The following is a 57,671-nucleotide window of genomic DNA, read 5'->3' on the forward strand; positions in this document are numbered from 1 at the left end:
CGGTGGCGCCGGCCAGCTGGAGGACATGACGACGAGTGAGGTGTTCCATGGGACCTTCCGAGTCGGCGACGGCCCGGGACAGGGCGGTGCGCGTCGGGCACCGAGGGGCCTCGCCGTGGGGGACGGGGACAGCAGTGCACCGCACCCCCCGCGAGAGCGTCAAGTCGCCGGGACCCCCTCCGGACGCGTCACCGGACGTGACCCCGATGGGCCACGTCCGGTGTCACGGACCGTGTCACCTGCCGTCAGCGCGGCGTGCGGCAGGTGCCTGCGGCGGGGCCCGTCAGGGCACCGTCACGGTGCGGCTCGCGGTGCTGCTGCGACCCCAGTTGTCGGTCACGGTGAGCACGACGGTGTACGTGCCGGCGACCGCGTAGGAGTGCGACGCGTTGGCGGTCGTGCTGGCCGCGGTGTTGTCGCCCCAGCTGTAGGAGTACGACCTGATGCCCCCGTCGGTGTCCGTGGTGCCGGCGCTGTTGGTGGCGCAGACCAGGCCCGTGCAGCTGGTGGTGAAGGTCACCGTCGGGGCGTTGTTGCCTGCCGGCTCCTCGATCGTCACGACCTTCGACAGCGTCGCGCTCTTGCCCCAGACGTCGGTGACCGTGAGCGTCACCGTGTAGCTGCCGGGCAGGGCGTAGGTGCGCGAGGGGTTCGCCGCGGTGCTGGTCGCCCCGTCGCCGAAGGCCCATGCGTAGCGGACGGTGTCGCCCTGCGGGTCCGACGTGCCGGAGCTGTTGAACGCGCACGTGGTGAACGACAGGCAGCTCGCCGTGAACTGCGGCACCGGGGCGGTGTTGCCCGCGGGCTCGGCCAGGACCACCGTGCTGGTCGTCGAGGCCGCCTTGCCCCAGCCGTCGGTCGTGGTGAGCGTGATCGTGTACGTGCCGGGGCTGGCGTAGGTGTGCGCAGCCGGCGCCGCACCGGTGCTGTTGGGCGTGCCGTCACCCCAGCTCCACGCGTAGGTGATCACGTCACCGGTGTTGGGGTCTGCCGTCCCCGCGCTGCTGACCGAGCAGGTGGTGCCCAGGCAGCTCTTCGCCAGGACGGGCACCGGTGCGGCGTTGCCGGCCGGCTCCGTGATGGTCACGTTCTGCGCGACCGTCGTGGCCGAGACCTGCCACTCGTCCTTGACCGTCAGGGTGACCGGGAAGGTGCCCGGGGCGGTGAAGGTCTTGGTCGGCAGCGGGCCGCTCGCCGTGCCCTGGGTGCCGAAGCTCCAGGTGTAGGTGAGCGCCGCGGTGTTCTCGTCGGTCGACCCGCGTCCGTCGAAGGTGCAGACGTTCTGGTTGCACGAGTAGGTGAAGCTCGGCACCGGCGGGGTGTTGGTCGGCTGGGTCACCACGATGTTCGTCGAGGTCCGCGGCGGCGACATCACCTGGTTGTGGACGTCGACCGACTGGACGATGACGCTGTAGGTGCCCGCGGGGATGACCGGCGTCGTGTAGGAGTAGTTCGACCCGACGCTGCCGGGGCTGTTGAGGAACGCCGTGCGGAAGCTCGGCGTGGTGCTGGTGAAGGTGCCGGCCGAGCTCATGTACTGGCCCGCCGCGTTGACGATCGCGACCTGCACGGCGGAGATGCCGGCGTACTGGTCGGGGGCGTCCTCGGCCCGTCCGGTGACCACGATCTTGCCCTGGTCGAAGGTGGACCCGCTCACCGGCTGGCCGAGGGTGTCGGACAGCGTGGGCAGCCCGTCGCCCGGGTAGACCTGGTAGCTGGCGCTCGCCGGGCTCGCGTCCTGCTGGGCGTGGGCGGCGTCGAAGGCCGTCGCGGTGAAGCGCCAGTTGCCGCCGGTGGGCAGGGTGATCGTCGGCAGCGACCAGGTGGTGGACGTCGCGCCGGGGCTCGCCAGCGTGGCGGTCCGGTAGGCGACGGTGGACGACATGGTGCCGTTGGCCTGCAGGTAGCGACCGGTGTCGCGGTCCTGCAGGGTGACCCGCACCTGGTCGACCCCGAGGTCGTCGACGGCCGTGCCCTGGAGGTTGACCACGAGGGAGCGGTCGGTGGGCGGCGTGAACGCGATGGTCGTGTCGGGCGGCAGGTCACCGGCGAACTGGGCGTTGAGCGTCAGGCGCCCCTGGTTGGTCGAGGACGTCGTGAGGTCCTCGTCGTCGGTGGCGCGCACGGTGAAGCTGTAGGACCCCGGCGAGAGGTTGAACGGCGTGGTCCAGCTCCAGTTGTAGTTGGACCCGCTGATGTCGACCGGCGAGATCCGGCAGTTGCCGGCGCCGACGGTCGTGCCCCAGGTGCAGTCGCTGCCGAGGTTCTCGCCGGTCGAGGTGTTCCGGAGGCCGATCTCGACGTTCTTGAGGCCGGCGTCGTCGGTCGCGGTGCCGGAGAACGTGACCCGGCTGCCGGGCTCGACCGTCACGGCCGGCACGGCGAACGGCGGGGTCATCTCCACCGGGGTGCTGATCTTCACCGTCGGCGCCACCGAGGTGGAGTCGACGCGGAAGTCGCGGGTCGCGCTGCGGAGGTCGGCCTGGCCGGTGGTGTCGATCGCGGTGGCGCTGGCCCTCCAGATGCCCTCGTGCGGCAGGGTGACCTCGTAGGACCAGGTGGCGCTGGTCGCGCCGACCACGTCGGGCTGGCCCCGGAAGGTGTTGTAGATGTCGTCGACGGTGCCGTCGTTCTGCAGGTAGCGGCCCGCCTCGTCACGGAACCAGTACGTCAGGGAGTTGACGCCCTTGTCGTCGTTGGCCGTGCCGGTGACGGTGAAGGTCGTCGAGGTCTGGACGCCGCTCGGGCCGGTGATGTTGGTGGTCGGCGTCTGGTCGTCGGTGCTGAACGACTCGAACTTCTTCGTCGCCGGCGTCGTGTCGGCCGTGCCGCCCGTCGCCGTGGTGAAGGCCGTCGCCGTCACGACCATGTTGCGGTTGGTCGTGATCGTCGCCGGGACCGACCAGCCCCGGGTGGTCCCGGTGCCCGACAGGGTGGCGTTGAGCGTGTTGGAGCCGGTGCCGAAGGTGGTGAACGCCGTCCCGTTGTCCTGGAGGTACTGGCCGGAGTCGCGGTCGCGGATCGAGACCTGGACCCGGCCGACCGTGCCGGTGGCGACGCGGGCGGTGCCGGAGAAGGTGTAGGGCGCGTTGTTGGCGACCACGCGACCCTCGATGGGGGTGTCGATCGCGGTGTCGGGCAGCGCCGGCGGGTAGGTCTCGGTGGTGAAGTCGTAGAAGGCGACCCGGCCGGTGCGCACACCGCCCTGGAACATGCCGTCACCGCCGATGAACAGGCCGCGGGAGGTGGCCTCCATCGCCTTGTTGCCCTCGAACGAGTTCGAGCCGCCGGTGGGGTTCCACTCGATGCCGCGACCCGTGGTGGTGCTGAGCGCCGCGATGTGGTCGCGTCGCACGACCGCGTCGCCGAGGCCGTAGCCGGCGAGGCCCTGGCCGGTGCCGTAGCCGACGTTGGTCAGGCCCGCGTAGCAGGGCTCGGCCGGGCACGAGGTGGGCGACTCGACGAAGCTGAAGTGGCCGCCGACGTAGACGGCGTTCTCCGTGATCGCCACCGAGTAGATCGAGTCGAACTGGCGCGAGATCCACAGCTCGTCGACGTCGTCGTTCTGCAGGGCGGCCGCGGTGAGCGGGTAGGCGACGGCGGTGTCGCTGATCGGCGGGGCGTCACCGCCCGAGCCGGACGTGACGACGAAGTAGGAGTCGTCGGGCGCGACGTCGGCGCAGCAGATGCGGGTCACGCCGCCGACGCGGGCGAGGTTCTCGTCCCACAGGCGGGTGCGGAAGGGCAGCAGCTGCTTGCTGGCGGTGTCGATGATGCCGACCCCCAGGCGGTCCTGGCCGGCGATCTGACGGCCGGTGTGCACGACGATGAGCTCGGAGTTGTCGTGGGTCAGCTTGAGCTGCGGGACGCCGAGCTGGCCGTTGACGCCGATGCCGCCGGACAGGTCGTTGGAGAAGCCGGTGTCGACGGCGCCCGAGGCGGCGTTGACGGCGGCGAGGCCGCTCTTCAGCACGCCGTTGACCCGTGAGAACCGGCCGCCGACGTAGAGCGTGGAGTTGGTCGCGGCGAGCGACTGGACCTGGTTGTTGGTGCTGTTGGAGAACCCGAACGTGGACAGCGGCGCACCGGTCGTCAGGTTGAGGCTCGCGACCTTCTGGGCGGCCACGCCGTTGACGGTGTTGAACGAGCCGCCGACGAAGAGCTTGGTGCCGTCCGGACTGGCCTCGACGGCCGCGACGCCGCCGTTGAAGGTCGGGCGGAACTGCGCGTCGACCAGGCCGGTCGTGTAGTTGTAGCTGGCCAGGTTGGCCTGGTTGTAGGTCGTGGTGTTGCCCGACGCGTTGTTCTGGATCGAGGTGAAGCTGCCCGCGATGAAGACGCGGTTGAGCTGCGGCACGACCTCGATGTCCCAGATCTCGCCGTTGCTGATCCGCGGGGTGTTGCTGCGCGGGGTGCTCGGCACGAGCCGGGTGTGGCCGGGACGGGGCTGGTCGCCCGCGCCGCCCGTGCCGCCGCCGACGGTCACGTTGACCGTGCGCGTGGTGGTGGCGGTCAGGCCCTGGTTGTCGGTGACCGTCAGGCTGATCGTCTTGCTGCCGCTGGTCGTGTAGGTGTGGGTGGTCGACACGCCGGTGCCGGTGGTGCCGTCACCGAAGCTCCAGGCGTACGACGCGATCGTGCCCGGGGCGGTGTCGGTCGAGGCGGACGCGTCGACCGTGCACGTGGCGGTGGGGCACGCGGCGGTGAACGAGGCGACCGGCGCGACGTTGGGGCTCGCGGCCTGGTCGGCCTGCAGGACCACCGTCCACATCGTGGCCTTGGCGCTCGACACGGCGCTGGTGGCGGTGCGGCTCGGGCTGGTGCCCACGCCGGCGGGGGCGTTGTCGTCGGAGGCGACGGCCGCGATCCGTCCCGAGCCGATGCCCGCGACGACCGAGCGCTGGGTCTGGCCGGCGGGCAGCGTCCAGCCGTTGGTCTCCTGGCCGTACTTGTCGGCCCAGTAGGACACGACGTAGGACCCCGCGGTCGCCACGGCGGCGCCGGGGGTCGCGTGCGCGGCCTTGGCCGGGTTGGTCTCGGCCGCGGAGGCGACGGCGGCGACCGGGTCGGCGGCCGTGCCGTCGTAGGCCAGCAGCGTCATCGAGCTCTTGGCGGTCTGCGACAGCGTCACCGCGGCGTTGCGCCCGGCGTCGCCGGTCGCGGCGACCCTGCTGTAGAGCGTCGTCTCGGTGTCGACGTTCGAGAGCCGGGTGCCCTCGAGCGTCCACCCCGCGGGAGGGGTGAGCGTGACGTCGGTGTTGGTGGTGACGAACAGCAGCATGCCGTCCGAGGCCTGCACCGAGGCGGGGATGGTCACCCGCGCGGTGGTCTGGTTCCACGCCGCCTGCGCGGACGCTCGGAAGCTGATCGTGTCCGCTGCCGTCGACGGGGTCGCCGTGGTGACGATCCCCACCAGGGCGGCCACGAGGGCCCCCACCGACGACAGGGCGACCGTGCGCCGCCTGCGTCCCTGCTGCTGTGCCTTCATGCCGCACTCCCTCGAAGAGCCGTGTCGTCAGGCCCGCTCACGGCACGAGGTGTCGAGGCGCGGACGGGTGTCGTCGGCAACGTAAGGACGCCCGGCCCCGGCCCCGGTGCCGTCGGCGGCTTATCACCGAAATCAGGGAGCGACCCCGCTCCGGGCGGTCGGGGGCCCGGCGCACGCGGTCAGATGGGGCCGCTCGCCGTGCACCGGGTGCGGACCGAGCGCGGCAGAACAGGGGCGGCCCGTGGGCGACGTGGTGACGACGACCTTCCTCTCCGTCGTGGCGGCCGGCTTCGTCGTCGGCATCGTCGTGGGCCTGACCGGCATGGGCGGGGGCGCGCTGATGACCCCTGCGCTGATCTTCCTCGGCGTCGGGGACGCCCCCACCGTGGTGACCGCCGACCTGACGGCGGCCGCGATCTACAAGTCGGGCGGCGCGATCGTGCACAAGCGCGAGGGCTCTCCCGACCTCCGCCTGGCCGGCTGGCTGGTGCTCGGCTCGGTGCCGACCGCGCTGCTCGGCCCCCACCTGATCAGCTGGCTCTCCCCGCCCGGCGACCTCGACCGGGTCCTCAAGCTGTGCATCGGGTTCGCCCTGCTCTTCGCCGCGCTGACCTATGCGCTGCGGCTGTGGGTCAACCTGGTCCGGATGCGCCGCGGCGTGGCGACCGAGGAGCACCCCGCCGTCCGGCCGGTCCCGACGCTCCTGGTGGGTGCGCTCGGCGGCCTGCTCGTCGGCGTCACCAGCGTGGGCTCCGGCTCGGTCATCATGATCGCGCTGCTCATGCTCTACCCCGGCCTGTCCGCCGTCCGGCTCGTCGGCACCGACCTCGTCCAGGCCGTCCCCCTCGTGCTCGCGGCCGCGATCTCGAACATCGCCCTGCACGGCCTCGACCTCACCGTCACCGTGCCCCTCGTGCTCGGGTCGGTGCCCGGCACGGTCCTCGGCAGCCTCGCCGCCCCGCGGGTGCCGCAGTCGGTGGTGAGGCGCGGCATCGTCGTCGTGCTGACCATGTCGGGCGTGGCCCTGCTCGACAAGGCCGGGTGGGCGCCGCTGGGCGCCGGCGACGACGACGTGCACCCCCTGCTGGTCGCCCTCGTGGGGCTGGTGATGGTCGCGGCCGTCCCGCTGGTCTGGGGCCTGCTCCGCCACGCCGCGGGGCTCCCGGTCTTCGGCGCGCTGTCGACGGAGCAGGTAGAGGACCCGGCCTACCGCCCGGGCGGGTGGCGGGTCGGCGCGAGCGTCGCGGCCCCCGCGCCCGACGAGCTGCCGGACCGCCTACCCAATGGTGGCTAGACGCCTGCGCCAGGCGCCCACGAGGGGCGCGCGTCGGCTCTGATGACGCCGGGGTGGTCCGGCGACGGACCTGCCGCGTGGCTCTCGGCCCCCTCACCGCACCCCAGGAGGACCCCGTGCTGATGCGCCGGCTGACCGCACTCGTCACCGCACTCGCGACCACCCTCGTCACCGCCCTCGCCATGGCGCTGCCGATGATCGCGCTGACCGCCGTGGAGGCGGGGGCCGCCCCGCCCGCGGCGAACCGGATGCCGGGCGACGTGCCGAGCAAGAAGACCCCCTGGGTCCTCGACGGCGAGGTCTCCAAGATCGTCCAGGTCGGCAACACGATGATCGCCGGCGGTCTCTTCACCCAGGTCGCCGACCCGATGAACGGCACGCCCTACACGCGGCAGAACCTCTTCGCCTTCGACGCCACGACCGGGCTGGTCAGCCAGACCTTCAACCCCACCGTCGACGGCCAGGTGCAGCAGCTGATGCCCGGCCCGACTCCCGGGACGGTCTACGTCGCCGGCGACTTCACCAAGATCAACGGCAAGGGCCCCAACCACCTGCAGCTCCTCGACGTGACCACCGGGCAGGCGGTGTCGTCGTTCAAGGCGCCGTCGACCAACGGCGGCATCGAGACCATGGAGCTCCTCCCGGGCAACCGGCTGTTCATTGGTGGCTTCTTCACCAGGATCAACGGGGTCGCCCACGGCCAGCTCGGCACGCTCGACGCCACGACCGGCGCGCTCGACCCCTTCCTGGACCTCACCGTCGACGGGCACCACAACAACTCCGGCTCCGGGGCGCAGGCTCCCATCGGCATCCGCGAGTCCGGGGTCACCCCGGCCGGCGACCGGCTGGTCGTCGTCGGCAACTTCCGCACCGTCGGCGGGCTGGCCCGCGACCAGATCGTGATGATCGACCTGACGGGCACCACCGCCGTGGTCTCGCCCGACTGGTACACCTCGCGCTACTCCCCCATCTGCTCCCCGCGGGCCTTCGACAGCTACATGCGCGACGTGGAGATGTCGCCCGACGGGTCGTTCTTCGTCGTCGCGACCACCGGCGGCCCCAACGCGGGCACCCTGTGCGACACGGCGTCGCGCTTCGAGACCTACGCGGTCGGCACCGCCCTCCAGCCCACCTGGGTGACCAACTCCGGCGGCGACACCCTGTGGGGCGTCGAGATCACCCGGTCCGCGGTCTACGTCGGCGGCCACAACCGCTGGATGAACAACCCCAACGGTTCCGACAAGGCCGCGCAGGGCGCCGTGCCGCGGCCCGGGCTCTCGGCCCTCGACCCCCAGACCGGCGTCCCGCTGAAGTGGAACCCCGGTCGCAACCCCCGCGGCGAGGCGGCCTACGAGATCTACGAGACCGACGCCGGCATCTGGGTCACCAGCGACACCGACTGGATCGGCGACCGCCGCTACCAGCGCCCGCGCATCGCCTTCTTCCCCTACTCCGAGGGCTACGACACCGCCTCGAAGGCCACCGGCTCGCTGCCCGGCAACGTCTACGTCGGCGCCCCGCTCACCTCGAGCAACGTGCTCTACCGCGTGAACGCCGGCGGCGCCGCGATCGCCTCGACCGACAACGGGCCCGACTGGGCCGCCGACAACAGCGCCACCAGCGCGTACCACAACACCGGCAGCACCACCGCGACCTGGAGCGCTCTGTCCTCCACGTCGCTGGTCAACGTGCCCGCCTCCACGCCGCTCGGCATCTGGACCCAGGAGCGCAACGACCCGACCGGCGGCAACGAGATGCAGTGGACCTTCCCGGTCCCCTCCGGCACCAGCGCGCAGGTGCGGCTCTACTTCGCGAGCCGCTCGACGAGCACCCGGCGGTTCAACGTGCTCATCGACGGCGTGACCAGGCTGTCGAGCTACGACCCCAACGTCGACCCGGGCGTCAACAAGGGCACGATGAAGTCGTTCGACATCACCAGCGACGGCACCGTCAACATCGACTTCACCCACACCGCGTTCGGCAACCCCGAGGTCAACGCGATCGAGATCGTCAACACGGCCGCGCCGTCCAACGCCGGTGTCGCCAAGGTGCTCTCCTTCGACGGCACGTCGGTCACCTCGCAGGGCACCGTCAGCACCGGCTCGTTCGACTGGAGCAACGTCCGCAACGCGGTCATGGTGGGCCGCACCCTCTTCTACGGCCAGACCGACGGGATGCTCTACCGCCGCCCGTTCGACGGGACCAGCTTCGGAGCACCCACCGCGGTCAACCCCTACCTCGACCCGCTGTGGAGCAGCGTCGAGACGGGCAGCGGCCCGGTCGGGCAGACCTACGCCGGCGTGCTGCCGACCTGGTACACCCAGCTCAGCACCGTGACGGGCATGTTCTACTCCGACGGCCGCATCTACTACACGCGCAGCGGCCAGACGTCCCTGTTCTGGCGCTGGTTCTCCCCCGACAGCGGCGTGATCGGCGGCGTGGAGAACACCGTCGCCGGGGGCAACATCAGCTGGGCCAGCACCCGGGGGATGTTCCTCGACGGCAGCACCCTCTACGTCGTCAGCTCGACCAACGGCCAGCTGTTGAAGATCGGCTTCACCGGGGGCGCCCCGACCGGCACCTCGTCGGTCGCCGACGCCACCACCGACTGGCGCGGACGTGCGGTCTTCCTGGCCTCCGTCCTGCCCAACACCGCACCCACCGCCCGCTTCACCTCCAGCTGCACCGGCGTCTCCTGCAGCTTCGACGCCGGCACCTCCACCGACGGCGACGGCACCGTGTCGTCCTACGAGTGGACCTTCAGCGACGGCGACGAGGCCGGCGGACCGACGCCGCAGAAGGACTTCGCCGGGTCCGGCACCTACGACGTGACCCTGACCGTCACCGACGACGGCGGGCTCTCGACCAGCACCACCCAGCAGGTCACGGTGGTCAGGCCCAACGTCGCGCCGACCGCCGACTTCACCATGACGTGCACCTACCTCGTGTGCGACCTGGACGCCACCACGTCGAGCGACAGCGACGGCACGGTCGACGACTACGCCTGGGACCTCGGCGACGGGACGCACGCCACCGGCGCGACCCTCAGCCACACCTACGCCTCCCCCGGCACCTACACCGCGACGCTCGTGGTCACCGACGACGACGGGGCCACCGACGACGCCTCGACCGTGCGGGTCCTGGTGGCCGCGCCGGCGCCCAGCACCGTCTCCTACGTCGGGGGCGCCGCCAACCAGGGCAACGTCTCCACCCCCAACGTCACCACGCCGTCGACGGTCTCGGCCGGCGACCGGCTGGTCATGGCGCTGACGCTCAACTCGTCGAGCCGCGCGCTCGGTGCGCCCACCGGCGTCACCGGGTGGACCGTCCTGGGCACCACCACCTCCGGCAGCATGCAGACCCGCCTCTACAGCAAGGTGGCTGCGGCGACGGACGCCTCGAAGAAGGTGACGGTGCCGCTCGACGCGGCCGCCAAGTACACGATGACGGTCGCCGACTACTCCGGCGTGCGCTCGGGGGCGCTCGTCGTGGCCGACCTGGCCGAGACCGTGAGCCGTGCCGGCCACCCGACCCCGCTCGTCGACGCCCCCGCCGGCTCGTGGGTGGTCTCCTACTGGGCCGACAAGTCCGCCGCCACGACCGGCTTCGCCCTCCCGGGCTCGGTGACCGGGCGCCAGGCAATCTGCTCCACCGGCACCGGCCACGTGTGCAGCACGTGGGCCGACTCCGGCGCCGCGGTGCCGACCGGGCAGTACGGCGGCCTGGTGGCCACCGCGGACACCGCCAACGCCACGGCCACCACGTGGTCGGTCGTGCTGCGCACCGTCGAGCCCAACCAGGCGCCGACCGCCGCCTTCACCTCGTCGTGCACCAGCGCCGCGTGCGACTTCGACGCGACGACCTCGAGCGACGCCGACGGGTCCGTCGTGTCCTACGCGTGGGACTTCGGTGACGGCGCCACCGCCACGGGCCGCACCCCGAGCCACGACTTCGTGACCAGCGGGACGCGCCAGGTGACCCTCACCGTCACCGACGACGAGGGCGCGAGCGGCTCGGTGGTGGTGCCGGTGCAGGTCACGCGCACCAATGCGCCGCCCACCGCAGCCTTCACTGCCACCTGCCGCTACCTCGTGTGCAGCTTCGACGCGTCGGGCTCGGCCGACGCCGACGGCACCGTGGCCTCCTACGACTGGGCCTTCGGCGACGGCACCACCGAGACGACCACCGGGCCCACGACGACCCACACCTACGCCGCGGGCGGCTCCGTCGTGCCGGGGCTGACGGTGACCGACAACGACGGCGGCACGGCCTCGACCACGCGGACCCTCGCGCCCGTCGCCATCCGCCCGATCGCTCTCGTCGGCAGCACGGTCAACCAGGGCAACGTCTCCACCCCCAACACGCTCGTCCCGGCCGGCACGTCGGCCGGCGACCGGATGGTGCTGGTGCTCTCCCTCAACGACGCGACGCGGGTGCCGGGCGACCCGAGCAGCGGCGTCACGGGCTGGACGCTGGCCGACAGCGTGACGTCGGGGACGATGCGGACGTTCGTCTGGACCCGCACGGCCGCCGCGGGCGACGCCGGCAAGACGGTCAGGTTCGCGATGGACGCCGCCGCCAAGTACACCCTCACCCTGGCCACCTACAGCGGCGACATGCTCGCCCCGCAGGTCGTCGGCGCCGCCGAGACGGTGGTCCGGGCCGGGCACACCACCCCGACCGTCCAGGCGGGCGCGGGCGACTGGGCGGTCTCCTACTGGGCCGACAAGTCCTCGGCGACCACCGGGTTCGCCCTCCCCGGCGGCGTGACCCAGCGGCAGGCGATCTGCGGCAGCAACGCCGGTCGCATCTGCAGCGTGCTGGGCGACTCCGGCGGCCCGCTGCCGGACGGCCCCTTCGGCGGTCTGACCGCCACCGCCGACGGCACGTCCGGCGCCGCCACGGCGTGGACGATCCTGCTCCGGCTGGACCGCTGAGATGACGACCGGGAGGGTCGCGACCGACGTCCTGCACCGCATCGGGGCGGGGGCGGCCGCGGCCCTCCTGCCGTTCGCCGCCCTCGTGGCGCCGGCGGCCGGCTTCGCGGCGGCGCCCACCGCGGCTCCCGCTCCGGCACCCGCCGCGGCGCTGGGCGTCGCGCCCGCCGGCGTGCCGTGGACCTGGGGCGGCAACGGCTTCGGCCAGCTCGGTGACGGCACCACCACGGCCCGGCCGGCTCCCGGGCCGGTCAGCGGTCTCGGCGACGTCGTCGACCTGCACGGCGGTCGCGAGCACGTGGCGGCGCTGCGCTCCGACGGCACCGTCTGGACGTGGGGCAGCAACCAGCAGGGACAGCTCGGCACCGGCGGCTCGGCGAACCTGGCCTCGCCGACGCGGGTGCCCGGCCTCACGAACGCGAGCGCCGTCGAGACCGGTCACAACCACACCGTCGTCCTCCTCGCCGACGGCACCGTGCGCACCTTCGGCCTCAACGCCGACGGACAGCTCGGCGACGGCACCACCACCCTGCGCCGCAGCCCCGTCACCGTCAGCGGCCTGTCCGACGCCGTCGCGGTCGCCGGCGGTCGCGACATGAGCTACGCACTGCGCGCCGACGGCACGGTCGTCGGGTGGGGGCGCAACGACGAGGGCCAGCTCGGTGACGGCACGCTCGTCCGGCGCACCACGCCGGTGCGGATCGGCTCCCTCACCGGGGTCGTCTCCGTCGCCGGCGGACGCGACCACGGGCTCGCCCTCCGCGGTGACGGCAGCGTCTGGGCGTGGGGCTCCAACGACTACGGGCAGGTCGGCGACGGCACGACGACCGACCGCACCTCCCCCGTCCAGGTCGCCACCGGCGTGGCCCAGGTGATCGCCGGCGCCCACCACTCCTACGCCCTGCGCACCGACGGCACCGTGCTGGCGTGGGGGCGCAACTACCGCGCCAACCTCGGCGACGGCACCACCACCAACCGGTCACGCCCGGTCGCCGTGCGCGCCCTGTCGTCCGTGGTCTCGATCGGCTCCGGGCGCGACACCGGCGTCGCGGTCCTCGCCGACGGCCGGGTGATGGCCTGGGGTGCCAACGACACGGGCCAGGTGGGTGACGGCACGACCACCAACCGGTCCACCCCGGTCGTGGTCCCGGGCGTCTCGGGCGCCACGCTCGCCGGCGGTGGCGGGCAGGAGTACACGACCGTCCTCGTCGGCACGGGGCCGCCCCCGCCCAGCGACCCCGACGCCACCTTCACCTCGACCTGCCAGGGGCTGTCCTGCACCTTCGACGCCAGCGGGTCGCGCGATCCCGACGGCGGCGCGCTGACCGCGCGCGCGTGGTCCTTCGGCGACGGCTCCGGCGGCTCGGGCACGACGACGGCCCACACCTACGCGGCGGCCGGCTCCTACGACGTGACCCTCACGGTCACCGACGACGAGGGCGCGACGGCGACGGCGGTGCGGACGGTGGTCGTGGCCGACCAGCCGCCGCCGACCGGGCCGGTCTGGCGTGCGTCGTCGACCTCGGACTCCAGCACCTCACGCCCGCAGGTCGGCGTGCCGGCCACCGTGCAGGCCGCCGACCGGCTGGTCCTGGTGGTGACCACCAACCGGGCCGCGACCCTCACCACCCCCAGCGGCTGGACGCTCGTCTCGACCGTCTCCGACGGCACCGACCTCCGGTCGTGGGTGCTCAGCCGGACCGCCGGCACGGCGCTGCCGGGCACGACGCTGAGCCTGGCGCTCGACGCGACCTCCAAGACCAGCCTGGTCCTGCTCGCCTACGCCGGCGCCGGCGCGCCCAGCGCGGTCGGGCGCGCGGAGACGGACTTCACCGCCACCCACAGCGCGCCCGCGGCGACCGTCGTCCAGGCCGGGTCGGTGGTGCTGCGCCACTGGGCCGACAAGAGCGGCACCGCCCACGGCTGGACGCTCCCGGGCACCCTCACGCCGCGCGCGGCGACCACCGGCAGCGGCTCGGGCCTGCTGACCACGACGGCCGGCGACCAGACCGGCGTACCGGCCGGGACGGCACCGGCGGTGTCCGCCACCGCCGGGCTCGCCTCGGGACGTGCGCTGGCGTGGACGGTCGTGCTGCCGCCCGCCTGAGGCGGGGCGGTGCGTGGTCAGGAGTTGAAGCGCTGCTGGGTCTTCTCGAGGCCGTCGGTGATGAGCGACTCGACGGCGTCGGCGGCGTCGGAGACCTGGAAGGGCAGCTCCTTGCGCTCGACCGTCGAGTAGTTCGACAGCACGAAGTCGGCGACGTCCTGCCGGCCCGGCGGGCGGCCGATGCCGGCGCGGACCCGGTGGAAGTCGCCGGTGCCGAGGGAGGAGCGCATCGACCTCAGGCCGTTGTGCCCGTTGTCGCCGCCGCCGAGCTTGACGCGCAGCGTGCCGAAGGCGATGTCGAGCTCGTCGTGGATCGCAACGACGTGGTCGGGCGCCACCTTGTAGAAGGTCGCCAGCGCCTTGACCGGCCCACCCAGCTCGTTCATGTAGCTGCGCGGGCGGGCCAGCACCACGCGCGGGCCGCCGAGCGACAGCCGGCCCTCGACGACGTCGGCGCGACCGGACTTGTGGGAGCGGAAGGGCGAGCCCATCCTCGAGGCCAGCTCGTCGGTGACCATGTAGCCGATGTTGTGGCGGTGCCCCGCGTAGGACGGGCCGGGGTTGCCGAGACCGACCACCAGCCACACGTCGGAGGTGGGGGCGTCACTCACGTCGTCATCCTTTCATCCGCCGAGCGGGCTCGTGTGCACCGGCACGGGGCGCCGAGTGGGCGCGTGTGCACCGCGAGACGACGCCGAGTCGGCGCGTGTGCACCGGCACGGGGCACCGAGTGGGCGCGTGTGCACCCCGAAATGACGCCGAGTCGGCGCTCGTGTCCCGGTTGCCCTGGTCACGAGCGCCGACTCGACGGGGTCAGCAGGCGCAGAGGCGCCGGGTCACTCCGAGTCGGAGGCCTCGCCGGACTCCTGCGCGGCGTCCTCGGCCTGGGCCTCGTCCTGCGCCTCGGCGATCTCGTCCTGCGACGGGTCGTGCTCGATGCCGGCGTCGGCCTCGGCCTCGGCGAGCTCGGCCTCGAGGGCCTCGGCGGAGATCTGCTCGGTCACGTTGATGATGAGCAGCTCCTCGTCGGCGAGGAGGGTGACGCCCGAGGGGAGGTCGAGGTCCTTGGCGAGGACCTGGGTGCCGGCGGCAGCGCCCTCGACGGAGACCTCGAAGACCTCGGGGATGTGGGTGGCCTCGGCCTCGACGGAGACGACGGCGTTCTCGGTCACGACCAGCGTGTCCGGGCCGGCCTCGCCGGTGACGTGCACGGGGACGTCGACGGTGACCTTCTCGCCGCGCTTGACCGAGACGAAGTCGACGTGCTCGATGACGCGGCGGATCGGGCCGACCTGCACGTCCTTGGTGAGGGCGAGCTGCTCGGCGCCGTCGATCTCGAGGGCGAGCAGGGCGTTCGCGCCGCCGTGCTTGAGGGCCATCATGGTCTGGTGGCCGGGCAGGATGACGTGGGTCGGCTCGTTGCCGTGGCCGTAGACGACGGCGGGGATCTTGTTCTCGCGGCGGATGCGGCGGGCCGCGCCCTTGCCGAACTCGGTGCGGGACTCGGCGACGATCTTCTCGGGGGCAGACATGGGATCTCCTGTGCTGTTCGGGACGACGGGGGTGTGTCTCGGGGTTCGGTGACCCCGTACGTGAGGGGCCGGTGCGGCCGGCTCGGCGGGTCCGGAGACGACGAACGCCGCGCTCCGGATCGTGAGCGCGGCGCAGCGGAGCTGTCCGAGCCCTGTCGATCACGGAGTCCGGTTCGTGCGACCGTCTCCCTCGCCGAGGCAACCCGGGAACTCTAGACCCCACCCCCGCGGCGGGTCGAATCCCCAGCCCGCACCCGTCCACGACCCGGAGGCGCCGGTGTGCCGCGGGTCACTAGGGTGGCCCGGTGCCCCTCCTGCTCCCCGAGGCGCGTGAGCGCGCCCTCCTCGTGACCGACGTCCGCACCGACCTGCACCTCGACCTCACCTCGACCGAGCACTTCACCGTCGAGGCGCGGATCGCCTTCCGGTGCACCGAGCCCGGGGCGTCGACGTTCCTCGAGCTCACCGGCGCCTCCGACGTGACCCTCGACGGGCGACCCGCGGCGTACGCCGACGACCGGATCGCGCTCACCGACCTCGCCGAGGACAACGAGGTCGTCGTGACCGCCCGGATGCCCTACGTCACCGACGGCGACGGGATGACGGTCACCGTCGATCCCGCCGACGACGAGCGCTACGTGTGCGCCCACACCTCGATGGACATCGCCCAGAAGGTCGTCCCCTGCTTCGACCAGCCCGACATCAAGTCGACCTTCACCGTGCGCGTCACCGCGCCGTCGCACTGGACCGTCCTGGCCAACGGCGCGCTCGAGGGCCGGGACGGCGACACGTGGTCGTTCGCCACGACCCCGCCGTTCTCGTCGTACCTCTTCACCCTCGTCGGCGGCCCGTGGGTGTCGGTGACGTGGGACGAGCCGTACGCGCCCGCACCCGGCAGCACGCTGCCGTTCGGCTGGCACGCGCGTGCCTCGCAGGAGCGCGAGCTGCAGCGCGACGCCGACGAGCTGCGCCGCATCACCAGCGCCTGCTTCCAGCACTACACGACCGTCTTCGAGCCGGAGTACCCCTACGCCGACTACCAGCAGGTCTTCGCCCCCGGCCTCAACTGGGGCGCGATGGAGTTCCCCGGCTGCGTGGTCTTCCGCGACGCCTACCTGCCCCAGGGCACGCCCACCGAGCTGGAGAAGGAGTGGGTGGCCTCCACGATCGCCCACGAGATGGCCCACATGTGGTTCGGCGACCTGGTGACGATGAAGTGGTGGGAGGACTCGTGGCTCAACGAGTCGTTCGCCGACTTCATGGGCTACGACGTCGCCGGCGTCGCGGCCGGCTACACCGACGCCTGGACCTCGGCCGCGATCACCCGCAAGCCCACCGGCTACCGCGCCGACCGCCGCCGCTCCTCGCACCCGATCGCGGAGGACACCGAGAAGATCGTCGACGTCGACACCGCCTTCGCGAACTTCGACATGATCACCTACGCCAAGGGCAACGCCGCGCTCGCGCAGCTCGGCCACTGGCTCGGCCAGGACGACTTCCTCGCCGGGGTCAACCGCCACCTCACGACCCACGCCTTCGGCAACGCCACGCTCGCCGACTTCCTCGACTCCCTCGACGCCGCGACCGACAAGGACGTGCGCGGCTGGGCGCAGGCGTGGCTGCGCACGACCGGCTTCGACACGCTGGTCGTCACCCGCGACGGCGACGTGCCGGTCCTCACCCGGGAGGGCTCGCGCTCGCACCGGATCACCGTCTCGGCCTACGACGACGCGATGGCGCTCGTCGGCTCGCGCGACGTGCTGGTCGGCGACGAGCCGGTGCGGCTCGAGGACTTCGCCGGGCGGGTCGTGGTGCCCAACTCCGGCGACGAGACGTTCGCCGTGGTGCGGCCCGACGAGCAGTCGTGGGCCGCGATCACCGAGGGCCTGTCCGACGTCGAGTCGCAGCTGACCCGCGCGGTGCTGTGGTGGACCGCCACCGACCTCACCGAGTCGCAGGTACTCGCGGTCGACGACTTCATCGCCCTCGCCGACCGCCACCTGCGCCGCGAGCGCCACCCGCTGGTCTTCGAGGGCGTGATGCGCGCGCTGCAGCTCGTGGTGCGCCGCTACGACGAGCCCGGCGAGGTCGCCGCGCACCTCGCGGTCGTCGCCGACATCGCGAAGGGCGCCGTCGACGGCGGCGACCCCCTGCTCGCGCCGGGCGCCGCGCGGGTGCTGGCCCGGCTCAGCAGCGACCGCGACCTCCTCGTCGACTGGCTCGGCCAGGACGACGTCGACCCCAGCGTCCGGTGGGCCGCCGTCCACCGCCTCGCCGAGCTCGGCGACCCGTCCCACATCGACGCTGAGGTGGAGCGCGACAAGTCGGTCTCGGGCCACCACGCCTCGCTCTCCGCCCGCGCCGCGGTGCCGACGGAGGAGGCCAAGGCCGCGACCTGGGAGCGGCTGGTGAGCGGCGAGCTCAGCACCCACGAGCTCGACGCCACCGGCACCGGCTTCTGGGGCTGGGAGCAGGCCGACCTCCTGCGCCCCTACCTCTCGCGCTACGTCACCGACGGGCTCGCCCTGGCCCGGCGGTCGGGCCAGGCGATGGCCGACAGCGTCGGCGACGCCTTCCCCCGCCTGCCCCTGCCCGTCGACGTACGCCGTGAGCTGCGCGCCGAGGTGGCCGCCGCCCTCGCCACCGGCGAGGCCCCCACCGTCCTCGCGCGGTCGTGGAACGACCACCTCGACGACCTCGACCGCACGCTCTGAGCCGCCTCGGGTTCCCCCGGTTAGCCGGGGGAGCTCGTGGTTCTGGGGGTTTGCAAACCCCGAGAACCTCGGAATCCCCCGCCTAGCCGGGGGAATCCGAGCAACGGCCCCAACGCCAGAACCCCGGTCGGCGACCGACGACGTCAGCCGAGGGGCGGTACGTCGCTCAGGCGTGGCCCTCGAACATCGAGGTCACCGAGCCGTCCTCGAAGACCTCGCGGATCGCGCGGGCGATCAGCGGGGCGATGGAGAGGGTGGTGAGCTTGTCGAACTGCTTGTCGGCCGGCACCGGGAGGGTGTTGGTCACCACGACCTCGAGGGCCGAGGAGTTCTTGAGCCGGTCGACGGCCGGGTCGGAGAGGATCGGGTGGGTCGCGGCGATGACCACGCCGGCGGCGCCGTCGGCCATGCAGGCTTCCGCCGCCTTCACGATCGTGCCGCCGGTGTCGATCATGTCGTCGGTGAGGACGCAGATCTTGCCCTTCACCTCGCCCACGACCCGGTTGGCGACGACCTCGTTGGCCACGTCGGTGCGGCGGCTCTTGTGGATGAACGCCAGCGGCGCGCCGCCGAGGCGGGCCGACCAGCGCTCGGCGACCTTGATCCGGCCGGCGTCGGGCGAGACGACGGCGAGCTCTTGGTCGCCGTACTTCTCCTTGACGTAGTCGGTGAGGATCGGCAGCGCCATCAGGTGGTCGACGGGGCCGTTGAAGAAGCCCTGGATCTGGTCGGCGTGGAGGTCGACGGTGATCAGCCGGTCGGCGCCGGCGGTCTTGAAGAGGTCGGCCATCAGGCGCGCGGAGATCGGCTCGCGGCCGCGGTGCTTCTTGTCCTGGCGGCCGTAGCCGTAGAACGGCATCACGACGGTGATCCGCTTGGCCGAGGCGCGCTTGAGCGCGTCGACCATGATGAGGTGCTCCATGATCCACTCGTTGATCGGAGCCGTGTGGCTCTGGATCACGAAGGCGTCGCACCCCCGCACGGACTCCTCGTAGCGCACGTAGAGCTCGCCGTTGGCGAACTCGTAGGCGCTCTGGGGCACCAGCCCGGTCTCGAGGAGCTCGGCGACCTCCCGTGACAGATCGGGGTGCGCCCGGCCGCTGAAGACCATCAGGTTCTTCTCAGTGGTCCGCTTCATTCCGGTCACGCGACGCGACTCCTCGCTGTGGGGTCAGCCTGGGGGGTGGCTCGTTCGGAGGTGCTGACTGGATTGTTCACCACGAGGGGTGGTCCGCCCAACCCCGGGGTGGGACCGGGTTCACTCCCCGGGGGTCGGCTCACGTTCACCGGCCGTTCGTGCCGCTGCCGCCGCCTCGGCCTGCGCCGTCCCGGCCCGTCGCGACTCCGTCCAGCCCTCCAGGTTGCGCTGCGGACCGCTGCTCACCGCGAGCGCCCCGGCGGGCACGTTGCGGCGTACGACGGTGCCGCCGGCGGTGCCCGCGCCGTCGCCGACCTCGACCGGCGCCACGAAGGTGTTGTTGGAGCCCGTGCGCGCCTGCTTGCCGATCACCGTGCGGTGCTTGGTCACGCCGTCGTAGTTGGCGAAGATCGTCCCGGCGCCGATGTTGGTGCCCTCGCCGATCTCGGCGTCGCCGACGTAGGACAGGTGCGGGACCTTGGCGCCGTCGTCGATCCGGGCGTTCTTGGTCTCCACGAAGGTGCCGATCTTGCCGCCGGCGCCGAGCTGCGTGCCGGGGCGGAGGTAGGCGAACGGCCCGACGTTCGCGCCGCCGCCGACGACGGCCAGCTCGCCGTGGGTGCGGACGACGCGGGCGCCGGGGCCGACCTCGCAGTCCTTGAGCGTGGTGTCGGGCCCGACCACGGCGTCCTCACGCACGACGGTGGCGCCGAGGAGCTGGGTGCCCGGCAGGATCGTGACGTCGGGCTCGAGCACGACGTCGGCCTCGATCCACGTGGTGGCGGGGTCCATCACCGTCACGCCCTCGCGCATCCACCGGGTGACGATGCGGCGGTTCAGCTCGCGGCCGAGCTCGGCGAGCTGCGCCCGGTCGTTGGCGCCCTCGGTCTGGGCGACGTCGTCGATGAGGTGGGCGCCGACCGTGAGGCCGTCCTCGCGAGCCAGGCCGACGGCGTCGGTGAGGTAGTACTCGCCCTTGGCGTTGTCGTTGGTGATCCGCGGCAGCGCGGAGACGAGGAAGCCGGCGTCGAAGGCGAGGATGCCGGAGTTGATCTCGTCGATCCGGCGCTGCTCGTCGGTGGCCTCCTTCTCCTCCACGATGGCCTCGACGTCGCCCTCCGCGTTGCGGACGATGCGGCCGTAGCCGAACGGGTTCGGCACGCGGCCGCTCAGGATGCTGACGGCGCGCTGGGCGGCCTCGTGCTCCTCGGCGAAGGCGCGCAGCGAGTCGCCCTCCAGGAGCGGGGTGTCGCCGGCGGCGACGATCACCGTGCCGGTCGTGGTGCCGGCGGCCTCCATCGCGATCCGGACGGCGTGGCCGGTGCCCTCCTGGGTCTCCTGCACCGCGAGGACCGCGTCGGGCACCAGGGAGGTGATGTGCGGGCCGACCTGCTCGCGCTGGTGACCGACGACGGCGACCACGCGGGTGGGCTCGACGGCCTGCACCGCACGCAGCACGTGACCGATCATCGAGCGACCGGCCACAGGGTGCAGCACCTTCATCGTCTTGGACTTCATGCGGGTGCCGCCACCGGCGGCCAGGACGATGACGGTGAGGTTCTCCATGGCGGGCGAGTCTGCCACCTGCACGCCGTCCCGGCCGACCACGGCTGTGGTCTGATGACGGGGTGAGTGGTCGCACCTACGCCGGCGAGTCGGCCCCCGACCGGCTGGCGCGGCGCCGCCGCCAGCTGCTCGAGGCCGGGCTCGAGCTCTTCGGCACCGCGGGCTACCGCGCCACCACCGTGCGCCTGCTGTGCCGCGCGGCCAAGGTCAGCGACCGCTACTTCTACGAGCAGTTCGACTCCACCGAGGACCTGCTCCTCGCGGTCTACGACGCGTGCACCGCCCGGCTCGAGCGGGCCGCAGTGGACGCCCTCGGCGACCGCACCGACGACGTGGCCGACCTCGCCCGCCGTGGCCTCGCGGCCTTCCTGGAGGTCGTGGAGTCCGACCCCCGCCTGACGCGGGTGGTCTGGTTCGAGGTGCTCGGCGTCAGCCCGCGCGTCGAGGCGGCGTACCTCGCGCGGATGCAGGCCTTCGGCCACCTGATGCTCGGCGTGGTCGCGGGCCGCGACGGCGTCGCCGACCTGCCCGACCTCACGCGCGATCTCCTGGCCAGCACGGCCGTCGGCGCGGTCAGCCACACCGTGGTGACGTGGACCAGCGCCGGCTTCTCCCCCGACCGCGACCTCGTCGCCGACGCGCTCGCCCGGTTCCTCGCGGGCGCCTCCACGGCTTTGGTCGATCCCGTCCGGCCAGCGTGACGTGGGTCACCCTCCGGTGCGGCCCAGCGTGGCCTGACCTAATCTGACGACGCCAGATTCCTGTTGGACGCCGCCTCGTCCGTGTCAGCACGGCCGACGAGAGGACCACCCCATGAAGCACCTCGACGACAAGGTCGCCGCCGTCACCGGCGCCGGCTCCGGCATCGGGCGCGCGCTCGCCCTCCACCTGGCCGACCAGGGCTGCCGGCTCGCGCTCTCCGACGTCTCCGCCGACGGCCTCGCCGAGACCGAGCGACTCCTCGCCGGTCGGGCCCGCGCGGTCACCACGGCGGTCGTCGACGTCGCCGACGAGGCCGCGGTCGGCGCGTGGGCCGACGCGGTGGTCGACGACCACGGCCGCGCGAACCTGGTCGTCAACAACGCCGGCGTCGCCCTGTCCGGCACCGTCGCGGCGCTCTCCACCGACGACTACCGCTGGATCATGGGCATCAACTTCTGGGGCGTCGTCCACGGCACCAAGGCGTTCCTGCCGCACCTCGAGGCGTCCGGAGAGGGTCACGTCGTCAACATCTCCAGTGTCTTCGGCCTCACCGCGCAGCCGCTCATGAGCGGCTACAACGCCAGCAAGTACGCCGTGCGCGGCTTCACCGAGTCGCTGCGCCAGGACCTCGAGCTGACCCGCTCCTGCGTCAGCGCGACCTGCGTCCACCCGGGCGGCATCAAGACCAACATCGCCCGCTCGGCCCGGGTCGACCGCAGCGTCGCCGGCGTGACCGGGAGGCCGGCGGAGGCTGCCACGAAGGACTTCGAGAAGTCCTTCATCACCACCCCCGCCAGGGCGGCGGAGGTGATCGTCGAGGGCGTGCGCAAGAACAGGCGGCGCGTGCTCATCGGCCCCGACGCCCGCGTCCTCGACGCGATCGCGCGGCTGGCCCCAACCGGTTACCAGCGCCTGGTCACCGGCGCCGTGCGCTCGCGGAGCGGGAGGTGAGCGCGCTCGCCGGCCGGGTCTACGCCGCGGCCACGCAGGCCGAGGCGAGGGCGTACGGCCTGCGCGAGCGCCGCGTCGACGTCGGCGACGCGAGCCTCGCGGTGCTCGAGGGCGGCCCGGCCGGCGCGCCGCCCGTCGTGCTGCTGCACGGCTACTCCGCCGACCGCGTCGTGTGGGTCCGCTTCGCGCGCCACCTGCTGAAGGACCACCGCGTCGTCGTGCCCGAGCTCGCCGGCCACGGGGCGTCGGGCTTCACCCCCGGGCTCGGCTACTCCGCGCCGGCGCAGGCCCGCCGGGTGGCCGCGGTGCTCGACCACCTCGGCATCGACCGCGCCCACGTGGCCGGCAACTCCATGGGCGGCTTCGTCGCCGCCACGCTCGCGGTCGACCACCCCGACCGCGTGACCTCCCTGCTGCTCAGCGACGCCGTCGGCGTCACCCAGCCCGAGCCGAGCGAGGCCGAGCTCGCGTTCCGCGAGGGGCGCAACCCGTTCCTGCTCGACGACGTGGCCGACTTCCCCGACTTCTACGCGATGACGATGGCCCGACCGCCCTTCCTGCCCGGCTTCCTGCGGGCCGCCGTCGCCGCCGACTACGTCGCCCGCCGCGACCAGCTCGAGGAGATCTTCCGCGACTTCCACGGCGTCGACCCCCTCGACGAGCGCCTCGGCGAGGTCAGGGTCCCGACGCTGGTGGTGTGGGGCGAGGAGGACCGGCTGGTGCACCCGAGCACGGCCCGGGTGTGGGCCGACGGCATCGCCGGCGCGCGCACCGTGACCTACCCCGGGGTCGGCCACATGCCGATGCTGGAGGTGCCGTCGCTGGCCGCCGCCGACTTCCGCGCCTTCCTGTCCGGGCTCGGCCGGCGGGGCTGAGCACCACGTCGGCGCGCTCGAGGGGCGCTCCTCGCGCCCGTCCGCGATGATCGGGGCGTGGACGACGAGACCTACGCCCGGGAGCTGTTCGCGATCCTGACCCGCCCGCTCGACCCCGACGAGCCGCGCGACGCCTACGGGACCGGGGCCGACCGCATCGACCGGTACGGCGGCTTCGGGACCGAGCTCGTGGTGACGTCGGTCGCCGCGGTTCCCGGGCCGTACGGCAGCCGGCTCGAGGTCGGCTTCCGGCTCGAGGGCCCCGAGGGCCACGACCTCCCCCGCACGGGTACGTTCCACCTCCCGCTCGCGGCGGAGTGGCGCGAGGCGCAGGGCTACGGAGCGCCCTCGACCTACGCACCCGCCGTGGCTCGTGCGACCGAGAGGGCCGTGGGCGAGCACGCCCGCCGCCGCAGGACCGCCGGCCGCACGGTGCCGCTCGACCGCACCGAGCAGCACGCCCTCCTCCTCGAGGTGCTCGGTGGCCCCTCCAGCGTCCGGCAGGTCGCACCCGACCGGTTCGTGCTCAGCCGCGCGGGCCGGGAACGGTGGGTCGTGGTCGTGACGCCCGAGCAGTGGGAGCAGTTCCTGGTGCGCCACGGCACGCACCGCGCCTCGCTGTCCGAGCACGTCGAGGAGCTGCTCGCAGCGGGGTCCAGCGACGACCGCGACGAGTTCCTGGTCTTCTGGGAGGGCGACCTCGTGAAGTCCGTGCGGGAGGAGCTGCCGCCCGTGAGCGGGTCGGTCCGCGGGCTGCTGCGCGCCATCGAGCGAGGGCCGGTCCCCGGCGCGGCGTGGTTCGCCTACACGCCGGTCGCCCCCGACCGCGACGCGTAGGCCGCCGCCGGCGCCCACCCGCTCACGGCACGGGTCCCTCCCCGAGGCGCCGGACCACGGTCGCCTCGAAGGCGTCCACCGAGCCGTCCATCGCGTCGAGGTCCGCTGCTCCGACCAGCTCGCGCCACGACCCGCCCTCGGCGGCCAGGACCACCGGGGCGCCCGTTCGCCGCACGGCCTCGCGCAGCGGGTCGTCGAGCTCGTCGAGGTGCAGCACCCGCAGCGGGAGCGGCAGCCGAGCGACCATCGCGTCCCACTCAGGCTTGCGGCGCACGAGGGCGTGCGTGATGTCGCACAGCCCGCAGTGACGGGTGCCACGCACCTTCCCCCAGGCGTACGCGAGCTCACCGAGCAGGCTGCCGTCCGCGTCGTACACACCCACGAGCTCGGTGACCGTCATGCCGTGACGCTACCCGGCAGGCGCGCGCGGGCCGCGGGACATCGCTGCAGGTCGACGGGGTACGGACCGCCGTGAACCCGCCACCCCCCGATCGTCGAGACGGCCCACGTCTGCGGTTCGCGCTGCTCGGCGACTCCATCGCGTGGGGCCAGGGAGCCGCACGCCCCGACGACCGCCTCGGGCCGCGGCTCACGGGCGCCCTGCAGGCCCGCGGCCACGACGTGGAGCACCGGGTGCTCGCGGTGCCCGGCGCCCGCAGCCGCGACCTGGGCGGGCAGGTGGAGGCGGCGCTGGCGTGGCGACCGACGCTGGCGCTGGTCGTCGTCGGTGCCAACGACCTGACCCACCGGGAGCCCCTCGACATGGCCGTGGGCGCCCTGGCCGACGCCGTGCGCGCGCTGCGCGGCGCAGGCGCCGAGGTGGTGGTCGCGCCGGCGCCGGACCTCGGGGCCGTCCCGCACGTGCCGGCGTTCCTGCGGGACGCGGTGCGCCGCGCCAGCGCGGACCTGCGGCAGCGGCAGGCGGACGTCGTGCGCCGCGAGGGCGGCCGGGTGGCCGACCCGGACGGCCGGGCCTCGCACGCCTTCGCCGCCGATGCGGCGCTGTTCTCCGCCGACCGGTTCCACCCCTCGTCGGCGGGCTACGCCGTCATCGCGGACGCGATCCTGCCGGCGCTGGAGGAGACCGCCCGGCGCGTGTCCTGACGGCTCAGAACGCGTACCGGATGCGGCACTCCGGGAGCAACTCGCCGACGAGGTCGGTGAGCTGGCGGACCCAGCGGCCCTTCCAGCCGGTGCGGTAGCGGACGTTGACCTGGCCGCTGCCGCTGCGCTTGGGCTCCTGCAGGTCCGGGCGCCAGAGCAGGTCCTCCCCGCGCGGGTGCCAGCCGAGGTTGACCTCGTGCAGCGCCTCGTTGTGGGTCAGGAAGATGATCTCGGCGCCGAGCTGGGCACGGGTGCGGGCGCTGGTGCCGCCGGCGACCTGCTCGAGGAGCTCGGCCCACTCGGCGAGCCACGTCTCGTGGACGATGACCGGGCTGAGGTTGACGTGCACCTCGTAGCCCGCCTCGACGAAGTCGTCCATGGCGGCGATCCGCTCGCCGACCTTGGAGGTGCGGACGTCGACGAGCCGTGACGGTCCCTCGGGCATGAGGCTGAACCGGACGCGGGTGCCACCTCTCGGGTCCCACGTGAGGAGGTCGCGGTTGACCAGCTTGGTCGCGAAGCTCGCCTTCGCGTGCGGCAGCCGGGCGAAGAGGTCGACGAGGTCGCGCACGTTGTCGGAGACGAGGGCGTCGGCCGAGCAGTCGCTGTTCTCCCCGATGTCGTAGACCCAGTCGACCGGGTCGCACTGGTTCGGCTCGGGCTTGGTGCCCTGCCGTCCGGCGTGCCGCTCGAGGTAGCCCAGGACCGCCTCGATGTTGGCGAAGACCGTGATCGGGTTGGCGTAGCCCTTGCGGCGGGGGACGTAGCAGTAGACGCATGCCATCGCGCAGCCGTTGGCGGTCGACGGTGCGATCCAGTCCGCGGAGCGGCCGTTGCGCCGCGCGGCGAGCGACTTCTTCTCACCGAGCACCAGCACCTCCTGCTTGGTGCGCACCCAGTCCTCGACGGCGCCGGGGTTGCCGTGCAGCCTGGGGATCGCCTGGTGCGAGAGGACCTCGATGCGCTCGGCGTCAGGAAAGCGCGCCAGCACCTCGCGGGCGCGCGGGAAGCGCTCGATGTCGCGCTCGTGGAAGATCCGGCGCACGTCGAGCAGGCGCTCGGCGAGCGGGGGCACCGGGGAGGTCACCCTGTGATCCTGCCCCAGGGGTGGGCGGCGGCACCCGCGCGCATGGGACGCGCCCCCACGGGGCACGGAGGACGATGCCCGCCCTGCTGCGCGACGCCGGCGCACCGAGCCGATCGCGGTCCTACGACGACCTCACCGACGCCGAGTTCGACGACATCGCCCGCACCCTCGACGCCCTGCGCGAGGAGGTGCTGGCCAGCCGCGGCGCCCGCGACGCGGCGTACGTCCGACGCCTCATCGCCGTGCAGCGCTGCCTCGAGGTGGGCGGACGCGCGGTGCTGCTCGGGAGCCGCCACCGCGGCGCGTGGTGGCTCGGCACGGCGGCCCTGACGCTGTCGAAGGTGCTCGACAACATGGAGATCGGCCACAACGTCCTGCACGGGCAGTGGGACTGGATGCGCGACCCGAGGATCCACTCCTCGACCTGGGACTGGGACCACGCCTCCGCGCCGGAGCAGTGGCGGCGAGCCCACAACGACCGCCACCACGTCAACACCAACGTGCTGGGCAAGGACAACGACCTCGGCTACGGCATCCTGCGCGTCGACGAGGCCCAGGAGTGGCAGCCGCGCCACCTCGTCCAGCCGCTGTGGAACCTGCTCAACGCGTGCCTCTTCGAGTACGGCATCGCGATGTACGACCTCGACCTGGGCGACACGCTCCGCAACCGGCGCGGCCTCTCGCCCCAGCTGCGCGGCGAGCTCGCGACGACGGCGCGACGCGCCGGGCGCAACGCGCTGCGCGACTACGTGCTCCACCCCCTGCTCTCGCTGCCCACGGGCTCGGCGCGCACGACGGCGACGGCCAACCTCGTCGCCAACCTCGCCCGCAACGTGTGGAGCCACTCGGTCATCATGTGCGGCCACTTCCCCGAGGGCGTGCAGACCTTCGAGGTGGCCGAGCTCGACGAGGACGAGACGCGCGGGCGGTGGTACGTCCGCCAGATGCTCGGCTCCGCCGACGTATCGGGCCCGTGGCTGCTGCACGTGCTCTGCGGCAACCTGTCGCACCAGGTGGAGCACCACCTGTTCCCGGACCTGCCGTCCAACCGGTACGCCGAGATCGCCGGGCCCGTCCGCGAGCTCTTCGACCGGCACGGGCTGACCTACAGCAGCGCCCCGCTGTGGCGACAGGTGGCCAGCGCGTGGCACAAGGTCGTCCGGCTCTCCGTGCCGCCGCGCAGGCGCTGACCTGGCTCCCCGGGTAGGAGTCGAACCTACGTCGCTAGTCCTGATTCAAAGTCAGGCGGGCCCTGCCGGCAGACCAACCGGGGATAGGCGCCCAAGCCTAGGGCCCGCCTCGGGCGGGGCTGCCCATCGGCCGGCAGACCAACCGGGGACAGGCGCCCAAGCCCAGGGCTCAGCCAGCCCAGGGCTCAGCCCGCCCACGCCCAGCGACCGGCCGTCGCGAACACGGCCGGGTCGAAGTTGACCGCGTCGAGGGTGGCGATGTGGCCGTCGAGGTAGACCCGCCCTCGGTGGAGGCTGCCCGACGTCGCGGTGAGGACGGCGGTGCGGGCGTGCCACTCGCCGTCGCAGGGGATGTCGAGGTGGGTGGAGGCGAAGGTGAACCCCTCGTCCTGGCTGGCGGCGACGAAGAAGTCCTGCAGCACCCACGGCTCGTCGCACCGGCCGGCGACACGGGCGCGGATCGTGCCGCGCTCGTGGTCGACCCAGCGGGGCAGCAGCACGCGTGCGCCCGGGCGCACGTAGACGCTGCCGCCGGTCGTCACCTCACCGGCCGGTGCGCCGGTGGCGGCGTCGACGAGCGCCATCCGCACCTGCACGGTCGCGCGGCCAGGGTGGAACCCCTCGTAGCTGGCGTAGGGCACCACGTGCCAGGCGCCGTCGCACGTCGGCGTCGTCGCCTGCAGGCTCTCGGGCGAGGTGAAGTCCTGCACGAAGGTCAGGCCCAGGGCGGCGACCCGGAGACCGGGTGCGCAGGTGAGGCGCAGGGTGCCGCGGAAGGTGTTGAACTGCCCCTCGTACGCCCGTCCCTGCACGCGCACCTCCCCCGGCGGGTCACCGGCGGTGCCGGGCGCCGCGCCCAGCAGCACCGCGGTGAGGACGAGGAACACGCTGCCGACCACGATCCTGCGCATGGCTGCCTCCCGGGGGTGGTGATCAGACCGGCATAGCACGACCTGCGCGCCGCCAGGACGTGCTGCGCGGACGTACCCAGGACTGGGGACGGGCCGGTCCCCAGCTCGGTCCCCAGCTCGATCTGCACGAGACCTCCACACGGGTCCGGGGCATCCCCGATGCCCCGCGTCGGTCCCGACCGCTAGCGTGGCCGACGTGATGGGGGACCTCGCCGGGCCACCGGTCATCTCGACCGCGGGCCTCACCAAGCACTACGGGACCGTCCACGCGCTGACCGACCTCACGGTCGAGGTCGGCGCGGGCGTGACCGGCCTCGTCGGCGCCAACGGCGCTGGCAAGTCGACGTTGATCAAGATCCTGCTGGGGCTGCTCGAGCCGACCTCCGGCCGGGCGAGCGTGCTCGGTCACGACATCGAGCACGACAGCCACGACATCCGCCGGCTCGTGGGCTACATGCCCGAGCACGACTGCCTCCCGCCCGACACCAGTGCCAGCGACTTCGTCGTCCACATGGCGCGGATGTCGGGGCTCGGCGCCTCCGCCGCGCGCGAACGCGCCGCCGACGTGCTGCGCCACGTCGGGCTCGAGGAGGAGCGCTACCGGCCGATGGGCGGCTACTCCACCGGCATGAAGCAGCGCGCCAAGCTCGCCCAGGCGCTGGTGCACGACCCGCGGCTCGTCTTCCTCGACGAGCCGACCAACGGCCTCGACCCGGCCGCCCGCACCGACATGCTGCGCCTGGTGCAGCGCATCGGCACCGACTTCGGCATCGCGGTCCTGGTGACGTCCCACCTGCTCGGCGAGCTCGAGCGGGTCAGCGACCACGTCATCGTCCTCGACGGCGGCCACCTGCTGCGCTCCAGCGCCACCGGCGACTTCCTGCGCCGGACCGGACGGATGCTGGTCGAGGTCGTCGGCACCGAGACCGAGCGCGACCGGCTCGGCCAGGCCCTCGCGCAGCGCGGCCTGACCTGCCGGCCCCGCGGCACGATGGTCGCCATCGACCCTCCGGCCTCCGACGTCGCGGTCCACGACCTGGTGCGCGACCTCGCCGCCGAGCTCGGGCTCGGCCTGATGCGGCTCGAGCCCGACCGCGGCCACCTCGAGGACGTCTTCATGGAAGGGGCGCCCCGTGCCTGAGCCGACGACCCGCACCGGCGTCATCCACGACCTCGGCTACCGCCACTACGACGGGGCGCGCGAGGGCACCGGGGCCATCGCCCGCACCCTCTTCACCACCGGCCTGCGCCACGCCTACGGCTTCGGCCGCTCCGGCAAGTCCAAGGTGATGCCGTTCGTCCTGCTCGGCATGGCGAGCGCGCCGGCGGTGATCGTGGTCGGCGTCGTGGTGCTCACCGGGATCGGGCGGCTGCCGGTGACCTACGCGGGCTACACCTCCCAGGTGCAGCTGCTGGTCAGCCTGTTCGCCGCCGCGCAGGCGCCGGTGCTGTTCTCCCGCGACCTGCGCCACCGCTCGATCGTGCTCTACCTCGCCCGGCCGCTGTCGTCGTCGGTCTTCGCCGTCGTGCGCTGGCTCTCGCTCACCGTGGCGCTGCTGGTGTTCCTGTGGATCCCCACGCTCCTGCTCTACCTCGGCGCGCTGCTCGCCGGCCTCGACCGCAGCGAGCAGACCCAGGACCTGCTCAAGGCGCTCGTCCTCCACCTCCTCCTCGCCGCCCTCGTCGCCGGCATCACCGGGCTGATCTCGTCGGTGTCGCTGCGCCGCGGCTTCGCGGTGGTGGGCTCGATCCTCGCCCTCGTCGTGGTGGCCGGCGTGGTCACCGGCGTCGGGGCGATCGCCGGCTCGCGCGACGCCGACGCCGTCGGGGTGGCCGTCGGCCTGTTCTCGCCCTGGTCGCTCTACAACGGGCTCGGTGACGCCTGGGACGCCGGCAACGTGACGTTCACGCCTCCCGAGGGCGCCTGGGTGCTGGCCTACGTCCTCGTCGCGCTCCTGCTCTCGGCCGGCTGCCTGCTCGGGCTGGTCGCCCGCTTTCGGAAGGTGGCCTCGCGATGAGCACGCTCGTCCTCGACAAGGCCTCGCGCTGGTTCGGCAACGTGGTCGCGGTCAACGACGTCTCGCTGACCATCGGTCCCGGCGTCACCGGCCTGCTGGGCCCCAACGGCGCCGGCAAGACCACGCTGATGGCGATGATGGCGGGCTTCCTGGCGCCGTCGTCGGGCCACGTCACCCTCGACGGCCGGCCGGTCTGGCGCAACACCGACACCTACCGCCACGTCGGCCTGGTGCCCGAGCGCGAGCTCAGCTTCGGCTACCTCACCGGCCGTCAGTTCGTCCGCGCCAACGCCGACCTGCACGGCCTCGCCGACCCGGGCGCTGCCACCGAGCGGATCCTGGCCGTGGTCGACATGGTCGAGCCCGCCGGCCGGCGCCTCGACACCTACTCCAAGGGCATGCGCCAGCGCGTCAAGATCGCCGCGGCACTCGTGCACGACCCGTCGGTGCTGCTGCTCGACGAGCCGTTCAACGGCGTCGACCCGCGCCAGCGGATGCACCTGATGGACCTGCTGCGCCGCCTCGGCGACGAGGGCCGAACGGTGCTGTTCTCCTCGCACATCCTCGAGGAGGTCGAGCGGCTGGCCCGCCACATCGAGGTCGTCGTCTCCGGCCGCCACGCCGCCTCCGGCGACTTCGGCGCCATCCGCCGGCTGATGACCGACCGCCCCGTCCAGTACGCCGTGCGCTCCAGCGACGACCGTGCGCTCGCAGCGGTCCTCATCGCCCAACCGTCCGTGCAGGCGGTGAGCCTGGGCAGCGACGGCCTCGACGTGCAGGTGGCCGACCTGGGGTCCTTCGCCGTCGGGCTGCCCGGCTGGGCGCGCGACCACGACCTGTCCGTCTACGAGCTCTCCCCCAGCGACGAGTCGCTGGAGAGCGTCTTCGCCTACCTGGTGGCCCGATGATCAACACGACGATCGCCCGCCTGGCGCTCCAGGCCCTGCTGGGGCGCCGGCGCTTCTACCTGCTGCTGGCCTTCCCGGTCCTTCTGGTCGGGCTGGTGGCGCTGGTCGCCGCGCTCGCCGATGGCGACGCGGCCTACGAGCTGCTCCCCGGCCTGGGCTACCCGCTCGTCCTGCCGCTGGTCGCGATCCTCGCCGCCTCGTCGGTGCTCGGCCCGGAGGTCGACGACGGCTCGATCGTCTACCTGCTGTCGAAGCCGGTGAACCGCTACGGCGTCGCGCTGAGCAAGTGGCTGGTCGCCGTCGCCGCGACGCTCGTCGCGGGCGCGCTCGGGATCCTGCTCGCGGCGCTGATCACCGGCGACCCCGGCCGGGCGGTGGCGCTGTTCGTCGGCGCGGCCGTGGCCGGGACGGCGTACTCCGCGCTGTTCGTGGCGATCTCCGCGGTCACCCGCCACGCCGTGATCGCCTGCCTGATGTTCGTGCTGATCTGGGAGAGCCTGCTGGGCAACCTGTTCACCGGCATCGCCTGGCTGAGCATCGGGCAATGGGGCCTGCGCATCGGCCATGCCCTGTCCGACCAGCTGCCCGACCCGGCGAGCCTCCCCTACGCGATCGTCGCCAGCGCGCTGGTGACGGTCGTGGGCGTGTGGTTCGCCGGCGACCGGCTGCGGTCGTTCAGCCTCAAGGGCGAGGACTGAGCGCCGCGGCTCACCCGCCGAACCCCACCCCCGGGTCGATCCCGGTGCGCAGCCGCCAGGCGAGCACCCCGAGCCGGAGGCCGAGCTGCTGGTCCGCGTCGTCGATCTCCACCCCCAGCAGCCGCTCGATCCGCTCCAGGCGGTCGTAGAGCGACTGGCGTCGGATGCCGAGCGCCGTCGCGGCGGCCGCCTTCGACGTGCCGAGCGTCAGGTACGTGTCGAGCGTGCGCAACAGCTCCGACCGGTGCCGGCTGTCGTGGGCGATGAGGGCCCCGACCTGCTCCTCGGCCAGCGCCGACCAGGTGCTCGACCCGGCCGCGGCGAGCAGGTGCGGGGCGGCCAGGTCGCGGGCGAGCACGGCGCCCTCGCGCCGGCCGGTGCGTCGTGCGAGCTCGAGCAGCTCCCGTGCCGTCCCGAGCGCCGTCCCCAGGTCGGCCGCGTCGAGGACCGCGGGGCCGGCGACCAGCAGGGTCGCGGCGTGGGCGCCGTCCCTGTCGAGACGCAGGCGCAGGTCCGCGTGCGCAGCGGCGAGGGCCTCCCGCGCCTGGCCCGGCCGCGACCAGGCGCGCACGACGGCCACCACCCGGCTGCCGGCGATCCCGGCGAGCACGGGCGCCGACACCGTGCGGAGCGCCCCCTCGAGCGCGGGCACCACGTCCGTCAGCGCCGTCCCCGGCCCGACCGCGAGCGCCAGCGGCTGCCAGCCGCGACCGTCGGGCGCCGGCCAGCCCAGGTCTGCCAGGCGGTCGGTCACCTCGGTCCCGGACATCGGCGCAGCGGCGCACAGGTCGGACACGAGCGACTGGCCGGGGCTCGGGCGCTGCCCCAGCGACCCGGCGCGCCCGAGCTCGAGCGCGACGGCGACGGCGGCCTGACCGGCGACCCGACGGCGCTGCCGGGTCGGCCCGCCGAGCAGGTGCAGCGTCGCGACCACGCCGGTCGGGCCCCGCACCGGCTCGGAGACGCGCGCGTCCTCGACGACCGAGGTGATCGAGCTGCGCTCGACGAGCTGGTCGTCGCGGTCGCGCAGCTCGACCTCGCAGCCGGCGGCGCGCGAGACCTCGTCGAGCAGGGCCCGGAGCCCGCGGCCGTCGACCACCACCTGGGCCAGGTCGCCCCACGCGGCACCGCCCCCGGCGTGCGCCCGGCGTCGCACGACCAGCTCGTGGAAGTCCTCCACCATCCGCTCGAACGGCACGACCTGCGTCAGTCCGAGGACGACGAGCCCACGCCGCGAGGCCGCCTGGACGATCGGGGCCGGCACGTCGAAGAACGTGCGTCCGAGCTCGAGCGCGAGGGCGGCGAGCCCGGCGTCCGCGAGCTGGTCGACGTACGCCATGAGGTGCTCGGGGGTGCGGCCGTGCAGGCCCAGACCGGTCGTCAGCAGCACCTCGCCACCGGCGAGCAGCCCGCCCATCTCGAACACCTCCGAGGAGTGCACCCACCGCACGGTGACCGACGACGGGTCGCCGGCCAGGACCCGCACCCCGGCCGCCCGGAACGACGGGAGGGTCAGGACCTCGGGCAGCGGGATCAGCACGGAAGCCTCCAGAGGCGGACGATGTGTCCGCACATTAGCGTCCTTTGCCGGACGCAACGTCCGTTGTCGAGGCACACGGGCTTCTGGTGGTGTGAGCGGGCACACACCGCTGCACGCGGGACGGCAGCACCGGACGAAGGGCCACACGGATGATCGACGCAGCAGAGCAGACCTTCCTCGACCTCGCGATCGAGCAGGCGCGGACCGGGTGGGAGGAGGGCGGCATCCCCATCGGCGCCGCGCTCGTGCACGACGGCGAGGTGCTGGCCGTCGGCCGCAACCGCCGGGTGCAGATGGGATCGGCGATCCGCCACGGCGAGACCGACTGCATCGAGAACGCCGGCCGGCTGCCGGCCCGGGTCTACCGCGCCAGCACCCTCTACACGACCCTTTCGCCCTGCTTCATGTGCGCCGGCACCTCGGTGCTCTACGACATCCCGCGCATCGTGATCGGGGAGAACCGCACCTTCGAGGCCTCCGAGTCCTGGCTGGCGTCGCGCGGGGTCGAGCTCGTGGTCGCCGACGACCCGACCTGCAAGGCGTTGATGGACACGATGATCGCGCAGAAGCCCGAGCTGTGGGCCGAGGACATCGGGGAGGAGGGATGAGCACCACGACCGCGTCGACCGAGGTCGTCGACCCCGACTACCCCGTCACGCCGGTGCCGTCGCACGCCCGCAAGAGCTTCCTGTCGCTCGCCGTCGTGCTCCTCGGCTTCACCGTCTTCACCCCGACCATGCTCGCCGGAGCCCAGCTGGGAGCGGCGTTCACCCTCTCCAAGCTGGTGCAGGTCATCCTGCTCGGCTCCCTCGTCCTCGGCGTGTACGTCGCCGTGCTCGGCTGGATCGGTGCGCGCACCGGGCTCACGACCGTCGTCATGTCCCGCTACGTGCTCGGCCAGCGCGGTGCCAAGCTCGCCTCCGTGCTGCTCGGCGGCACCCAGATCGGGTGGTACGGCGTGGTCATCGGAACGATCGGCGACCTCACCGCGCAGGCCCTCGACTGGACGTCGTACCCCTCGCGGGCGGCGGTGATGGTCCTGGCCAGCGTGCTGATGTGCCTCACCGCCTGCTACGGCTACCGCGGCATGTTCTGGGTCTCGGCCATCTCCACGCCCCTGATCCTCGTGCTCGCCTTCTGGGTGCTGCTGCGCTCGCTGGAGGAGGTCGGCGGCTGGTCCGGACTGGCCGCGCTCGAGCCCGACGCGAGCATGACGTGGTCCGTCGCCATCACCACCGTCGTCGGCACGTTCGTGTCCGCCGGGACCCAGGCGCCGAACTGGACGCGCTTCGCCCGCACCGGCGGCCAGGCCGTGCTGGCGTGCGCCATCGGCTTCCTGGTGGGCAACGGCCTGATGATCTTCTTCGGCGCCACCGGCGCGATGACCTTCGGGGAGGGCGACTTCGTCCTGGTGCTCTACAACCTCGGTCTCGTCGGGTGGGGCCTGTTCCTCCTGTTCGGCAACCTCTGGAAGTCCAACGCCGACACGGCGTACGCCTTCGGCGTGGCCGGCGCCGAGCTGTTCGAGAAGCCGTCGAAGCTGCCCTTCGTCGTCGGCGGCTCCGTCGTCGGCACCGCCCTGGCGCTGGCCGGGGTGCAGAACCACCTCGTGGACTACCTCGTGCTGCTCGGGGTGTTCATCCCGCCCCTCGGCGGGGTGATCATCGGCGACTACCTCGCCCGCTGGCGCGACGGGATGCCGGAGGGGCACCCGCTCGAGGCGGTCCACTGGACCAACCTGGGGATCTACGCGCTGGCGAGCCTGCTGGCCTGGATCGCCCACGAGACCGGCTTCTTCGTGCCTCCCGTGATCGGCGTGACGGTGGCCCTGGTGCTCGCCCTCGTCCTCGGCCGCCGTCAGTCCGTGCGCACCGGCTGACGGCGCTCCGGCCGGCGGCACCCTAGGGTGGACTCGTGGACCTCCCCGTGATGCCGCCGGTGCAGCCGATGCTGGCCAAGAGCGTCAGCGGCGTGCCCGATCCCGCGAAGCACGGCGGGCTGAGCTTCGAGCCGAAGTGGGACGGCTTCCGCTGCCTGGTCTTCAAGGACGGCGACGAGGTCGAGCTGGCCAGCCGCAACACCAAGCCGCTGACCCGCTACTTCCCCGAGGTCGTGGAGGCGTGCCGCAGGCAGCTGCCCGACCGCGTCGTGCTGGACGGCGAGATCTTCGTCGGCCTGGAGGGTCCGGCCGGCTGGCGGCTGGAGTTCGAGACCCTGCAGGAGCGCATCCACCCCGCCGCGAGCCGCGTCGACAAGCTGGCCGCGGAGACGCCTGCCGGCTTCGTCGCCTTCGACCTCCTGGCGCTGGGCGACGACTCCTTCCTCGACCGCCCGTTCTCCGAGCGCCGGGCCGCCCTGGTCGAGGCCCTCGGCCACCTCGACGGCACCGGGCCCTGCTTCCTCACCCGCACCACCGAGGACCCGGCCGAGGCCGAGCGCTGGTTCTCCGAGTTCGAGGGAGCCGGCCTCGACGGGGTCGTCGCCAAGCCGCTCGGAGCGGCGTACGAGCCCAACAAGCGCACGATGTTCAAGATCAAGCACGAGCGCACCGCCGACGTCGTGCTCGCCGGCTACCGCGAGCACAAGACCTCCACCCCCGAGCAGCCGCTGATCGGCTCGCTGCTCCTCGGGCTCTACGACGACGACGGCGAGCTCCAGCACATCGGGGTGTCGGCCAGCTTCACCGCCGCGAGGCGCGCGTCGCTGTGGCACGAGCTCCAGCCCCTGGTCTGCGACGTCACCGAGCACCCCTGGGGCCGGTGGAACGAGTTCCTCACCGCCAACCCCGACCGGATCCCCGGCACCCAGAGCCGCTGGAGCGCCGGCAAGGACCTCGGCTTCACCGCCCTGCGCCCCGAGCGGGTGCTGGAGGTGAAGTACGACCACATGGAGGGCCGGCGCTTCCGGCACACCGCCCACTTCAAGCGCTGGCGCGACGACCGCGACCCCGAGAGCTGTGGCTACGACCAGCTCGAGGAGCCCGCCGGCTACGACCTGACCAGGATCCTCAGCACCGACTCGGCACACACACCCGGAGGCCACCGATGAGCGAGACCCACGACAGCATCCACGACGGGCAGGGCACCTACGACGTGGTCCTCCTGGTCGAGCAGGCCCTGAGCGCCGCCGACGCCGCGCAGGTGCGCTCGCTGCACGCCGAGATCGAGGACCCGGTCGTCTACCACGTCCTCCTGCCGCTCGAGGACGCCGCCGCCCGCGTCGAGGCCTCGCTCGGCACCCTCGGCACCGGCGACCTGATGGCCGCGCCGGCGCTGGCGATGAACGACGTCGACATCGAGGCGCTGCGCAAGGAGTGCGCCGACCACTCCCACGCCGACCTCACGACCACCCTCGCCGCGCTCGAGGCCGCCGGCGGCACCGCCCGCGGGCTGGTCACCTCCGAGCCGCCCGTCGAGGCGCTGGCCGCGATGGTCTCCTCGGTCGACGCGCGCGAGGCGATCATCCTCACCCGCTCCCACGTCGTGGCGGAGTTCTTCCACCTCGACTGGACCTCCCGCGCCCGCCGCAAGCTCGGCGTCCCCGTCCTCCACCTCATCGAGCACGAGAACTTCGACGAGCAGGCCTCCGGCCAGGGCGAGGGCGTCACCGGCCTCTGACCGAGCTGACGCATCTGCACGCAGGACGGGTGCCGAGCTGACGCGTCTGCACACAGGACGGGTGCCGAGCTGACGCATCTGCACGCAGGACGGGTGCCGAGCTGACGCATCTGCACGCAGGACGGGTGCCGAGCTGACGCATCTGCACGCAGGACGGGTGCCGAGCTGACGCATCTGAACGAACAATTGCGTCAAGTGGGCGGGTCTGTGGCGTGCGGACGCGTCAGGTCGGCGGGTCTGGGACGCACAGACGCGTCGGGCCGGCGGGTTCGGGGCGTGCAGACGCGTCAAGTGGGCGGGTCCGGGGCGTGCAGACGCGTCAGGTCGGCGGGTCCGGGGCGTGCAGACGCGTCAGGTCAGCGGCGGGTGAGGCGGCGTACGACGGCGCGGCGCAGGATCGCGGCGGCCTCGCGGCCGCCGACCGCGTCTCCGCCCCCGTCACGGCCCCCGTCACGGGCACCGTCTCCGGCCCCGGCGGGCACCGCGGAGCGGCGGGCCTGCTCGAGGTCGCGGCGCAGCTGCTGGACGGTGGCGCGCTGGGCGTCGCGGGCCTCGCGCGCGGCGAGGGTGGACTCGGCCTTGGTGTGGTCGAAGGTGAGGGCGACGGCGTCGGCGTAGCGGGCGTCGTAGTCGGCGTGGATCTCGTCGAGCCGCGCGGTGGTCGCCTCGTCGTGGGGGCTGGTGGTGAGGGTGCCGAGCAGCTGCCACACCTCCTCCGCGACGTCCTCGAGCCACGCGGGCGTGGCGACGTCGTCCCAGGTCAGCTGCGACTTGCGCATGGACGGCTCGACGAAGTCGTCGACCGGGTGGTGCTCGTGCGACGAGAGGTCGGTGTTGAGCTCGAGGTCGAGCTGCTGCTGCACCGGCGCCAGCGCCGCGCGCCAGTCGGCGAGCAGGTCGACGTAGCGCACGAAGGCACGTCGGCCGCCTCGTCCGGCCTGCTCGGTGAGCAGGGCGGCGTGCACCCAGCCGGCGACGTTGGACGTCTCCTTGGTCAGGCGCAGCTCGTCGGACTGGCTGGAGAGGTACGCGATGTCGCGCGAGCCGACCACCTCGGCCGGGTGGCGCAGCGCGGTGAGCCACCGCAGGTCGACGTCGAGGTCGGCGCTCGCGGACTCCCACGCGGAGGCGAACCAGAAGGCGTGCGGGTCCTTGACGACGATCTGCGCGTCGCCGCGCTCCGGCGCCGCGACCTGGCCGGCCAGCCACTGCCGCAGCTCGGCGGTGGGCTCGCCCGAGGCGAGGTAGTCGCGCACGAGGCCGACCGCGGCCGGGCGGCTGTCGATGTTGAACAGCGCCAGCTCGCGCAGGTGGCGCTTGTGGAAGTCGATGACCCACTGCGGCTCGTAGAACCCGCGCGGGTTGGTCTCCGACGCCTCCACCTCCGGCTGCGGCACGTGCAGCCCGAGCCGCTTCAGGGTGCCGGCGAGCGAGCTGGTGCCGCTGCGGCCGGACCCGGACACGAGGACGAGCGGGGTGGGGGTCGTCGGCATGCGGGCCACCCTATCGGCCGGGCGCCGGGCCCTAGGATCGTGCCGACCGGCTCGGCGAGCGAGGCTCGAGGACAGGACTGAGGACACCGTGGCACTGACCGACCGGCTGGGGGGCAAGGTGCGCTCGGCGATGCGCAGGGCCCGCCGCGACGGCCCGCTCGACATCGTGTTCGTCCTCTTCAACGCCGACGGCATGGGCGGCACCGCGCGCTCGGGCATCGAGCAGGCGAACGCCCTGCTGGGCCTCGGCGAGGGCCACCGCGTCCGGATCCTCAGCGTCACCCGCAGCGGCGCCTCGACCCACTACCGCCTCGCCGACGGCCTCGAGGTGACCTACCTCGTCGACGTGCGCGGCGAGCGCCCGGTCGCCGTGACCGGCAGCCACCCCGCTGAGCTCGCCGAGCGCGAGTCGGTGATCGTGCCGCGCAGCTGGGACGCGCTCTTCAGCGGCCTCACCGACGCCACGATGCGCGAGGCGCTCGGCGCGATCGACGCCGACGTCCTCGTCACCACCACGCCCGAGCTGCTGGCCGCGGTGGCCCAGCTCGCGCCCGAGGGAGTCGCGCTCGTCCACCAGGAGCACCGCGCCTCCTCCAGCCGGGTCAACGACCTCGGCGCGCTGCTCCAGTTCGCCCCGCGCGCCGACGTCGTGGTGTCGCTGACCGAGTCGATGTCGCGCTGGCTCGCCGGCCGGCTCGGCGGTGCCGCACCGGAGCTCCAGGTCATCCCCAACCCGCTGCCCTCCCACGCCCAGGCCCGCTCGCCGCTCGACCAGCGCACGTTCGTGACCGCCGGCCGGCTCGCGCCGGAGAAGCAGTTCGAGCACGTCGTCGACGCCTTCTGGCGCATCCGCGACGAGGTCCCCGGCTGGACGCTGCGCATCTGGGGCGACGGCCCGCGCGCGGACAACCTCCGCGCGCAGGTGCGCAAGCTCGGCCTCGAGGACCGCGTCGAGCTCCCCGGCTCGACCGACGACCTGGCCGCCGAGTGGGCGCGCGCCAGCATCGCCGTCCTCGCCTCGCGCGGCGAGGGCTACCCGCTCGTCCTCCAGGAGGCGATGTCGGCCGGCGTGCCCGCGATCTCGTACGACTGCCCGTCGGGGCCGCGCGAGATCATCACCCACGACGTCGACGGGCTGCTGGTCCCGCCTGCCTCCAAGGCGGCGCTCGCCGCCGCGATGCTGCGCGTGGCCACCGACGACGAGCTCCGCGCCCGGCTCGGCGCCGCCGCTCTCGAGCGCTCGGCCCGGTGGGACGGCCACGTGCTGGCTCGACGCTGGGTCGAGACCTTCCGCACCGCGGTCGAGCGCCGCCACGACCCGCTCGCCCCGCGCCGCGTCCTCCACGGCCTGCGACCCGGCCCGCTGGGCGACCTGCCGGAGACCACCTCCGCGCGCGGCCTCACCCCCGCCGAGGCGCGTACGGCGACCCTGCGGGTGCTGACCTCCGCCGCGGCCTCGACCGGCGACGGGTGGTTCGTCGTGCCCGCGCGCGGCCTCGACCCGCACCCGGTGGTCGTGGTGCCGTCGTCGCGCCGCGAGGCGTTCCTGGCCGCGCTCGCGGCGGCCGACGTCCCCGACTGGCTGTCGGTGCGCGACCCCGCCGAGCGCGGGTGGCCCGAGCGCCGCGGGACGGTCGCCGCGATGACGGCCGAGCTCGCCCGCACCCGCACCGCCACCCTCTTCCTCGAGCCGTGGCCGATGCGTGGAGGCCACGACGGCCTGCTGGGCGAGGGCGTCGAGGTGGCGGTGCAGCTGTGGGAGGAGACGCCCGAGGGCGACCTCCTCGCCCCCGACCTGAACCGCTACGGCGACCGCGTGCCCGCCGGGGCCACCCGCACCACCCTCGTCGTCGACGGCGTCGAGGTGCCGACCCTCGCGACGATGGCGCTGCCCACCGTCGACGACTGCCGCTTCGAGGTCGACGTCGTCTACACCTGGGTCGACGGCGACGACGAGGACTGGCTGGCCGCGCGCGACGAGCGGATCCGCGGCCTCGGCGGCACGCCCGACCCGCGCGCCAGCGGGGCCGCCCGCTTCCGCAGCCGCGACGAGCTGCGCTACTCGATGCGCAGCATCCACCTCTTCGCGCCCTGGGTGCGCCGGATCCACCTCGTCACCGCGGGCCAGGTGCCCGACTGGCTCGACCGGCGCCAGGACCGGGTGCGGGTCGTCGACCACCGCGACATCCTCCCGGAGTCCGCGCTGCCGACCTTCAGCTCGCACGCCATCGAGACCGCGCTGCACCGCGTGCCCGACCTCGCCGACCACTTCGTCTACGTCAACGACGACGTCTTCCTCGGCCGGCCGCGCCGCAAGGAGCACTTCTTCACCCCGGGCGGGCAGTACGCCGCCTTCGTCGCCGACCACCGCGCCATCGGCCTCCCCGGCACCGACGACCGCCCCTACCTCTCGGCGGCGCAGAACAACCGCCGCGTGCTGGAGGACGCCTTCGGCGTGGCGATCACCCAGACGATGATGCACAGCCCGCACCCCCAGCGGCGTACGACGCTCGAGGAGATCGCCGCGCGCTTCCCGGCCGAGGTGGACGCCACGGCCCACGCGCCGTTCCGCTCCGCGGGCGACCTGTCGCTGCTGTCGTCGTTCGCGCAGTCCTACGGGCTCGTCACCGGGCAGGCGTTCCGCGCCGGTGCCCACCACGGCTACGTCGACCTCGGCCACCAGCAGCTGCCGGTCCAGCTGCGCTCGATGCTCAGGCGCGACCGCGACTTCTTCTGCGTCGCGGACAACCACGTGTCGGCCTTCGACGCCGAGCGCGCCGACCGCCTGCTGATGGACTTCCTGCGCGAGTACTACCCCGTCGCGGCGCCGTGGGAGCGGTGACATCCCTCGCTGGTCGAGGTGCGAGGAGCGCCAGCGACGAGCCTCGAGACCTCGTTCCCGCGGAGTGGTTTCGAGGCTCGCTCCGCTCGCACCTCAACCACCGAGGACGGGACGAGCCGCCGGTCAGTCGGCGATCCGGTTGCCCTCGGCGTCCCAGTGCGACTCGACCTTCTTCGAGGGCTGCACGCGCGGCGGCTCGCCGGGCATCTTGGGGTGGTCGGGCGGGTAGTTGAGCTCGACGGGGTGCTCCTCCCACAGGTCCAGCAGCGGCTGGAGGGAGTGGTGGACGTCGTCGATCGTCGCCCAGGGGTCGCCGTCGACGGCGAGCCGCGAGGGCACTGAGAACAGGTTGAGCTGGTGGGGGTCGCTGAGGCCGGCGAGGTCGTCCCACGCCAGGGGCGTCGAGACCGGCGCACCGGGGAGCGGGCGCAGGGAGTACGCCGAGGCGATGGTGCGGTCGCGGGTGTTCTGGTTGTAGTCGACGAAGATCCGCTCGCCGCGCTCCTCCTTCCACCACGCGGTGGTCACCCCGTCGTCGCGCTTCTCGAGCTCGCGACCGAAGGCGATCGCGGCGTGCCGCACCTCGGCGAAGTCCCAGCGCGGCTCGATGCGGACGTAGACGTGGATGCCGCGGTTGCCCGAGGTCTTGGCGAACCCGATCATGCCGAGGTCGGCGAGCAGCTCGCGCGCGACGCCGGCCACGCGTACGGCGTCGGCGAAGGTGGTGCCCGGCTGCGGGTCGAGGTCGATCCGGAGCTCGTCGGGGTGGTCGACGTCGTCGCGGCGCACCGGCCAGGGGTGGAAGGTCAGGGTGCCCATCTGCGCGCACCACACCGGCACCGCGATCTCGGTCGGGCAGATCTCCTCGGCGGTCCGTCCGGACGGGAAGGTGATCTGCACCGACTCGAGGTAGTCGGGAGCGCCCTTCGGCACGCGCTTCTGGTAGAACGCGTCGGCGTTGCGGTCCTGCGGGCCGGTGGCCAGCCTCATCCCGGGCCGCACCCCCGACGTCCAGCGCTCCAGCGCCGTCGGCCGGTCGCGCAGCGCGCGCATCAGGCCCTCCTCGACGCTGGTGACGTACTCGGCCACCATCAGCTTCGTCACTGCCGGCGTCGTCTCCGTCGCCTCGTAGATGACCCGGTCGGGGGACGAGATCCTGACCTCGCGCTCCCCCGCCCGGACGTACGCCTCCGACGTCTTCGCCATTCCGGAACCCTAGCCGGGTGTCAGCCGCCGACGCGGACGACGAGCTTGCCGAAGTTCTCCCCGCGCAGCATCCCGGCGAAGGCGGCGGGCGCGTTCTCGAGCCCGTCGACGACGTCCTCGCGGTAGCGCACCCTGCCGTCGGCGACCCACTGGCCCATGTCGCGCACGAAGTCGCGCCCGTGGGACTTCTGGAACTCGCTCTGGATGAAGCCGCGCACGGTGAGGCTCTGCGAGAGCACCTGGCCCATCAGGCCCGGCATCCGGTCGGGGCCCTCGGGCTGGCCGACTGCGTTGTAGCTGGCGACGAGGCCGCACACGGGGATCCGGGCGTAGGTGTTGAGGCGGCGCCGCACGGCGTCGAACACCGCGCCGCCGACGTTCTCGAAGTAGACGTCGATGCCGTCGGGGGTCGCCTCGGCGAGCTGGTCGCGGAAGTCGGGGCTGCGGTGGTCGAGGGCGGCATCGAAGCCGAACTCCTCGGTGAGCGCGCGGACCTTGTCGGGCCCGCCGGCGATGCCGACGGAGCGGGCACCCTTGAGGTTCGCGATCTGGCCGACGGCGCTGCCGACCGGGCCGGTGGCCGCGGCGACGACGACCGTCTCGCCCTCCTGGGGCTTCCCGATCTCGAGCAGGCCGGCGTACGCCGTGAACCCGGGCATGCCGAGCACCCCGAGCGCGGTCGTCACGGGCGCGACCGACGGGTCGAGCCTGCGGACCTGGCTGCCGTCGACGACGGCGGCGCTCTGCCAGCCCGAGTAGGACAGCACGAAGTCGCCCGGCTCGAGGCCGTCGAAGCGCGACTCCACGACCTCGCCGACGGTGCCGCCGACCATCACGTCACCGATCTCGACGGGCGCGGCGTAGGACTTCGCGGTGCTCAGCCGACCCCGCATGTAGGGGTCGAGGGAGAGGTAGCGGATGGCGAGCGCCACCTGGCCGTCCTGCAGCTCGGGCAGGGTCTCGGTCGTCGTGCTGAACGTCGTGTCGTCGGGCTCGCCCTCGGGACGCCGGGCGAGTCGGAGCTGGGTGCTTTCCATGCCTCCCAGAGTGCCAGCCGCCCGCGTCCCGGCAGCCACCGGCCGACTACTCTGGGGCCATGGCCTACGACGTTCAGAAGACCGACGAGGAGTGGCGCGAGCAGCTCAGCCCCGAGGAGTACGCCGTGCTCCGCCAGGCCGGCACCGAGCGCGCCTTCACCGGCGAGTACACCGACACCGAGACCGAGGGCACGTACTCGTGCAAGGCCTGCGGCTCGGAGCTGTTCACCAGCGACACCAAGTTCCACTCCGGCTGCGGCTGGCCGAGCTTCTACCAGCCGATGACCGACACCGTGGAGTACATCGAGGACGACTCCCACGGCATGAAGCGCGTCGAGGTGCGCTGCGCGACCTGCGGGTCCCACCTCGGCCACGTCTTCCCCGACGGCTTCGGCACCCCCACCGGCGACCGCTACTGCATCAACTCGATCAGCATCACGCTCAACGAGAAGTGAGCTAGCTAGGGACGAAATGGTGGGTGGATCGGGCGATCCGCCCCCCATTTCGTCCCTAGATTTCAAGTGTCAGGCGCTCAGGAGGCGGGCAGCAGGGCGGAGGTGACCCGCACCAGCCCGTCACCCCACGTCGTGTCGGCCCAGTCCTGGATCGACCCGTCGTCGTAGACCACCTCGGCGTCCAGCGAGTCGGGGGCGGTCGACCCGCTGGTCAGGAGCCGGTCGCTGAGGGCGGCCTGGAGCTCCTGGTTGACGGCGTTGAGGTCGGCGTCGGTCCGCTGGACGGTCGTGACGCAGAGCAGGCCGCCCCACGTCGTGCGGAGCTCGGCCTCGGCCGCCTCGGCCGCCTCGGCGTCACCGGTCACGGCGACGCTGATCGTCTGGCCGCTCAGCCACGCGGTGGCGTAGGTCGGCAGCGCGGAGGCGGCGGCGAGCGTGGCGTCCATGTCCTCCGGCGTGGCCCGGGACGGGTCCGTCGCCACGGCGCCCTCGCAGGCCGGCTTCAGGCCGCCGACCTCGGGTGCCGCGGCGGCGTCGTAGAGCGCTGCCGGGATGGCGTCGGTGACGGTGAAGGTGGTGCCGTCCCACGTGCCGGTCAACGCGTAGGAGCCCCACCGGACCCCGGCGGCCTCCTGCGCGCCGACCTGGCCCCAGTCGAAGTCCGCGAGCGCCGGCCCACTGCACTGCGGCGGGGCCGACTCGGCGACCGCGCCCAGGCACATCTCGGGACCCTGGCCGCCATCGATCACCGTGACGAGGCCCGGCGTGCGCACCGCGCCGTCGGGCACGGGAGCAGGCGCCTGCGAGGGGTCCGGACCCAGCGTCTCGGAGCCGGACGCCTCGCCCGCGGCCGGGTCGACCGCACGCATGTCCTGCTCGGTGGAGCAGGCGGACAGCGCCAGCGTGGCGGTCAGGGCGAGGGTCAGCAGGGGTGTCCTCATGCCCTTGGGACGTCAGGCACCCCGGACCGGTTCCGGCAGGTCGCTGCCGGCCGGGCAGGCGACCGGCAGGTGCGCGGCGCGCCACGCGGCGAACCCGCCGACGACGTCGGTCGCGTCCACGCCCAGGCTGCGCAGCGCGTCGGCGGCCAGGCTCGAGGTGTAGCCCTCCTGGCACAGGACCAGCACGCGCGCGTCGTACGACGCCTGCGGCAGGCGCGCGTCGGAGCGGGGGTCCAGGCGCCACTCGAGGACGTTGCGCTCGATGACCAGGACGCCGACGGCAGGGTGCACCTCGCCCTCGGCCGCGCGCTGGGCGGCCGGGCGGATGTCGACCAGGAGGGCGCCGTGGAGCGCCTCGCGGTAGGCGGTCTCCACGTCGACGCGGTCCAGGCGCGAGCGGGCGTCGGCGAGCAGGGCGTCGACCCCGGCGAAGCGCGGGCCGGTCACGGCCGTGCCGGTCGCGATCACCACAGCTCCCCCCGCTGCTCGACGCTGGTCACCTGGAGCCGGCCACGGACGACCTCGTAGCGCGTCATCGCCGCCAGCGACGGGGCGTAGGCGTGGAGGGACACGGCCGTGCCGGTGCCGGTGTTGACCACGTCGTGCACGTGGCTGCTGCCGAACTCGCGCACGAGGTGGGGCGGCAGGGTGGTGGCCGTCGCGACCCCGGTCCACACGTGCTCGGTGAGCGCCCCCTCGAGCACCACGAAGGCGCCGCTCGCGGAGCCGTGGTCGTGCCAGCCGGTGCCGCTGTCGGGAGGCCAGGTGATCAGCCACAGCTCGGCGCCGTCCGCCGTGCCCACCCGCTCCCAGGTGCGCTCGGGGACGGTGCGGTCGACGCCGGCGAGGGGGTCGGCGTGGCCGAGGTGGTGGGCGAGCGCGGCGCGTGCCGTGCGCGACGAGGTGCCGTCACGCCCGATCGCGGGCGACGGGGCGACGCCGCGGAGACGAGGACGGGGTCGGGTGGCGACCGGAGCGGGGTACGAGGTGGGGAAGGTGGCGGGCACGATGACCTCCTGGCCTGTTTGAACAATGTTGAGTGAGTTACTCTACATTGTGACGGCGCCCGAGGGCGCGAACGACCACGCGGTCGTGTCGCGCCGGGGCGGAGGTCAGGGCAGGCGGGCCAGGAGCTCGGCGGGCGTCACGCGGGAGCCGGTGTAGAACGGCACCTCCTCGCGCACGTGGCGGCGCGCGGTCGAGGCCCGCAGGTCGCGCATGAGGTCGACGATGCGGTGCAGCTCGTCGGCCTCGAAGGCCAGCATCCACTCGTAGTCGCCGAGCGCGAACGACGCGACGGTGTTGGCGCGCACGTCGGCGTACCCGCGGGCCATCTGGCCGTGCTCGGCGAGCATCGCGCGGCGCTCGGCGTCCTCGAGGAGGTACCACTCGTAGGAGCGCACGAACGGGTACACGCACACGTGGGCGCGCGGCTCCTCGTCGGCGAGGAACGCCGGGATGTGCGACTTGTTGAACTCGGCGGGACGGTGCAGCGCCATCTGCGACCAGACCGGCTCGAGGCGGCGACCGAAGTCGGTGCGCCGCAGGGCGTTGTAGGCCGCCTGGAGCTGCTCGGAGTCGGCGGCGTGCCACCAGACCATGAGGTCGGCGTCGGCGCGCAGGCCGGAGACGTCGTAGAGGCCGCGGACCTTCACGTCCTGCTCGGCGAGCACCTCGAGGAGGGCCTCGAGGTCGGTGGCCTCGGCGTCGCGGTCGGCGTCGCCGAGCACGTCGCGCAGCCTGAAGACCGACCACATCGTGTAGCGGATGGTGTCGTTGAGCTCGCGGGTGCGAGCGGCGTTGGTCTTCTCTGCAGGCGACTCGGTGCTCATGGGTTCATTCTGCCCGGGTGACCGAGGCCACAGCGCGCCGGGCCGAGCCGATCACCGCCGGGATGCCGACGCCGTCGTAGCTCGCGCCGCAGACCGCGAGGCCGGGGTGGGCCTCGACGGCGGCGCGCACGCGGGCGACCCGGGCGATGTGCCCGACGGCGTACTGCGGCAGCGCGCCGCCCCAGCGCTGCACGTGGGTGTCGACCGGCGAGGCGTGGAGGCCCGCGATCGCCGCGAGGTCGGCCAGCGAGACCCGGACCAGCGCCTCGTCGTCGGCCTGCAGGACCGACTCCTCGCGGTGGCGGCCGAGGGAGGTGCGCAGGAAGACCAGGTCGGGGTCGAGCTCGCGCACCCACGCCCACTTGCCGAAGGAGAAGGTGGTGGCCTTGATGGTGCGCCGCTCCACCGGCGGCACCAGCACGCCGGAGCGGTCGAAGAGCGCCTCGGGGACGTCGCTGGCGCGGAAGGCCAGCGTGACCACGGCGACGCTGGCCGCCTCGACGCCCGCCAGCACCGAAGCGGCCTCGGGGGCGACCTCGGCGAGCAGCCGGGCGGTCGGAGCGGCCGGGGTGGCGAGGACGACGACGCCGGCCTCGACCGTCTCGGCAGCCGTGGTCGGGCCGACGGTGAGCGCCCAGCCGGTGGGCGTACGCCGCAGCGCGCGCACGGTCGCCGACGTGCGGGTCTCGAAGCCACCGGTGCCGACCAGCAGGGCCGGCAGCCGCCCCATCCCGCCGGGGAGGGTCGCGAAGACCGGACCGCTGGCGGCGGGGATCGCCGCGGCCTGCTCGAGCAGGCTGCCGCGGCGCGCCATCGCGAGCAGCTGTGGCACCGCGGCCGCCGCCGAGATCCGGCGGGCGTGACCGGCGTAGACGCCGCCGAGCAGCGGCTCGACGAGCCGGTCGACGACCTCGTCGCCGAGGCGGGCGGCGACCAGGTCGCCCACCGACACGTCGTCGTCGAAGGCGGCGTCGCTCTCCTCCGCCACCCGGGCCAGTCCCTCCCGGCTGAGCACGCGGCTGGCGGCGAGCTGCTCGAGGTCGAACGGGACGCCCATGAGCGAGCGCGGGAGCGTGCGGACCTCGCCGCGCGAGAAGACCCCCGAGGTCGCCGGGGTGGGGTGCACGAGGTCGATCCCGAGGTCGTCGGCCAGGGCGAGGCCCTCGGGGCGGCGGGCGATCATCGCCTCGGCCCCGACGTCGACCACCTGCCCGGCGACCTCGCGGCCGCGGAGCTTGCCGCCCAGCTCGGGCGAGGACTCGAGGAGCAGCACGTCGCGACCGGTGGCCGCGAGGTCGCGCGCGGCGACCAGGCCGGCCACACCGCCACCGACGACGACCACGTCACGCTCCACGCCACCACCCTGCCAGACGGTCCGCCGACGCCCGCACGCGCTCTAGGCTGCCAGCGTGGACAGCAACCAGAGCCCCGACCGCATCGCCGTGCTGATCGATGCCGACAACGCCAGCCACCGCCAGCTCCAGGTGGTGCTCGGCGAGGTCGCGAAGTACGGCAACCCCACCATCAAGCGCGTCTACGGCGACTGGACCAACGACCGGCTGAGCAACTGGGCGCCCAAGCTCAACAGCCTGGGCCTGCGCGCGGTGCACCAGAACGCGTTCACCAAGGGCAAGAACTCCACCGACATGGCCCTGGTGATCGACGCGATGGACCTGCTCTACGACGACAACGTCGAGTCGTTCGCGCTCGTCACCAGCGACAGCGACTTCACCGCGCTGACCCACCGGCTGCGCGAGTCGGGCAAGGCGGTCTACGTCCTCGGCACGCAGAAGGCGCCGGTCTCGCTGCGCAACGCCTGCGACAAGTTCATCGACCTCGACGTGCTCGCCGACGCGGACGACGAGGGCGACGACGAGCACGTCAGCGCCGAGGACGCGCACGACGCGGTCGCCCCCTCGATCAACCTGCAGAGCGCCCTGACCCGCGCGCTCAACGCGGTCTCCGACGACGACGGCTGGGCCAGCCTGCCGACGCTGGGCAACCAGCTCGTGCGCACGCACCCGTCGTTCGACCCCCGCACCTTCGCCGGCCCTGGCGGGCGGCTGAGCACCCTCGTGTCGGACCTGGCCTACCTCGAGACCTCCGGCTCGGGCAACGCGCTGCGCGTGCGCCTCAAGGGCGCGCCCGCCGGGCGGAGGGCGGCCGGGAAGGGCGGCGAGAAGTCGGCCGAGAAGTCGGCCGAGAAGGGCGCTGAGAAGACCGCGGGGAAGCCGGCCGACCAGGCGGCCGAGCAGGCGGTGGCTCCGGCGCCCGCGAAGAAGGCCGCCGCCCGGAAGGCGCCGGTGAAGAAGGCAGAGGCCACGAAGGCCGGAGCGAAGAAGGCGGGAGCGAAGAAGACGCAGCCGCCGAAGGAGACGGCGAAGGAGACGGCGGAGACGCCCGCGAGCGCCGTCCCCGAGCAGGCCCCTGCCGCCGAGGCGCCGGCCCGCAAGCGAGCCCCGCGCACGGCGGCGAAGAAGGCACCCGCCGCGCAGGCGGCGCCCGAGCCCGAGCCGCAGCCGGACCCCACCCCGGTCGTGCGGGTGACGAGCCGCACGCGGTCGGGCCGACCCGTCACGCGCACCGGAGCGACGCCCACCAGCTGACCCGCCGAGCGCGGCTCGTCCACACGGCTCGTCCGCGCGGCACGTCACGATCGCGTCACGGCCGGAACCCCGCCGCCGGGTGTGCCCGTCCGACGGGCATGACGACGCTCCCCACCCGCAGACGTGCTGCCGGCCTCGTGGCCGCGCTCTCCATGACGGCCGCGCTGGCCGCCTGCTCGACCGGTGCCTCGGACGACGCCGACGGTGGCGCGAGCGACAGCGCCGGGACGTCGCGCGAGATGGGCGCCGCTGGCGCCGACGCGGCGAGCGCACCCTCGGACGCCGGCGGCGCGAAGGCGGCCGCGGCCACCCCCGCGCTGCAGCGGGCGGTCGTCTCGACGGGCGCCGTCTCGCTCACCAGCACCGACGTCGGCTCGGCCCGCCGGGACGTGCAGCGGGTGGTCGACGCCCAGGGCGGCCAGGTCGCCGAGGAGCAGACCGAGACCGACGAGGACGGCACGGCGTCCTACGCCCGCCTGGTGGTGCGGGTGCCGGCCGCGGCGTTCGCCCCGACGATGGCCGCCCTCGAGGACGTGGCGACGCTCCGCTCGTCGACGAGCGGCTCGGACGACGTCACGACCGAGGTGCTCGACACCGGCGCCCGGGTCCGCGCGCAGGAGGCGAGCCTGCGCCGCGTCGAGCTGCTCCTCGCGGACGCGGAGGACCTGCAGGACGTGATCGCCATCGAGTCGCAGCTCACCCGCCGGCAGGCCGACCTCGACTCGCTGAAGTCGCAGCAGGCATGGCTGCGTGACCAGACGTCGCTTTCGACCATCACCGTCGACATCTCCACCGCGGCGAGCGCGGAGCCGCGCGACGAGCGTCCGGCCGGTTTCGTGGCCGGCCTGCGGGGCGGCCTCGACGCGCTCGGCGCGGCGACGGTGGGGGTGCTGACCGCGCTCGGCGCGCTGCTGCCGTTCGCGGTGGTGCTGGCGCTGCTCGGCGCACCGGTCTGGCTCGTGGTGCGGCGCCGGCGCCGACCGGCGTAGACGCGCGGACCGGAGTCGCCCCACGCCCGGAGGCGTGGGCGTGGGACGACCGGTCCGGCGGACGTGGGGTCCGCGCGTCTGCGTGAGGTCAGGCCGGGACGCGCTCGCGCTCCGGCTCGACGACCTCCTCGCGGTCGAGGTCGGCGCCGCGGGTCTCGGGCAGGAAGTGCGCGCAGACCAGCGAGATCGCGGCGACCGCGACGTTGTAGCCCGCGACCCACCACAGGGTGCCGTCGCCGCGGGTGACCAGCCAGGCGGCGATCAGCGGGGTCAAGCCGGAGGCGAGGATGCCGGAGACCTGGTAGAGCGTGCTGAGCGCCGTGTAGCGGTAGCGGGTGTCGAACAGCTCGGACCAGAACGCGGCGAGCGGCCCGTAGACCGTGCCGTAGACGACCCCGAGGCCGACCACGAAGACCAGCGAGATCGCCCACCGGTCCCCCGTCTGCACGAGGTACGCCGCCGGGAACGCGAACAGCAGCCCGATCCACGCGCCCACGCGGTAGACCGGCTTGCGACCCACCTTGTCCGACAGCGCACCGGCGACCGGCACCAGGACCACACCCAGGGCGGCGCCGACCAGGATCGCGTCGAGCGCCCAGCTGCGCGGCAGGTCCAGGTTGGTGGCGACGTAGGCCAGCAGGTAGACCGAGAAGAGGTTGAACGTGAAGCCCTCGATGAACCGCGTGCCCATGCCGAGCAGGAGCGGACGCGGCTGCTCGGCGAGCAGGTCGCGCAGCGGCACCCGCGAGATCTCCTTGCGCTCCTGGACCTTCGCGAAGGCCGGCGTCTCCATGACCGAGAGCCGGATGTAGGCGCCGATGCCGAGCAGCACGATGCTGAGCAGGAAGCAGGCGCGCCAGCCCCAGGCGAGGAACGCCTCGTCGGGGAGCAGGCCGGCGATCGAGAACGCGCCGGCGGCGAGCACGAGACCGCCCGGCACACCGATGTGGGCGAAGCTGCCGTAGAAGCCGCGGCGCCGGGCCGGGGCGTACTCCACGGCGAGCAGCACGGCGCCGCCGTACTCGCCGCCGACGCCGATGCCCTGGAGCACCCGCAGCACGACCAGCGCGACCGGCGCCCAGACGCCGATCTGGTCGTAGGTCGGCAGCAGGCCGATGAAGGCCGTGCCGACGCCCATGATGACCAGGGTCAGCAGCAGCATCTGCTTGCGGCCGATCCGGTCACCGAAGTGGCCGAAGATGATCCCGCCGACGGGCCGGGCGAGGAACCCGACCGCGAAGGTCGCGAACGCGGCGAACTGCGCGGCGGGGCCGTCGAGGCCGTTGAAGTAGAGCTTGTCGAAGACGACGGCGGCGGCGGTGCCGTAGAGGAAGAAGTCGTACCACTCGATGGTCGCGCCGACCGCGGAGGCGAGCGCGACCCGGCGGGGCGTCGGCGGCGCCTGGGCGACGCGCGCACCGGCGCTCATGCGGCGTCCTCGGCGTGCTTGGCGGCCTCGTCCTCCGAGGCGGCGGACGCGGTGGGCGCGGTGGACGTGGCGCCACGGTCGACCTCGGCACCGTTGATCCGACCGTCGAGCTGCGAGGGGTCGAGGTCGTCGCGGTGCAGCTTGGCGAACGCGGAGCGGTGGAAGACGAGCGGGTGCTCGCCGTCGCCGGCACCGACCTCGTGCACGTGGAGCAGCACGATGACGTGGTCGCCGGCGACGACCTCCTCGTGCACGGAGCAGTCGTAGGTGGCGACGGCCTCGTCGAGCAGGACCGCGCCGTTGCCGGTGACCTTGAACGGCAGGCCGGTGAAGCGTTCCTCGCGCGGGCCGGCGAGCTGGCGGCAGACCACGTCGTGGTGGTCGGCGAGCACGCTGATGCCGAGGTGCTCGGCCTCGCGCAGCAGCGGCCACGTCGAGCTGGTCGTGGCGATCGAGAACGACACCAGCGGCGGGTCGATGCTCACCGAGGTGAACGACGACGCGGCGATGCCGGTGAGCTGGCCCTTGACCGAGGCCGCGACGGCGACCACGCCGGAGGGGAAGGCGCCGAACGCGTCGCGCAGGGTGCGCTGGTCGAGCGGGCGGGAGGGAGTGGGCTGGGGGCTCATGCGGGGACCACCTCGTGGGGCTGGGTCGGGAGAGCGGGCAGGAACGGGGCCGCCGCGGCGAACCAGGCGTCGTACGGCGCGGGGTCGGCGTGCTCGGCGTCAAGGACGTAGAGCCCACGCGTCGGGACGGACGCGCCGAGCTCGACCAGCACCTGGCGCAGCCCGTGCTCGGGGGCCAGCGCGTGTGCGGGTGAAGCGCCGAGCATCAGCGGCACGGCGCTCACGCCGGCCAGCCCCTGGTGCGGGAACCGGTCGAGGAACGCCTTGAGCAGGCCGGTGTAGGTGGCCTTGTAGGTGGGGCTCGCGACGACGACCACCCGGCTGGACGCGACCTGCGCGACGAGGTCGGCGACGGTCTGCGACGACCAGTCGAACAGCTCGGACGCGTGGTCGGCGAGGTCGACGACCACGTCGGCTCCCCCGAGGCGCTCGGCCACGGACAGCGCGGCCTCGTAGGTGCGCGAGCGCGGCTTGGGGTTGCCGACGACGACGGCGACGCGGGGCATGGGGCCGCTCACGACGCGGCCCGCTGCGCGCCGAAGGGCACCGAGGCCTGCGCGGTGACCGGGGCCGGGTTGGTCCACAGGCCGCGCTTCTCGAGGATCGGCAGCACGCCCTCGCCGAAGTGGTACGCGCCCTCGAGGTGGGGGTAGGCCGAGAGGACGAACTCCTCGATGCCCACCGCGGCGTACTGCTCGACGAGGTCGGCGACCTCCTCGTGGCTGCCGACCAGCGCGGTGCCGGCGCCGCCGCGGACCAGGCCGACGCCGGCCCAGAGGTTGGGGTGGATCTCGAGGCCGTCGCGGCTGCCGCCGTTGAGGGCGAGCATGTTCTGCTGGCCGACCGACTCCGAGCGCTTGAGGCCCTCCTGGACCCGCTTGATGTCCTCGTCGGAGATCCCGGAGAGCAGGCGGTCGGCCTCGGCCCAGGCCTCCTCGGAGGTGTCGCGGGTGATGGTGTGCAGGCGGATGCCGTAGGTCAGCTCGCGCCCGCGCTTCTCGGCGAGCTCGCGGATCCAGGCGATCTTCTTCGCCACGGCGGCCGGCGGCTCGCCCCAGGTGAGGTAGACGTCGGCGTGCTCGGCCGCGACCTCGCCGGCGGCGGGCGAGGACCCGCCGAAGTAGATCCCCGGGACCGGGTCGGGCAGGTGCTGGAGCTTCGCGTTCTCCACGCGCAGGTGCTTGCCGGCGAAGGTGACCTCCTCGCCGGTCCACAGCCGGCGCACGATCGTGAGGAACTCGCCGCAGCGCTCGTAGCGGGCGTCCTTGTCGAGGAAGTCGCCGTAGGCGCGCTGCTCGTGGGACTCACCACCCGTGACGACGTTGAGCAGGAGCCGGCCGCCGCTGAGGTTCTGGAACGTCGCGGCCATCTGGGCGGCGAGCGTCGGGGAGGTCATGCCGGGGCGGAAGGCGACGAGGAACTTCAGCCGCTCGGACAGGGGCGCGAGCATGGCGGTGGTCAGCCACGCGTCCTCGCACCACGCGCCGGTCGGGGTGAGCGCGGCCTCGAAGCCGAGCTGCTCGGCGCTGCGCGCGACCTGGCCGAGGTACGGCACGCTCGCCGGGCGGCCGGCGGTGCCGTGCTCGACGCCGTGGCCGCCGCTGACGACGTGGCGGCCGTCGCCGCCGTTGGTGGGCAGGAACCAGTGGAACTTCATCTCGGGTGAGACCTTTCGATCGGTGGAGGAGGTGCGAGCGGAGCGGGCCCGCGACCTCAGAGCTGACCGTGGTTCGGCGGCGGGGTGCCGTCGACGACGAAGCGGCCGAGGTGCTGGACCTTCCAGGCGGCCGGGTCGTGCAGGGTGTGGGTGCGGGCGTTGCGCCAGTGGCGGTTGAGGTTGAGCCGGTCGAGGACCGAGCGGGTGCCGCAGACCTCGAAGATCCGGCTGGCGACGTCGACGGCGACCTGCGCGGAGTGCGCCCGGACGGCGGCGACCGCGAGGCTCGCCTCGGCCGCGGACTCCGCGGTCAGGTGGGCGTCGGCCCGGTCGACGGCGCGGCCGGCCTCGCGCAGCAGCGCCTCGCTGGCCCGTACGTCGACCTCCATCCGGCCCAGCGCCTGCACCACCAGCGGGTCGTCGGCGGCGCGCTCCACCCCGGCGTCGGGGTAGGGGCGGGCGCTGGTGCGGACGAAGTCGGCGCCCTCGCGCAGCGCGGCGCGGGCGATGCCGACGTCGAGGGCGGCGTGCAGCACCTGGGCGAACGCGCCGTAGGTCTGCGGGCCCTCGAAGGTGAGGTGGTAGGGCGTGATCCGGGCGTCGTCAACCTCGACGTCGACCAGGTCGACCGTGCCGCTGGCGGTGGTGCGCTGGCCCATCCCGGCCCAGTCGTCGGTGACCGTCACGCCCGGCGCGTCGCGTCGTACCCACGCGACGTGGAGCGGACCGGTGCCGGGCGCTGCCAGCGTGTCGAGGTGCGCGAGCACCGGGATCCAGTCGGCGAACAGCGCGCCGGTGCTGTAGCCCTTGGTGCCGTTGAGCAGCCACCGCCCGTTGCCGACCGGGGTGAGCGCGGTGCGGATGTCGCGGACGTGGCGGGTGCCGACCTCGGACTGGGCGTTGCCGAAGCGCTTGCCGGCGAGCACCTCGCCGAAGAAGTAGCGCTGCTGCTCCAGGGTGCCCTGGTGCCGCATCGCGTTGACGTAGACGAAGTGGCTGTGCGGCACCTGGGCCACGCTCGGGTCGCCCGTGGCGAGGATCCGGAACACCTCGACGAGCGCCTCGACGGACAGCTCGGCGCCGCCGTCCTCCTTGGGCACCGTGACGGCCAGCAGCCCGGAGGCCGACAGCCGCGCGAGCTCGCGCGCCGGCAGGATGCGATCGCGGTCACGCTCGGCCGACGTGGCGGCGAGCTCGGCGGCGATCTCGGTCGCTACCTCGACGGCGCGCTCGGCCGACAGGACCGGCACGGTCGTGTGGTCGGTGAGGATGCTCATGCGGCGTCCTCGCGCTCGGCGGCCTCGAGCTCGCGCACGATCGGCAGCACCTCGCGGCCGAAGTGCTCGACCTCCTCCTGGAAGTGCAGGAACCCGAGGAGGAACAGGTCGACGCCGCGGCGCTTGAACTCGATCATCCGCTCGGCGACCTGCTCGGGCGTGCCGACCAGGCCGGTGCGGAAGCCGTCGTTGTACTGCACGAGGTCGCGGAAGTCGGAGTCCTGCCACATGCCCTTGCGGTCGCCGGTGGACTGGCCCGCCTGCTTGACCGCGTCGCCGAAGCCCTTGACCGCCTCGGGGTTGGCCTTGGCGATGATCTCCTCGAGGGTGTCGTGCGCCTCGGCCTCGGTGTCGCGGGCGACCATGAAGCCGTTGACGCCGACCTTCACGGTGCGCCCGGCAGCGGTGGCAGAGGCGGCCACGCCGGCGATCTGCTCGCTGATCCCGTCGGGGGTGTTGCCGTTGGCGAAGTACCAGTCGGCCTGGCGGCCCGCGACGCCTTGCGCGGCGGTGGAGTTGCCGCCCATGAAGATCTCCGGGGTGGGGCGACCGGGCAGGTCGAGCGGCTTCGGCTTGAGGTCGAAGTCGGTGAGCTGGAAGAAGTCGCCGCGGAAGGACGCGTGGTCGTCGGTCCACATCGCGCGCATGTAGGCGATGAACTCCTCGGCCATGCGGTAGCGCTCGCCGTGCTCGAGCCACCGCACCCCCATGCTGGTGGCCTCGTCCTTGAACCAGCCGGACACGACGTTGATCGCCGCGCGGCCGTTGCTGAGGTGGTCGGCGGTCGCGATGAACTTCGCGAGCACGCCCGGGTGCCACATGTAGGGGTGCACGGCCGACATGACCTTGAGCCGCTCGGTGGCGAGCAGCAGCGCGAGGCTCAGCGAGGTGGCCTCGTGCTGGTAGGCCGCGCCGTAGGACGCGGTGTAGCGCACCTGGGTGAGGGCGTAGTCGAAGCCGCTTTGCTCCGCGGTCTGCGCGAGGCGCTTGTTGTAGTCGTAGTCCCAGCTGGTGCGCTGCTCGATGTCGGAGATGACCAGGCCGCCCGAGACGTTGGGCACCCAGTAGGCGAACTGGAGCGGCTCGCGGGCGGCGGAGGGGGACGTGCTCATGACTGCTCCTCGGGAGGGACGTGCGGGCTTCGCGTCTAATCTCTATCGATCTTGTAGACAAACCTAGCAGGGGCGGACCCCGGGTCCCGCCACGTGGTCGCGCGGGGATGTCGAGGGGGTGGAAGGCAGTGCCTGCCGCCCGCACCTGTCACCCCCCGGTGGCAGGTCGCGGGCGACCACTGCCCTCCACCCCCTCCTGCGGAGCCGGTGCGTGACCGGTCGGTCCTCGGGGGCCGCTCAGCCGGCCGTGGCGCCCGCGGGCGGCGGCGTGCCCTCGGCCCAGTCCTGGCGGCGGCGGGTGCCGCCGATGGACCAGGCGTACGGCGGCGGGGTGCCGTTGACGGCGTGGGCGCCGACGACCCGGGCCTTGAGGATGCGCGGGTTGTGCGAGGCGACGGTGCGGGCGTTGCGCCAGTGGCGGTCGAGCGCCAAGGGCCGCGCCGTGGCCGAGGCGCCGAGCGCGTCGAAGATGTCGGAGGTCGCGCGCAGCACGAGCTCGGAGACGACGACCTGCGCGGTCGAGGACTCGATCTCGCTGACCTCCACCAGCCGGGCGATCTCGTCGGCGTCCGACAGCGCCGCGTCGGCGACGGCCTGGATGCTGGCGGCGACCCGCAGCGTGGCGGCCTCGGCGGCGTAGACCGACGCGGCGATCTCGCCGACGCGCGCCAGCACCTGGGCGTCGTCGCGCACGCGGGGTGCGTTGGCGTGCGAGAAGTTGCGGGTGCGCTTCTGCACCGCCTCGACGACGTCGGCGAGCGCGGCCTTGGCGATGCCGGTCAGGGTGGCGAGCAGGTTGAGCTGGTAGAACGCGGTCTGGTAGGGGAAGCGCTCCTCGAAGGGGAGCACGTGGTCGGCCGGGACCGCGATGTCGTCGAAGGTCGCCGTGCCGCTGCCGGTGCCCTTCTGCCCGAAGCCGTTCCAGTCGTCGCTGACCCGCGCGCCCGGGTCG

The 57,671-nt window shown here is 73.3% G+C and carries 46 protein-coding genes and 1 tRNA gene (1 of these 47 running past the window's edge); 22 read left to right on the top strand and 25 right to left on the bottom strand.

Annotation, left to right across the window (positions count from 1 at the left end):
* Positions 1-283 precede the first annotated feature (283 nt).
* Entirely contained in the window at positions 284-5,488 is a 5,205-nt protein-coding gene (locus ACFFJG_RS05915; RefSeq protein WP_378517673.1) for a PKD domain-containing protein, read from the bottom strand.
* A gap of 241 nt (positions 5,489-5,729) precedes the next feature.
* Between ACFFJG_RS05915 and ACFFJG_RS05920 the strand changes: the two genes are divergently transcribed.
* The 3 genes from ACFFJG_RS05920 to ACFFJG_RS05930 all read left to right on the top strand — a co-directional run bounded on the left by ACFFJG_RS05920 (position 5,730) and on the right by ACFFJG_RS05930 (position 13,826).
* Positions 5,730-6,782, top strand: coding sequence for a sulfite exporter TauE/SafE family protein (locus tag ACFFJG_RS05920; protein WP_378517674.1), 1,053 nt, complete (start codon positions 5,730-5,732; stop codon positions 6,780-6,782).
* Between the two features lie 77 nt (positions 6,783-6,859).
* Positions 6,860-11,719 (top strand): PKD domain-containing protein, encoded by a 4,860-nt coding sequence (locus ACFFJG_RS05925; RefSeq protein ID WP_378517675.1) that lies wholly within the window; start codon positions 6,860-6,862, stop codon positions 11,717-11,719.
* A gap of 1 nt (position 11,720) precedes the next feature.
* Positions 11,721-13,826 (top strand): RCC1 domain-containing protein, encoded by a 2,106-nt coding sequence (locus ACFFJG_RS05930; protein ID WP_378517676.1) that lies wholly within the window; start codon positions 11,721-11,723, stop codon positions 13,824-13,826.
* Positions 13,827-13,843: 17 nt separating this feature from the next.
* Here ACFFJG_RS05930 and pth read toward each other — a convergent pair whose 3' ends face one another.
* Both pth and ACFFJG_RS05940 read right to left on the bottom strand, forming a co-directional pair.
* On the bottom strand, positions 13,844-14,437 hold the full coding sequence (pth, locus tag ACFFJG_RS05935) for an aminoacyl-tRNA hydrolase (protein ID WP_378517677.1): 594 nt from the start codon (positions 14,435-14,437) through the stop codon (positions 13,844-13,846).
* Positions 14,438-14,662: 225 nt separating this feature from the next.
* Positions 14,663-15,358: a 50S ribosomal protein L25/general stress protein Ctc gene (locus ACFFJG_RS05940; RefSeq protein ID WP_378517678.1), complete on the bottom strand. Its 696-nt coding sequence runs from the start codon at positions 15,356-15,358 to the stop codon at positions 14,663-14,665.
* Positions 15,359-15,663: 305 nt separating this feature from the next.
* Here ACFFJG_RS05940 and pepN point away from each other — a divergent pair, with 305 nt between their 5' ends.
* Entirely contained in the window at positions 15,664-18,072 is a 2,409-nt protein-coding gene (gene pepN, locus ACFFJG_RS05945) for an aminopeptidase N (RefSeq protein ID WP_378517679.1), read from the top strand.
* Between the two features lie 166 nt (positions 18,073-18,238).
* On the opposite strand, the gene ACFFJG_RS05950 is transcribed toward pepN, so the two are convergent.
* Together ACFFJG_RS05950 and glmU are read right to left on the bottom strand one after the other, a co-directional pair.
* The gene (locus tag ACFFJG_RS05950; protein ID WP_446686218.1) at positions 18,239-19,210 is read right to left on the bottom strand and encodes a ribose-phosphate diphosphokinase; all 972 of its coding nucleotides are present in this window, start codon (positions 19,208-19,210) and stop codon (positions 18,239-18,241) included.
* Between the two features lie 120 nt (positions 19,211-19,330).
* Positions 19,331-20,776, bottom strand: a complete 1,446-nt coding sequence (glmU, locus tag ACFFJG_RS05955; protein WP_378517681.1) for a bifunctional UDP-N-acetylglucosamine diphosphorylase/glucosamine-1-phosphate N-acetyltransferase GlmU — start codon at positions 20,774-20,776, stop codon at positions 19,331-19,333.
* Between the two features lie 62 nt (positions 20,777-20,838).
* Between glmU and ACFFJG_RS05960 the strand changes: the two genes are divergently transcribed.
* The 4 genes from ACFFJG_RS05960 to ACFFJG_RS05975 all read left to right on the top strand — a co-directional run bounded on the left by ACFFJG_RS05960 (position 20,839) and on the right by ACFFJG_RS05975 (position 24,141).
* The gene (locus tag ACFFJG_RS05960; protein WP_378517682.1) at positions 20,839-21,477 is read left to right on the top strand and encodes a TetR/AcrR family transcriptional regulator; all 639 of its coding nucleotides are present in this window, start codon (positions 20,839-20,841) and stop codon (positions 21,475-21,477) included.
* A 112-nt stretch (positions 21,478-21,589) separates the two neighbouring features.
* Complete coding sequence (locus ACFFJG_RS05965) at positions 21,590-22,429, top strand: SDR family NAD(P)-dependent oxidoreductase (protein ID WP_378517683.1); 840 nt, start codon at positions 21,590-21,592, stop codon at positions 22,427-22,429.
* Positions 22,426-23,304, top strand: coding sequence for an alpha/beta fold hydrolase (locus ACFFJG_RS05970; RefSeq protein ID WP_378517684.1), 879 nt, complete (start codon positions 22,426-22,428; stop codon positions 23,302-23,304). The genes ACFFJG_RS05965 and ACFFJG_RS05970 overlap by 4 nt, the downstream gene beginning before the upstream one ends.
* 57 nt (positions 23,305-23,361) lie before the next feature.
* The gene (locus ACFFJG_RS05975) at positions 23,362-24,141 is read left to right on the top strand and encodes a hypothetical protein (RefSeq protein ID WP_378517685.1); all 780 of its coding nucleotides are present in this window, start codon (positions 23,362-23,364) and stop codon (positions 24,139-24,141) included.
* Between the two features lie 22 nt (positions 24,142-24,163).
* Here the strand turns inward: ACFFJG_RS05975 and ACFFJG_RS05980 are convergent, their stop codons facing one another.
* Entirely contained in the window at positions 24,164-24,541 is a 378-nt protein-coding gene (locus ACFFJG_RS05980) for a hypothetical protein (protein ID WP_378517686.1), read from the bottom strand.
* Between the two features lie 71 nt (positions 24,542-24,612).
* Here ACFFJG_RS05980 and ACFFJG_RS05985 point away from each other — a divergent pair, with 71 nt between their 5' ends.
* Positions 24,613-25,245, top strand: coding sequence for an SGNH/GDSL hydrolase family protein (locus tag ACFFJG_RS05985; RefSeq protein ID WP_378517687.1), 633 nt, complete (start codon positions 24,613-24,615; stop codon positions 25,243-25,245).
* Between the two features lie 4 nt (positions 25,246-25,249).
* Here the strand turns inward: ACFFJG_RS05985 and ACFFJG_RS05990 are convergent, their stop codons facing one another.
* Positions 25,250-26,332, bottom strand: a complete 1,083-nt coding sequence (locus ACFFJG_RS05990; protein WP_378517688.1) for a spore photoproduct lyase family protein — start codon at positions 26,330-26,332, stop codon at positions 25,250-25,252.
* 74 nt (positions 26,333-26,406) lie between these two features.
* On the opposite strand from ACFFJG_RS05990, the gene ACFFJG_RS05995 reads away from it, so the two are divergent.
* Positions 26,407-27,522: a fatty acid desaturase family protein gene (locus ACFFJG_RS05995; RefSeq protein WP_378517689.1), complete on the top strand. Its 1,116-nt coding sequence runs from the start codon at positions 26,407-26,409 to the stop codon at positions 27,520-27,522.
* Positions 27,523-27,524: 2 nt separating this feature from the next.
* Here the strand turns inward: ACFFJG_RS05995 and ACFFJG_RS06000 are convergent.
* Together ACFFJG_RS06000 and ACFFJG_RS06005 are read right to left on the bottom strand one after the other, a co-directional pair.
* Positions 27,525-27,606 (bottom strand) — tRNA-Gln (locus ACFFJG_RS06000).
* Positions 27,607-27,707: 101 nt separating this feature from the next.
* Positions 27,708-28,433 carry a hypothetical protein gene (locus ACFFJG_RS06005; protein WP_378517690.1) on the bottom strand — a complete coding sequence of 242 codons (726 nt, stop codon included), beginning with the start codon at positions 28,431-28,433 and terminating at the stop codon, positions 27,708-27,710.
* A gap of 199 nt (positions 28,434-28,632) precedes the next feature.
* Between ACFFJG_RS06005 and ACFFJG_RS06010 the strand changes: the two genes are divergently transcribed.
* From ACFFJG_RS06010 to ACFFJG_RS06025, 4 genes are read left to right on the top strand one after another with little or no spacing between them, the layout of a single operon-like run.
* Positions 28,633-29,574 carry an ABC transporter ATP-binding protein gene (locus ACFFJG_RS06010; RefSeq protein ID WP_378519457.1) on the top strand — a complete coding sequence of 314 codons (942 nt, stop codon included), beginning with the start codon at positions 28,633-28,635 and terminating at the stop codon, positions 29,572-29,574.
* Positions 29,567-30,451, top strand: a complete 885-nt coding sequence (locus ACFFJG_RS06015; RefSeq protein ID WP_378517691.1) for an ABC transporter permease — start codon at positions 29,567-29,569, stop codon at positions 30,449-30,451. The genes ACFFJG_RS06010 and ACFFJG_RS06015 overlap by 8 nt, the downstream gene beginning before the upstream one ends.
* Positions 30,448-31,359, top strand: a complete 912-nt coding sequence (locus ACFFJG_RS06020; RefSeq protein WP_378517692.1) for an ABC transporter ATP-binding protein — start codon at positions 30,448-30,450, stop codon at positions 31,357-31,359. The genes ACFFJG_RS06015 and ACFFJG_RS06020 overlap by 4 nt, the downstream gene beginning before the upstream one ends.
* Positions 31,356-32,057, top strand: coding sequence for an ABC transporter permease (locus ACFFJG_RS06025; protein WP_378517693.1), 702 nt, complete (start codon positions 31,356-31,358; stop codon positions 32,055-32,057). The genes ACFFJG_RS06020 and ACFFJG_RS06025 overlap by 4 nt, the downstream gene beginning before the upstream one ends.
* Before the next feature lie 10 nt (positions 32,058-32,067).
* On the opposite strand, the gene ACFFJG_RS06030 is transcribed toward ACFFJG_RS06025, so the two are convergent.
* Entirely contained in the window at positions 32,068-33,597 is a 1,530-nt protein-coding gene (locus ACFFJG_RS06030) for a PucR family transcriptional regulator (protein WP_378517694.1), read from the bottom strand.
* 149 nt (positions 33,598-33,746) lie between these two features.
* On the opposite strand from ACFFJG_RS06030, the gene ACFFJG_RS06035 reads away from it, so the two are divergent.
* From ACFFJG_RS06035 to ACFFJG_RS06050, 4 genes are read left to right on the top strand one after another with little or no spacing between them, the layout of a single operon-like run.
* Positions 33,747-34,205 (top strand): nucleoside deaminase, encoded by a 459-nt coding sequence (locus tag ACFFJG_RS06035; protein ID WP_378517695.1) that lies wholly within the window; start codon positions 33,747-33,749, stop codon positions 34,203-34,205.
* The gene (gene codB / locus ACFFJG_RS06040; protein WP_378517696.1) at positions 34,202-35,476 is read left to right on the top strand and encodes a cytosine permease; all 1,275 of its coding nucleotides are present in this window, start codon (positions 34,202-34,204) and stop codon (positions 35,474-35,476) included. The genes ACFFJG_RS06035 and codB overlap by 4 nt, the downstream gene beginning before the upstream one ends.
* Positions 35,477-35,511: 35 nt before the next feature.
* Positions 35,512-36,645 carry an ATP-dependent DNA ligase gene (locus tag ACFFJG_RS06045; RefSeq protein WP_378517697.1) on the top strand — a complete coding sequence of 378 codons (1,134 nt, stop codon included), beginning with the start codon at positions 35,512-35,514 and terminating at the stop codon, positions 36,643-36,645.
* A complete protein-coding gene (locus ACFFJG_RS06050; protein ID WP_378517698.1) occupies positions 36,642-37,214 on the top strand; it encodes a hypothetical protein in 573 nt (190 codons plus the stop codon). Before ACFFJG_RS06045 ends, ACFFJG_RS06050 begins: the two co-directional genes overlap by 4 nt.
* 356 nt (positions 37,215-37,570) lie before the next feature.
* Here the strand turns inward: ACFFJG_RS06050 and ACFFJG_RS06055 are convergent, their stop codons facing one another.
* Positions 37,571-38,707, bottom strand: coding sequence for a sulfotransferase family protein (locus ACFFJG_RS06055; protein WP_378517699.1), 1,137 nt, complete (start codon positions 38,705-38,707; stop codon positions 37,571-37,573).
* An 88-nt stretch (positions 38,708-38,795) separates the two neighbouring features.
* Here ACFFJG_RS06055 and ACFFJG_RS06060 point away from each other — a divergent pair, with 88 nt between their 5' ends.
* A complete protein-coding gene (locus ACFFJG_RS06060) occupies positions 38,796-41,549 on the top strand; it encodes a stealth family protein (protein ID WP_378517700.1) in 2,754 nt (917 codons plus the stop codon).
* 123 nt (positions 41,550-41,672) lie between these two features.
* On the opposite strand, the gene ACFFJG_RS06065 is transcribed toward ACFFJG_RS06060, so the two are convergent.
* Together ACFFJG_RS06065 and curA are read right to left on the bottom strand one after the other, a co-directional pair.
* On the bottom strand, positions 41,673-42,755 hold the full coding sequence (locus ACFFJG_RS06065) for a DNA polymerase domain-containing protein (RefSeq protein WP_378517701.1): 1,083 nt from the start codon (positions 42,753-42,755) through the stop codon (positions 41,673-41,675).
* A 20-nt stretch (positions 42,756-42,775) separates the two neighbouring features.
* The gene (curA, locus tag ACFFJG_RS06070) at positions 42,776-43,792 is read right to left on the bottom strand and encodes an NADPH-dependent curcumin/dihydrocurcumin reductase (protein WP_378517702.1); all 1,017 of its coding nucleotides are present in this window, start codon (positions 43,790-43,792) and stop codon (positions 42,776-42,778) included.
* A gap of 59 nt (positions 43,793-43,851) precedes the next feature.
* Between curA and msrB the strand changes: the two genes are divergently transcribed.
* On the top strand, positions 43,852-44,247 hold the full coding sequence (msrB, locus tag ACFFJG_RS06075; protein ID WP_378517703.1) for a peptide-methionine (R)-S-oxide reductase MsrB: 396 nt from the start codon (positions 43,852-43,854) through the stop codon (positions 44,245-44,247).
* A gap of 77 nt (positions 44,248-44,324) precedes the next feature.
* Here the strand turns inward: msrB and ACFFJG_RS06080 are convergent, their stop codons facing one another.
* From ACFFJG_RS06080 to hemG, 5 genes are all read right to left on the bottom strand, one after another.
* Positions 44,325-45,188 (bottom strand): hypothetical protein, encoded by an 864-nt coding sequence (locus tag ACFFJG_RS06080; RefSeq protein WP_378517704.1) that lies wholly within the window; start codon positions 45,186-45,188, stop codon positions 44,325-44,327.
* A gap of 12 nt (positions 45,189-45,200) precedes the next feature.
* Complete coding sequence (locus ACFFJG_RS06085; protein ID WP_378517705.1) at positions 45,201-45,659, bottom strand: rhodanese-like domain-containing protein; 459 nt, start codon at positions 45,657-45,659, stop codon at positions 45,201-45,203.
* On the bottom strand, positions 45,653-46,195 hold the full coding sequence (locus ACFFJG_RS06090; RefSeq protein ID WP_378517706.1) for a cysteine dioxygenase: 543 nt from the start codon (positions 46,193-46,195) through the stop codon (positions 45,653-45,655). The genes ACFFJG_RS06085 and ACFFJG_RS06090 overlap by 7 nt, the downstream gene beginning before the upstream one ends.
* A 105-nt stretch (positions 46,196-46,300) precedes the next feature.
* Entirely contained in the window at positions 46,301-47,020 is a 720-nt protein-coding gene (hemQ, locus tag ACFFJG_RS06095) for a hydrogen peroxide-dependent heme synthase (protein WP_378517707.1), read from the bottom strand.
* Between the two features lie 4 nt (positions 47,021-47,024).
* The gene (gene hemG / locus ACFFJG_RS06100; protein WP_378517708.1) at positions 47,025-48,374 is read right to left on the bottom strand and encodes a protoporphyrinogen oxidase; all 1,350 of its coding nucleotides are present in this window, start codon (positions 48,372-48,374) and stop codon (positions 47,025-47,027) included.
* Between the two features lie 55 nt (positions 48,375-48,429).
* Between hemG and ACFFJG_RS06105 the strand changes: the two genes are divergently transcribed.
* Both ACFFJG_RS06105 and ACFFJG_RS06110 read left to right on the top strand, forming a co-directional pair.
* Positions 48,430-49,626, top strand: a complete 1,197-nt coding sequence (locus tag ACFFJG_RS06105) for an NYN domain-containing protein (protein ID WP_378517709.1) — start codon at positions 48,430-48,432, stop codon at positions 49,624-49,626.
* A gap of 98 nt (positions 49,627-49,724) precedes the next feature.
* Positions 49,725-50,615 carry a DUF4349 domain-containing protein gene (locus ACFFJG_RS06110; RefSeq protein ID WP_378517710.1) on the top strand — a complete coding sequence of 297 codons (891 nt, stop codon included), beginning with the start codon at positions 49,725-49,727 and terminating at the stop codon, positions 50,613-50,615.
* A gap of 88 nt (positions 50,616-50,703) precedes the next feature.
* Here the strand turns inward: ACFFJG_RS06110 and ACFFJG_RS06115 are convergent, their stop codons facing one another.
* From ACFFJG_RS06115 to ACFFJG_RS06145, 7 genes are all read right to left on the bottom strand, one after another.
* Positions 50,704-52,044: an MFS transporter gene (locus tag ACFFJG_RS06115; protein ID WP_378517711.1), complete on the bottom strand. Its 1,341-nt coding sequence runs from the start codon at positions 52,042-52,044 to the stop codon at positions 50,704-50,706.
* A complete protein-coding gene (locus tag ACFFJG_RS06120) occupies positions 52,041-52,673 on the bottom strand; it encodes a flavin reductase family protein (RefSeq protein ID WP_378517712.1) in 633 nt (210 codons plus the stop codon). The genes ACFFJG_RS06115 and ACFFJG_RS06120 overlap by 4 nt, the downstream gene beginning before the upstream one ends.
* A complete protein-coding gene (locus tag ACFFJG_RS06125; RefSeq protein WP_378517713.1) occupies positions 52,670-53,179 on the bottom strand; it encodes an NADPH-dependent FMN reductase in 510 nt (169 codons plus the stop codon). The genes ACFFJG_RS06120 and ACFFJG_RS06125 overlap by 4 nt, the downstream gene beginning before the upstream one ends.
* Positions 53,180-53,187: 8 nt before the next feature.
* Positions 53,188-54,330 carry an LLM class flavin-dependent oxidoreductase gene (locus ACFFJG_RS06130; protein WP_378517714.1) on the bottom strand — a complete coding sequence of 381 codons (1,143 nt, stop codon included), beginning with the start codon at positions 54,328-54,330 and terminating at the stop codon, positions 53,188-53,190.
* A gap of 56 nt (positions 54,331-54,386) precedes the next feature.
* Complete coding sequence (locus ACFFJG_RS06135) at positions 54,387-55,607, bottom strand: SfnB family sulfur acquisition oxidoreductase (protein ID WP_378517715.1); 1,221 nt, start codon at positions 55,605-55,607, stop codon at positions 54,387-54,389.
* A complete protein-coding gene (gene sfnG / locus ACFFJG_RS06140; protein WP_378517716.1) occupies positions 55,604-56,719 on the bottom strand; it encodes a dimethylsulfone monooxygenase SfnG in 1,116 nt (371 codons plus the stop codon). The genes ACFFJG_RS06135 and sfnG overlap by 4 nt, the downstream gene beginning before the upstream one ends.
* A 237-nt stretch (positions 56,720-56,956) precedes the next feature.
* A protein-coding gene (locus tag ACFFJG_RS06145) for an acyl-CoA dehydrogenase family protein (protein ID WP_378517717.1) crosses the window boundary here: on the bottom strand, positions 56,957-57,671 show its 3' portion. It continues 650 nt past the right edge of the window; the window shows 715 of its 1,365 coding nt (coding positions 651-1,365); the start codon falls outside the window, past its right edge — the gene reads right to left on this strand; its stop codon occupies positions 56,957-56,959.

This window comes from Nocardioides zeicaulis, from assembly GCF_042432345.1.
In the GTDB taxonomy this organism is placed as follows: domain Bacteria; phylum Actinomycetota; class Actinomycetes; order Propionibacteriales; family Nocardioidaceae; genus Nocardioides; species Nocardioides zeicaulis.

Coding starts and splice junctions, on each gene's coding strand:
- ACFFJG_RS05915 (WP_378517673.1), bottom strand. CDS start 5,488: ATGAAGGCACAGCAGCAGGGACGCAGGCGGCGCACGGTCGCCCTGTCG.
- ACFFJG_RS05930 (WP_378517676.1), top strand. CDS start 11,721: ATGACGACCGGGAGGGTCGCGACCGACGTCCTGCACCGCATCGGGGCG.
- ACFFJG_RS05940 (WP_378517678.1), bottom strand. CDS start 15,358: ATGTCTGCCCCCGAGAAGATCGTCGCCGAGTCCCGCACCGAGTTCGGC.
- ACFFJG_RS05950 (WP_446686218.1), bottom strand. CDS start 19,210: ATGAAGCGGACCACTGAGAAGAACCTGATGGTCTTCAGCGGCCGGGCG.
- glmU (WP_378517681.1), bottom strand. CDS start 20,776: ATGGAGAACCTCACCGTCATCGTCCTGGCCGCCGGTGGCGGCACCCGC.
- ACFFJG_RS05965 (WP_378517683.1), top strand. CDS start 21,590: ATGAAGCACCTCGACGACAAGGTCGCCGCCGTCACCGGCGCCGGCTCC.
- ACFFJG_RS05980 (WP_378517686.1), bottom strand. CDS start 24,541: ATGACGGTCACCGAGCTCGTGGGTGTGTACGACGCGGACGGCAGCCTG.
- ACFFJG_RS05995 (WP_378517689.1), top strand. CDS start 26,407: ATGCCCGCCCTGCTGCGCGACGCCGGCGCACCGAGCCGATCGCGGTCC.
- ACFFJG_RS06005 (WP_378517690.1), bottom strand. CDS start 28,433: ATGCGCAGGATCGTGGTCGGCAGCGTGTTCCTCGTCCTCACCGCGGTG.
- ACFFJG_RS06010 (WP_378519457.1), top strand. CDS start 28,633: ATGGGGGACCTCGCCGGGCCACCGGTCATCTCGACCGCGGGCCTCACC.
- ACFFJG_RS06020 (WP_378517692.1), top strand. CDS start 30,448: ATGAGCACGCTCGTCCTCGACAAGGCCTCGCGCTGGTTCGGCAACGTG.
- ACFFJG_RS06025 (WP_378517693.1), top strand. CDS start 31,356: ATGATCAACACGACGATCGCCCGCCTGGCGCTCCAGGCCCTGCTGGGG.
- ACFFJG_RS06035 (WP_378517695.1), top strand. CDS start 33,747: ATGATCGACGCAGCAGAGCAGACCTTCCTCGACCTCGCGATCGAGCAG.
- codB (WP_378517696.1), top strand. CDS start 34,202: ATGAGCACCACGACCGCGTCGACCGAGGTCGTCGACCCCGACTACCCC.
- ACFFJG_RS06050 (WP_378517698.1), top strand. CDS start 36,642: ATGAGCGAGACCCACGACAGCATCCACGACGGGCAGGGCACCTACGAC.
- ACFFJG_RS06055 (WP_378517699.1), bottom strand. CDS start 38,707: ATGCCGACGACCCCCACCCCGCTCGTCCTCGTGTCCGGGTCCGGCCGC.
- ACFFJG_RS06065 (WP_378517701.1), bottom strand. CDS start 42,755: ATGGCGAAGACGTCGGAGGCGTACGTCCGGGCGGGGGAGCGCGAGGTC.
- curA (WP_378517702.1), bottom strand. CDS start 43,792: ATGGAAAGCACCCAGCTCCGACTCGCCCGGCGTCCCGAGGGCGAGCCC.
- msrB (WP_378517703.1), top strand. CDS start 43,852: ATGGCCTACGACGTTCAGAAGACCGACGAGGAGTGGCGCGAGCAGCTC.
- ACFFJG_RS06080 (WP_378517704.1), bottom strand. CDS start 45,188: ATGAGGACACCCCTGCTGACCCTCGCCCTGACCGCCACGCTGGCGCTG.
- hemQ (WP_378517707.1), bottom strand. CDS start 47,020: ATGAGCACCGAGTCGCCTGCAGAGAAGACCAACGCCGCTCGCACCCGC.
- ACFFJG_RS06110 (WP_378517710.1), top strand. CDS start 49,725: ATGACGACGCTCCCCACCCGCAGACGTGCTGCCGGCCTCGTGGCCGCG.
- ACFFJG_RS06115 (WP_378517711.1), bottom strand. CDS start 52,044: ATGAGCGCCGGTGCGCGCGTCGCCCAGGCGCCGCCGACGCCCCGCCGG.
- ACFFJG_RS06120 (WP_378517712.1), bottom strand. CDS start 52,673: ATGAGCCCCCAGCCCACTCCCTCCCGCCCGCTCGACCAGCGCACCCTG.
- ACFFJG_RS06125 (WP_378517713.1), bottom strand. CDS start 53,179: ATGCCCCGCGTCGCCGTCGTCGTCGGCAACCCCAAGCCGCGCTCGCGC.
- ACFFJG_RS06130 (WP_378517714.1), bottom strand. CDS start 54,330: ATGAAGTTCCACTGGTTCCTGCCCACCAACGGCGGCGACGGCCGCCAC.
- ACFFJG_RS06135 (WP_378517715.1), bottom strand. CDS start 55,607: ATGAGCATCCTCACCGACCACACGACCGTGCCGGTCCTGTCGGCCGAG.
- sfnG (WP_378517716.1), bottom strand. CDS start 56,719: ATGAGCACGTCCCCCTCCGCCGCCCGCGAGCCGCTCCAGTTCGCCTAC.